The organism is Pseudoalteromonas sp. S1727, from assembly GCF_005886375.1.
GTDB classification, from domain to species: Bacteria; Pseudomonadota; Gammaproteobacteria; order Enterobacterales; family Alteromonadaceae; genus Pseudoalteromonas; species Pseudoalteromonas haloplanktis.
In genome coordinates this window covers 56,894-113,445 of the sequence record NZ_PNDT01000010.1, presented here as the reverse complement: position 1 = coordinate 113,445, position 56,552 = coordinate 56,894, and the positions used below count along the sequence as shown (strand labels likewise).

The window sequence follows — 56,552 nt, the reverse complement described above, 5'->3', positions numbered from 1 at the left end:
TTAAGCTATAATTTAACCATTCAGTGTGTCGGAGCCTGTTATGAAAATTCAATCACCTTCAAATAGCTTTTTAAACCAAACCCAGCAAACCAGCAATAAGCTTGCAGAGCAGCTCGCTACCGGTAAAAAAGTAAACTCTGCGGCGGATGACGCTGCGGCATTACAAATTATTGACCGGTTAACCTCCCAACAAGATGGTTATGGGCAAGCTGTTCGCAATGCTTACGACGGTATTTCTTATTCGCAAGTGACGGAATCTAGTTTATCTGGGGTTAATGATGCAGTGTCACGTATCCGGGAGTTGTCTATTCAGGCGGGGAACGGTGCGTTAAGTGATAATGATCGTGCTGCATTACAAGATGAAGTGGTGCAGTTACAAAGCCAAATTACAGAGACGTTTGAAAACGCATCATTTGGCGGTAAGCCTTTGTTCGATGGTCAGTCATTGTCGTTTCAAGTGGGGCCAGATGCCAATACGACACAAACAACGACACCTTCAGACGGTAGCTTTGCTGCTGCGATTTCAACGATTGATATTTCAACGCAAGCGGGCGCACAAGCTGCCATTGATATTAGCAGCCAAGCGAGCGACGAGATTAATGCTCAGCGTGCTGAACTAGGGGCTTTTCAAAATACCTTAGCGAGCACTATTAAAGGGTTAGGTACGCAGCAAGAAAATATTGCTGCGAGCCAAAGTCGTATCCAAGACACTGACTATGCACAGGCAATATCTCAGCAAGTGTCGAATGATATTTTAGCGCAAGCGTCCATTGCACTGCGTGGCCAAGCGAATCAATCTGCAGAGTCAATTTTAGGTTTGCTCTAAAAGCTTAGATAAACATTAATTCTTAAGTATTACTTATAATTAGCAATGCGTCTGTTTTTTGGCATCTATGTCAAAAAACTGCCGCTTTGTGCTTGCATCCCTGCCAAACTCGCTTACAATTTAATTCATTAATAGCTAGTGGTAACTGTGGTTCGCTAAATAATGATCTTGATCTTAGATAATAATAATAACCGTGCGATTGGTTTACATGCTGCGTTGACTTTTATTGGTGAAGCCGTTCAGCTTGTGGATGACGCCAGTATTGAGCAAGAATGTAATAAGTACCAAAAGCAATCATGCATTGTCATCCTTGGCGCATTGCAACAATTAGATCATGAAAACGTGATCAAACGTCATCCCACGATCCCATTTTTGTTAATTGGCGAAACACTGAAACCGCTGTTAAGTATCGCTAATGTTGTTGGCTTGATCTGTGAGCCATTTAATCATGATGTAACCACTCAGCTGCTACATGATTGCCAACAATATCAACGTATGCTGCCAAATGAACACAAACATCATAAACCGCATAAAACCTTTGACGGCCTTGTTGGTGAAACAGAAGCGGTTAAAGATGTGCGCTTTTTGATTGAGCAAGTTGCGAAAACCGATGCGAACGTCTTAATTTTAGGTGAATCAGGCACAGGTAAAGAAGTGGTTGCCCGCAATGTGCATTTACTTTCTAAACGAAACGCTGGGCCGTTTGTGCCAGTTAACTGCGGTGCTATTCCTGCCGAGCTGTTAGAAAGTGAATTGTTTGGCCATGAAAAAGGCGCGTTTACGGGCGCTATTTCTGCCCGTAAAGGGCGTTTTGAACTAGCCCAAGGTGGCACGCTGTTTTTAGATGAAATTGGTGACATGCCACTGCAAATGCAAGTGAAGTTGTTGCGTGTATTGCAAGAGCGCAGCTATGAGCGGGTTGGCGGTACCAAAGCAATTCAGGCTGATGTGCGGGTGATTGCAGCGACGCACCGCGATCTTGAACAGATGATAGAGCAGGGCAGTTTCCGCGAGGATTTGTATTATCGCCTTAATGTGTTTCCAATTGAAAATCCGTCTCTTGCACAGCGTGTAGATGACATTCCACTTTTATTAAAAGAATTAATGCGTCGCATAAGCGAGCAAAGTGGTTCAACAGCTAAATTCACAGAGCGCGCTATTGATAGTCTTAAAGAGCATACGTGGCCGGGTAATATTCGTGAGTTAGCTAATCTGGTTGAGCGCATGGTGATCATGTTGCCAGATAAAGTCGTGGATATTCCTGATCTACCCGCTAAATACCGCTATATTGAAGTGGATGCTTATGAGCCTGAATATCCAGAGGAGTTGATGGAGCGTGATGCATTTAATGATATTTTTAGCTCGGGATTTAGTGATTATGATGATGAGCCTGAAGTTGAGATAGGCGCGCCTGACTCAGGGTTATTACCTGATGAAGGCATTGAATTAAAAGAATACTTAGCAGAACTTGAAATAAGCCTAATTACTCAGGCCTTAGAACGCTATGATTATGTGGTTGCCCGTGCCGCCGAAATACTCGGTGTGCGCCGCACAACCCTAGTTGAAAAAATGAAAAAATATAACCTATCGCGAGATTAATTCGCGGTAGGTTAAAATATTTCACCTTTCACCTTTCACCTTTCACCTAACGGCTAACGCCTAATATTTCTCAATAATTTCTTGTTTCCTAAAACAATCATTACTGTGATCGTTAACCATGCCACAGGCCTGCATATGAGCGTAAACTGTGGTGGGGCCTAAAAATTTAAAGCCTCGTTTTTTTAAGTCTTTGGCAAACGCGGTGGATGCCTCGGTAATTGCAGGGTAGTCACTGAGTTTATCTAACTCATTCACTAATGGCTTACCGCCAACAAATTGCCATTGATAGTGACTAAAGCTGCCAAATTCTTGCTGAACTTCTATAAAACGCTTTGCGTTATTAATAGTGGCAGCAATTTTTAAGCGATTTCGTATTATGCTTTCATCCAGCATTAATCGTTCAACATCCTGCTCATTCATTTGCGCTACTTTTTCTACATCAAAATTAAAAAAAGCTCGGCGATAACCGTCTCGCTTTTTTAAAATGGTATACCAACTTAACCCTGCTTGTGCTGATTCAAGGGTAATGAACTCGAATAATGTTTGGTCATCATAAACAGGTACTCCCCATTCATCATCGTGGTAGGCAACATAATCATCTTTGCTGGTATCGAGCCAAGGGCAACGGCACAGTTTTGTTGAACTCATAGCTTATCCTTATTCTAAAAGTGTTGTTCGTCATTTTTCTGTCGCGCTATTTTAACGCTAACCATTTGAAATTAATTGATATAAATATTGGTACAATTTGTGCATTTAGCTAGTTAGATCCTGTAAACGAGAATGCATTATGGCTTTAGCTAATGTCTTAAAACCACAATTTATCACAGCTACTCAATATAACCCATGCTTACTGCAAGAAGAGTATATTGGTGAGCTAAGTGAATTACGCCAGCAAGCGAGTTGGTTAAGTCATTTAGTCGATACCATGCCCGCGGGGGTGGTTGTGCTCGATGCGCGCGGTATGATCGCTAAAGCCAACCAAATAGCAATAGATATGCTAGGTGAGCCACTGGAGGGGGAAAAGTGGTTTAATGTGATCCAACGCTCGTTTCGTCCCCAGCAAGATGATGGTCATGAGGTTTCACTTAAAGATGGCCGTCTCATCAAGCTAGAAATCACAGCATTGGCGCCAGAGCCAGGTCAGCTCATTTTAATGACTGACTTGACTGAAACACGCCGTTTACAAAAGCGAGTTGCGCATATGCAGCGCTTGAGCGCGCTTGGAAAGATGGTAGCATCGCTAGCGCATCAAGTACGTACACCGCTTTCTGCCGCTATGTTATATGCAGCCAATTTGGGTTCTAAACGTTTACCAGAGAGTTCCAGAGGCAATTTTCATACGAAATTGATGTCTCGCTTAAAAGATCTTGAAACCCAAGTTAACGATATGCTGTTGTTTGCTAAAAGTGGCGATCAACAAGTGGTAGAACGTGTGTCGATGCAACAGTTATTAACTGAAGTAAAAACCGGTGCGGATGCCATGGTTGCACTGAATAATAGTCAACTTGACGTTTGTTTACCGGAACCAGACATCGAAATTATGGGTAATAAAACGGCCCTTGCCAGTGCGATTCAAAACCTTATTCACAACAGCATTCAAGTGATTGGCTCACAAGCTCATGTGCAGTTAAGTGCACAGCGTGATGATAATGTTGAGTTAGTGCGCATCACGGTAAGTGATAATGGTCCAGGTGTTGATTTAAGCCAATCGGATAAGTTATTCGAACCATTCTTTACCACACGAAGCCAAGGTACAGGTTTAGGGCTTGCAGTGGTCAATTCAGTGGCTAATGCACACCAAGGACGTGTTGAAGTAACTAACAACGCCCAAGGGGGAGCAAGCTTCAGCTTACTATTGCCTATTTGTACAGAGCCTAAATCAGTGGAGGCACCATGAATAACACGATTTTAGTTGTCGAAGATGATGCAGGGCTGCGCGAAGCCCTAATTGATACGTTAGAAATGTCAGGTATAGATTGTGTCGCTGCCGATAGCGCAGAGCAAGCTATGATATTACTAAAGAAAGAAGCATTTTCATTGGTTGTCAGTGATGTGCAAATGGGAGCAATGAGCGGCCTTGATTTATTGCGCAGTATTAACTTGAATCACCCTGATTTACCAGTGCTCATGATGACTGCCTATGCCACGATTGATGACGCCGTTGAGGCAATGCGCTTGGGTGCGATTGATTACATGGCTAAACCATTTGCGCCAGAAGTATTGCTTAATATGGTTAGTCGTTATCTACCAGAGCCAGAAAAAGAAACTGATGGTCCGATAGTTGCTGATCCCAGCAGTATTAAGTTACTAGAGCTTGCCAGTCGTGTTGCAAGATCTGATGCCAGTGTCATGGTACTGGGGCCCAGCGGTTCCGGTAAAGAAGTGCTTGCACGATTCATCCATGATAAATCTGAGCGATCAGAACAGCCCTTTGTTGCAATAAACTGCGCAGCTATCCCTGAAAATATGCTTGAGGCTACTTTGTTTGGCTATGAGAAAGGCGCTTTTACTGGTGCAATTCAAGCTTGTCCAGGGAAGTTTGAGCAAGCACAAGGCGGTACTATATTATTAGACGAAATCACTGAAATGGATTTAGGTCTACAAGCTAAGTTATTGCGTGTTTTACAAGAGCGTGAAGTCGAGCGATTGGGTGGGCGTAAAACCATAAAGTTAGATGTGAGAATTTTAGCAACAAGCAACCGTGAGTTAAAAGAAGCGGTCGCGAGTAATCAGTTTAGAGAAGATCTGTATTATCGTTTAAATGTGTTTCCGTTAATGTGGCGACCGCTTTGCCAGCGTCCGGGTGATATTGTCATATTGGCAAAGCATTTAATCGAGCGCCACCTTAATAAAAGTAAAGAGCCGATTGCGCAATTGACTAAGCAGGCTGAGCAAAAATTATTAGCGCATGCTTGGCCGGGGAATGTACGTGAGCTTGATAATGTGATTCAGCGGGCATTGATTCTACGTCATGGGGACATGATTGATGAGGATGCAATCTTTATCGAGAATTTAGCCGAACCTCCTCTAACGCAAGCTTCATCAACTCATTTTGTAAGCACGACTACTGCCATTGACAGTGTAACAAATGACGCTTATTACGATGGCCAAGCACCGGCTCTTAAAACAAGTACAGAGCAAAATAAGCCATTAGCAGAGTTACCAGCCAGTGAATCGGGTAGTTATAAAGCTGAACTAAAGGATAAAGAGCACCGCATTATTCTAGAAACTCTCAACCGTTGCCAAGGTAAACGTAAAGATGTTGCTGAAACATTAGGGATCAGCCCGCGTACTTTACGTTATAAATTAGCGCAAATGCGTGACTTAGGTATTGCTTTACCTGCTTAAGTTTTACCCTTTATAAAACCACACATCTGTTTTAATTACGCTCAGCCAAAGCTGAGCGTAAGCTCGTCAAAACTCTGACAATATAAAATAACATATAAGTCATTGATATTTAAACTTTTATTTTTGGCATACTTTGTGCTTTATTAAGTTATTAGTAAACTGCATCGTCAGAGACAATTATGAAAGTTCAAAACAGCGCATTATTTCAAGAAATGCAATCTATGGCCCTTGAAGCTGGTCGTAGTAATCACATCAATAAGTTACCAGTTCAAGCCCAGCCGACTTCAAGTGCGCAATTTGGTGATTTGCTCAGCAATGCACTTAATACTGTTAATGACATTCAGGCAGATGCGAAGCAAAAAGTAACAGCGGTAGAAATGGGTGATCGTAATGTGTCATTAGCTGATGCGATGATTGCATCGCAAAAATCGTCAGTGGCTTTTGAAGCGACAGTGCAAGTTCGTAACAAACTTGTAGAAGCCTATAAAGAAATTATGAACATGCCTGTTTAACTAGGTAGTGGAGAATTATTGTGGCGCAATCTAATCAATCAACCGATCTTGCTTTAGCAGGTGGTGGCATCGACCAAAGTGATAATGACGATCAACAAGAACAAAAGTCAGGCTATTTAAGTGCTTTAAACGGCGTTGATGTATTGCGTCAAGTGACCTTAATTGTTGCTTTAGCTATCTGTTTAGCCATTGCAATCTTTGTGATTATTTGGGCTCGTCAGCCAGATATGCGCCCACTTGGGAAAATGCCAACAGAAGAGCTTATTCAAACGCTCGACTTTTTAGATGCGCAAAAAATAGAGTATCAGCTTGATGGCAATGTTGTGTCAGTTGCTGAAAATGAATATCAAAATATTAAGTTACTGATGACCCGCGAAGGCATCGAGCAAGCTCCCAGCTCAGGCACAGATATTATTATGCAAGACATGGGCTTTGGTGTGAGCCAAAGGCTAGAGCGTGAGCGTTTAAAACATGGTCGTGAGCAACAACTAGCGCGAACCATCGAAGAGCTGCAAAATGTGACTCGTGCCAAAGTATTATTAGCAATTCCAAAAGAAAATGTATTTGCACGTCGTGAGAAACAGCCCTCAGCTACCGTTGTGTTAACATTAAAACGTGGCCGCACACTTGATGGTGAAGAAGTTGATGCAATTGTTGATATCATCGGCTCAGCAGTACAAGGTTTAGAGCCTGCACGCGTCACTGTAACCGATCAGAACGGTCGATTACTTAACTCCGGTTCACAAAGTTCATTAGCAGCACGTTCTCGTAAAGAATACGAAGTTGAGCGTAAGCGCGAACAAGAATATTTAGATAAAATAGACAGTATCCTCATCCCTGTACTTGGCTTGGGGAATTACACTGCACAAGTTGATTTGAGTATGGACTTTAGTGCAATTGAAGAAACACAAAAACGCTTCAACCCAGATTTGCCAGCAGTACGCAGTGAAACAACCTTCGAAGAGAATAATATCGGTGGCTTAGCCGTTGGTATTCCTGGTGCTTTGACGAACCAGCCTCCAATGGACTCAAATATTCCCGAAGTAGCCGGCCAAGGTGGTGCAGGGTCGAGTACATCGCCTAGTCGCAGCCATAAAGAAGCAACACGCAATTATGAACTGGATACCACTATTTCACATAAGCGCCAGCAAAGTGGTGTGATCCGTCGTATTAGTGTATCGGTGGCAGTTGATTACATAGCAAGTGTGGGTGAAAATGGTGAAACCACTATGGTTCCGCGCTCTGTTGAAGCTTTGTCAAATATCCGTCGTTTATTACAAGGTGGCGTTGGCTTTGACTTGCAGCGTGGTGATGCGCTTGAAGTTGTAACCGTGCCGTTTGTACGTGAACCGATGGATTTAGCAATCGAAGTGCCATTGTGGGAACAAAACTGGTTTATGAAAGTGGTGCGTTTAGTACTGGGTGCACTGGTGATTATCGTGTTGATTATGGCTGTGGTTAAACCTATGCTGAAACGCCTAATTTACCCTGATGATACCCTTGAAGAGTATGATGATGATGCGCTTAGCTCTGGGGTAGATATCGGTGATAATACACTCGATATGCTCAATAAAGATTTTGATTCTGCTTCGGTTGGCTTCTCAAGTGATGGTACACTACAGTTACCAGACCTTCATGGCGATGAAGACTTATTAAAAGCAGTTCGTGCCTTGGTAGCGAATGAACCGGAACTCTCCTCACAAGTTGTGAAAGCGTGGTTAACTGAAGATGACTGATCAAGAACAAAAACAACTGCCAGCAGCGTTTGATGTTGATAAATTAGACGGTGTAGATAAAGCGGCAATCTTATTGCTGAGCTTATCTGAAGAAGATGCAGCGCAAATACTCAAGCACCTTGAGCCAAAGCAGGTGCAAAAAGTGGGTATGGCAATGGCGGCGATAGATGATCTATCGCAAGCTAAGATTAGCGCCGTGCATAATTTATTTATAGAGCAAATACAAAGCTTTAGTACGATAGGTTTCCAATCTGAAGACTTTATTAAAAAAGCATTAACTGCCGCGCTGGGTGAAGATAAAGCAGCAAGCCTGATTGACCAAATTGTGATGGGATCGGGCGCTAAAGGTCTTGATTCATTGAAGTGGATGGACTCAAAACAAGTTGCCAATATCATTCGCAATGAGCATCCACAAATTCAGACCATTGTTTTATCCTATTTAGAGCCTGAGCAATCGGCAGAAATTTTGGCGCAATTTCCTGAAAAAGTCCGCTTAGATTTAACCATGCGTATCGCCAACCTTGAAGAAGTGCAACCGGCAGCTCTGCAAGAGTTGAATGAGATCATGGAAAAACAATTTGCCGGTCAAGCAGGTGCACAGGCAGCGAAAATGGGCGGCTTAAAAGCAGCGGCAGATATTATGAACTACCTCGATACTAATATTGAAGGTCAGTTAATGGATTCAATCCGCGAGCATGATGAAGAAATGTCGCAACAAATCCAAGACTTAATGTTTGTATTTGAAAATCTGATGGATGTTGATGATCGTGGTATTCAAGCTATTTTACGTGAAGTCCAGCAAGATGTACTGATGAAAGCCATTAAAGGCACCGATGATGCACTCAAAGAGAAGATATTAGGCAACATGTCAAAACGTGCTGCAGATATGCTTGCTGACGATTTAGAGGCGATGGCACCGGTGCGGATCAGCGAAGTCGAAGCTGCACAAAAAGAAATTTTATCGACTGCGCGTCGTTTAGCGGATTCGGGTGAAATTATGCTTGGCGGTGGTGGTGGCGAGGAGTTCTTGTAAACCATGACAAAACCTACTCAATTCCAAGGCCGCCCCTTACATGCTAGTGAAGCGGTCGATGAGTTATTAGAAAACTGGCCAATACCTGATGTGACTCAAGATACCCGCAAACTAGCAGGGCGCTCTACTGCATTTGGCACGCCTTTGGCTGATCTTTATCGCAAAGAAGTTCAAGAAGATGAACAGCAGCAAGAACCGGAAGAGCCCGAGTTACCGGCATTGACGATGGCGGAATTGGAACGCATTCGCCAAGATGCTTATGAAGAAGGTTTAAAGCAAGGCCATGAACAAGGGTACATTGATGGCTTCGAAAAAGGTGTCGGTGAAGGCAAAGAAGCTGGCTATAAAGAAGGCGTTGAGCTTGGTAAAGCGCAAGGTCAAGAAGATGTAAAACCACTTATAGAAGAACAACTAACCGGTTTAAAAAGCCTGTTAGATAGTTTATCTGCACCATTGGCAAAAGTAGATGAAGATGCTGAAAAGCAATTGGTTCAATTGACCGTAATGCTAACGGAAGCACTTGTTTATCAAGAAATAAAAACCTCACCAGAGATCGTTTTACAGAGCCTAAAGCAGTGTATAGATGTCTTAGCTAATGAACAGCAAAGTGTGCGTATTCATTTACATCCTGATGATATTGAATTGGTAAAAAACAGTTATGGTGAAACTGCTTTAGCAGATAATCACTGGCAATTGGTGCCCGAGCCTACCTTAGAGCGTGGTGGCTGCCAAGTTAAAACACCACAGTCATCGATTGATATGACGATCAAAACCCGCGTCAAAGAAACATTGGATAGCTTTTTGCATAGTAGTGGTATCTAACGCTATTTTTGGTAAGTAATGAGCTCTCAACCTCGTCCATTAAGTGAACGCTTACAACAGTATCAACAACATATTCATCGGCCTGTCCCTGCTGTTGCGGGAATTTTAACTCGCGTGGTAGGGTTAACCTTAGAAGCTAAAGGCCTGCGTGCGCCAGTCGGCAGTCAATGTAAAATTGAAACTATGCATGGTTTTGTTGATGCTGAAATTGTTGGTTTTAACGATCAAACATTGTATTTAATGCCTAACGATCATATTTCTGGTGTGCTACCAGGTGCGCGGGTGATCCCACAAGTTAATGACACTGGACTGCCTGTTGGCATGAGCTTATTGGGCCGCGTTGTTGATGGGCTTGGTCGTCCTCTCGATGGATTGGGAGCTATAAAGGCCGATCACCACTTAAAGTTTGCACAAAATAGCATTAACCCATTATCTCGACGGCCAATCAGCCAACCTATGGATGTTGGCGTTCGCGCAATCAACTCTGTGATCACCGTAGGCCAAGGTCAACGGATGGGGTTATTTGCAGGTTCCGGTGTAGGTAAGTCAGTATTATTAGGCATGATGACCCGAGGCTCAGAAGCCGATGTTATCGTGGTTGGTCTTGTTGGTGAGCGGGGCCGAGAGGTTAAAGAGTTTATTGAAGAAATACTTGGCGTAGAAGGGCGTAAACGTTCTGTAGTCGTGGCCGCTCCTGCGGATGCCTCTCCTTTAATGCGTTTAAAAGGTTGTGAAAGCGCAGTGACCATCGCAGAATATTTCCGAGATCAAGGCTTAAACGTCCTATTATTATTAGATTCAGTAACCCGTTATGCCATGGCACAACGTGAAATAGCGTTAGCCGTGGGCGAACCACCGGCAACAAAAGGCTACCCGCCCTCAGTATTTGCTAAATTACCTGCGCTGGTGGAGCGAGCTGGTAATGGTGGTGAAGGGCAAGGTTCTATTACGGCATTTTTTACTGTGCTCAGTGAAGGGGATGATATGCAAGATCCCATCGCTGACGCAGCGCGAGCAATTTTAGACGGTCATATTGTGTTATCGCGTGAGCTTGCAGACAGTGGTCATTACCCTGCTATTGATATTGAAAAGTCTATTTCACGGGTCATGCCACAAGTAGTATCTGAGCCTCATATGCAGCAAGCACGAGTGTTAAAACAAGTGTATTCAATGTTTCAGCAAAATAAAGATATGATCACTTTAGGGGCTTACCAAAAGGGCACTGATCAGATGCTCGATCAGGCAATAAATATGATGCCGAGGGTGAATGCCTTTTTACAACAAGGCATGAAAGATGTGATCAGTTATGACGATGGCTTGCAAGGGCTTGCGCAATTATTAGGACAAGCATAATGGCGAATAATAAGCTTAATTTATTGCTAAAAATAGAAAGCGACAAAGAAGAGTCATTACGTATGAACTTTTTGCAAGCGCAGCAAAATCTGCAAGTTAATCAACAAAAGTTGCAGGGGTTAAATAACTTTCGGCTAGAGTATACTCAGCAATTACATTTGAAGGGGCAGTCTGGATTAAGCAGTGCTGGGTTTAGTCAATATCACGCTTTTATTGGTAAAATTGAAGAGGCAATTCGTCAGCAAGCAAATACGGTTAGTACCGCTAAACAAGTGGTCTCGCAACGACAAAACTTATGGCTGAAACAGCAAATAAAAACCAAAGCGGTGGCAAAATTAATAGAAAAACAACAGTTAAAAGCAAATGCGATAGCGCAGAAAAATGAACAGAAAATGCTGGATGAATTCTCTGCAAATCAATTTTATCAAAGGCAGCGCGCTTTATAGTTTATTCGGTAATTTATTAACAATAGTCAGCTTAGGCATATTACTTGCTTATTTAATAGTTGAAGCATTTATTCTGGCAAACTGCGGCGGCAAATTGCCACTTTTAATCTAGGTGAATTATGGCTATTAGTGATCTTTCAGTGTTTATCTCAGCTGATAAGGAAGTTCAGTTAAGCAAAAAAGACGGCAGCAAAGGCAGTGCAGCAACAGAAAGTGCAAGCAACCAAAATGGTGATTTTCTTAGCCAATTACAAACTGCCCACAATGCGGTTGAAACTCCTGTGAAAGAGCCAAAAAGTGACATTGAAGCCGCGTCAAATGAATCTGTTGTAGCACAAAGCAAAGCTGAACCTACAACAGACATAGATAGTGAAGAAGACGCGACAAATTCCGGTGATGCTATGCTCGCACAGATCACAGCTGCCAATAATATGGATACCAGCGTAAAAAGCCCTTTAGCCACTCACTCTGTACGCACAACGCAATTCGGTAGCTATCAAGAAGAAATTGACGAAAATAAACTTGTTGATATCAAAACACCGCGCCCCATTGATAAAGTCACGCCAATTATTGATATGCCCTTTGACGCAGATGAGTCTGTTGATAAGCAACTAAAGCCCACGCTACAAACTGAAAAAAGTGTTATTGCTGAAGCAATTGATAAACAATTACAATTCAATGGTAATGCCGCTGGTGATGATGTGCAACTAGTGAAAGATATACCGCTGACCACAAAAGACATGCCGCTAACCTCTAAAGAGAGTTTAAAAGACGCGGTACAGGCAACAAAAGATATGCCGCTGCCATCAAAAGAGATGTCACTGACTACCAAAGATATGCCGCATGCCATAAAAGATACGCCAATGGCTCAGCAAGCGCAGACTTTGCAATCTGTTCTGCCAGCTAGTTCTGCATCAGTAGCAGAGGCTGACACTGATGGTGAAAAAACACAGGCAAGTTATGAGTCGAAAGTTGCAATTCAAAGCACTGCTACTAAGCAAAATAACGGTGAATTACCAGCCGATGCGACAGTAATTAAAACCGCGTTAACGACGGCTGAAACAATTAATACAAAGTCGCAGCAAACAGTTAATACAGAGCACTTAAGCAATGTTAGTAGCGCGATGTCTACTAGCGAACAGAGCACAGACCAGTTGACAGCAACGAATAGCGCGGCGCTCGATCAAACCACCAAGTTATTGTTAAGTGAAAAATCGACAGTGCAGAAAAATGCCGATCCATTATTAAGCAATTTAACCCCAGCGCAACGTCAACAATTGCAAATACAAGTGGCAACTATTCAAGAGCAAGGCGTAAGCGCAGTGAAGGTTGCGAGCTTAAAACAAACGCTGGCGGAATTTGTCACCTTAAATAGCACAGCTGCAACTCAACCTGCTGCCTTGGCACAAACTGCGCCTACAGAAATAACTGAGTTAACTCAGTTAGGTAAAGAGTTGTCGTTATTAAGTAGCGAACAAAAACAATTGCTAAGTCAAAAGTTACAGGAGTTTGTAGCAACTGAGCAACCTAAAGGAACGCTACTAGCCAAGATCAATACTGTGATAGATGAACTTGCGCAAATGAATACAGTAGCAAAGCCCAATCAAGCCCAGAGTCAGAGTGTGCAGTCAGTGATAAGTGGCGATACGTTGGCTGATACAAACTCAACAGTGGTGCCGACAAGTAGTGATAAACTGATGACTACGCAAAGCTCACAAGCGACAGCGACTAAGGCCAGTACTTTTTCAGGTGTTCAGTTTGATAATAAACAGCAAATAGGACAAACCAACGTTGGCAGTGAAGTGCAATTGGTTAAGCAGGGAGTATCAAAAAGTGAGCCAAAAATAGATCCGCTCGCTGAGCATCTAAAGTTAGAGCAAAACCAATTACGAGAAAGCTCAATTACCCGTGTTAATCAGTTATTTGGCCAGATTACGGGACTAACAACGGCACTTACAGCAACGGCAGCATATGACGGGAGTGAGCAAAGTTATCAGCAAGCACTGGCTGATATGCAAGTAATGCATGCACAACAAACAAGCCCTACTTCAGCTACTAAACAAGTGAATTTAGATCCCACGGTATTACAAGCGTTGAATATTGTGAAAAGTGATGCCGCTAAGTTATTACAAGAGCGTGTAAGTGCGTTATTGAGTATTAATAATAAAGAAGCTGAAATACGCCTAGATCCACCAGAAATGGGCAGTATGCAAATTCGTATCCGTAGTGATGCTGAGCAAGCTCATATTAATTTTGTTGTGCAAAATCAACAAGCCAAAGAAGCACTTGAGCAATCATTACCACGATTGCGTGAGTTACTAGCACAACAAGGGATTGAGCTTGGGGAGAGTAATATTCAGCAAGGTCATGGTCAAGCGCAGCAGGGGGACGATGGACAACACAACGGCCAAGGTCAACTGGCAAATCAGCAACAAAATGAACAGCAGGATAGCGCCACTCAGCAATCAACTGTAGCAACTGGGCAACAATCTTCATCATCAATAGATTACTATGCCTAACACCTGCTATTATAAGACTATAAAAATAAATAACTTGATGGTCGGTAGTGACACTCGTAATATCACTATTATCAAGGAATAAAGGAAATTGGCATGGCTGAAGAAGCAAATTTAGAAATTGAAGACGGTAGCAAAAAGAAAAAGAAGTTGATCATCATTATTGCTGTGGCCGTTTTAGTGATTGCTGGAGCAGTGTGGTTTTTCTTACTATCAGGTTCTGATTCTGCACCAGAAACACTTGCTGATGAGTCTGTTGTATCTGCTGAGCAGGATACCGCAAGTGGTGATAGTGCAAAAATCGGGAGTGCCTTATATGTTGCTATGCCACGACCATTTATTTTCAATGTGCCTGGCGCTAGCCGTGATCGTATTGTGCAAATTAAAGTGCAATTATTAGTACGCGGCGATGTGAATGAAGAAATAGCCAAAAAGCATATTCCACTGATTGAAGGCACATTACTTGGCGTATTCTCAACGACGACTGCAGATGAACTAGGCACGAGTGAAGGGAAAGAAACACTGCGAGTAGCCGCGCTTGATAAAGTACAAGCAGCGCTAACGGACGTAGAAGGTAGTAAAGTAATTGAGCGGGTGTTGTTTACCGGCTTTGTAATGCAATAAGGGGTCAGCGTGAGTGATTTATTATCCCAAGATGAAATCGATGCCCTCTTACATGGTGTCGACGAAGTCGAGGAGGAGGATTTACAAGACGATGATGATGGGGGCAGTACGCTGCAATATGATTTCTCTTCACAAGATCGTATTGTACGTGGCCGTATGCCGACCTTGGAAATTGTTAACGAACGTTTTGCAAGGCACATGCGCATCAGCTTGTTTAACATGATGCGTCGTACTGCTGAAGTCTCTATCAATGGCGTACAGATGATAAAGTTTGGTGAATATATCCATACTTTATTTGTTCCTACCAGCCTTAACATGGTGCGTTTTCGTCCGCTCAAAGGCACAGGCCTAATCACTATGGAAGCACGTTTAGTGTTTATTCTAGTTGATAACTTTTTTGGCGGTGATGGTCGTTATCATGCCAAAATAGAAGGTCGCGAATTTACGCCAACCGAACGACGTATAGTGCAAATGCTACTAAAAATAATCTTTGAAGATTACAAAGAAGCATGGGCACCGGTAATGGACGTGTCGTTTGAATACCTTGACTCCGAAGTAAACCCTGCCATGGCAAATATTGTTAGCCCAACCGAAGTGGTGGTGATCAGCTCATTCCACATTGAACTTGATGGCGGCGGTGGAGATTTTCATATCGCATTACCTTATTCAATGCTTGAGCCTATTCGTGAGTTGCTCGATGCGGGTGTGCAATCAGATACCGAAGACACCGATCTACGCTGGAGCAAAGCGCTACGCGATGAAATCATGGATGTGGAAGTTGAAATATCAACACAATTACTTGAAGTTGATTTAAGCTTAGCGCAAATCATGGAATTAAAAGCAGGGGATATCATCCCTGTTGAAATGCCTGAGCATATCACGGTATTCGTTGAAGAATTGCCAACATTTAGAGCTAAAATGGGTCGTTCTCGTGATAATGTTGCGCTGCAAATTAGTGAAAAAATTAAACGTCCTGAATCAGTTAAATCAGAACTGCATGTCTTTACTAAAGGCGGTAAAAAACTGGATTCAGATGCGGAATTAGCTGAACTAGAAGATGATTTACACCTCTCGGAAGGTGTGGACTTAGACTGGTAAAAGAATAAAAAGGTTTAATAGTATGAGTGATGACCAAGATACAATGGACGAATGGGCAGCAGCACTGGCTGAAGCTGAAGGAAGTGATAACTCTGATGCTCCTAAGGTAACTGAGCTTGATGAGTTAAGTGATACTAAACATGAAATGAGTGGCGAAGAAAAGCGCAAACTCGATACCATTTTAGATATCCCCGTGACGATCTCTATGGAAGTTGGGCGTTCAAAAATCAATATTCGTAACTTACTGCAACTGAATCAAGGCTCAGTAGTTGAACTTGACCGCGTGGCAGGTGAGCCATTGGATGTATTAGTCAATGGAACACTGATTGCGCATGGTGAAGTTGTTGTGGTGAATGACAAATTTGGTATCCGTCTCACTGACGTGATCAGCCAAGTTGAACGGATCAAAAAATTGCGATGAGCAGTTGGCTGTTTTTATCGACCGCGGCCAGCGCTGCGCTCCCAAGTGGGACACCGATGGGCGATTTATTGTCAATGGTGATGTCTTTAATTATGGTGCTAGTACTGATTGTAGTGCTGGCATTTTTGGTTAAAAAGCTAAACCCTAATTTAGCGAATTCGGATGAATTCAAAGTTGTTCGTAGTTTACCGTTAAGTACGCGAGAGCGGTTGATGGTTATCGAAATTGATAATTGCCAGCATTTATTAGGTGTTACACCTCACAGTATTAACTACCTGCATAAATTAGAAACTCCATTGAGCGAAAAAGAGTTGCCAGCTCTTGCTGAGCGCTTTGGTAAACTTTTAAACCCACAAACTAACCATACTAAAAAGAACAAATAATATGATTAAGTGGCTGCTGCTATTGTTTGCATTGGTTTTTATCCCTTCAGTTAATGCTGAAGGGATTGAAGCATTAAGCATTACTACCAACCCCGATGGTTCACAAGATTACTCGGTGACGTTGCAAGTACTCGCTATTATGACCGCGCTGAGTTTTATTCCAGCGGCGGTAATTATGATGACCTCATTTACCCGTATCATTGTGGTATTGGCCATTTTACGTCAAGCCATTGGTTTGCAACAAACACCGTCGAACCAAATACTATTAGGTATGTCATTATTTTTAAGTATTTTCATCATGGCACCGGTTTACCAAAAAGTGAATGAGCAAGCTATACAGCCGTATTTGAGTGAACAGGTCACATCAGTTCAAGCGCTGGAGCTTGCTAAAGAGCCCATGAAAGCCTTTATGCTTTCACAGGTACGCATTAAGGACTTAGAAACATTCGCTAAAATTGCCGGTTATGATCAGTTAGACTCCCCAGAAGCAACCCCCCTCATCGTGCTTATTCCAGCTTTTGTGACCAGTGAATTACAAACCGCATTCATTATCGGTTTTATGTTTTTTATTCCGTTTTTAATTGTTGATTTAGTAGTGGCATCGGTATTAATGGCGATGGGTATGATGATGCTATCGCCGATGATCGTATCGTTACCATTTAAAATCATGCTATTTGTGCTGGTTGATGGGTGGAGTTTAGTCATGGGTACTTTAGCGAAAAGCTTTGGTTTGGGTGCTTGATATGGCTGTACAACACTGTGTAAAACACGGCTAGGAGCGCAACATGGAACCGGAAATTTTTGTTGATATACTCAGCGATGCCTTATTCTTAGTGATTAAATTAGTCTCCGCGATTGTTGTACCTGGTTTATTGGTCGGCTTAGTGGTGGCGGTGTTTCAGGCCGCAACTTCAATTAATGAACAAACACTCAGTTTTTTACCGCGCTTATTAATTACTATTAGTGCGCTCATTGTCGGTGGCCATTGGTTAACCCAAGAGCTGATGGATTTTTTTACACGGCTAATCATGATCATCCCAGAGATTGCGGGCTAGTATGGAATTCCCTTTTTCGGTCATCATCCAGTGGCTGAGTGATTTTTTACTGCCGCTGGTACGGATCAGTTCAATGATCATGGTGATGGCAGGCATAGGTGCTAAAAATGTGCCGACACGAATAAAAATGGGATTAGCCGTGGTGATTACGTTTTTAGTGGTGCCCGTGTTACCACCTGCCACGTTTAATAACTTATTCTCCTTTGAAATGATTCTAGTGGTCATTCAACAGCTGCTCATTGGTGTGGCAATTGGCTTTGCATCATTGCTAATGCTAAATACTTTTGTGTTAGCGGGTCAAATTCTTGCTATGCAAACTGGCTTAGGTTTCGCCTCGGTTGTTGATCCATCCAATGGTATGAGCGTACCTGCGGTGGGGCAGTTTTATCTAATTTTAGCAACGTTACTCTTCTTTGTTTTTAATGGCCATTTAATGATGATTCAAATGGTGGTACATAGTTTCGAGGTTTTGCCGATTGACGGTAATTGGTGGGCGGTGGATCACTATTGGGACATAGTAACGTGGGGTGGCTGGATGTTTACCACGGCACTGGTGTTATCACTGGCACCTTTAACAGCTATGTTAGTGATCAATATGTCGTTTGGCGTGATGACCCGAGCTGCACCACAGTTAAATATCTTTTCGATCGGTTTTCCGTTTACTTTAGTTGCGGGGCTAGTAATTATTTGGGCAACGCTGGGTAACTTTGTGACTCAATTTGAATTTCAATGGTTAAAAATGGTTGAGTTAATGTGTACTTTAGTTGGTTGTTCCCCGTAGGAGAGAGTGATGGCTGAAGATTCAGGTCAAGAAAAAACCGAAGAACCCACGGGGAAAAAAATTGAGGAATCGAAAAAGAAAGGCCAAATAGCCCGCTCAAAAGAGCTTGGCACCATGTTTGTACTTATTTTTTCTGCGATTTCTTTATTATTATACGGGCCTGAGATTGGCAAAGGTTTGTATAACATTATGGGGCGAACCCTAAGCTTAAATCGTAATGAAACATACGATACGACAAAAATGTTCTCAGTATGGGGAATGGTGGCGGATGCGCTGGTGTTTCCTATGGCGATGTTTGTACTGATTATTGTTTTAGCAGGAATTATTGGTAATACATTACTTGGCGGCTTTAACTTTAGTTGGCAGGCCGCTGCACCAAAAGCCAGCAAAATGTCGCCTGCCAAAGGCATTAAACGTATGCTTGGTCCGCAGGCAGGTGTTGAACTGGTTAAATCTATTTTAAAGTTTGCAGTGGTTGCAGGCTTTGCCGTTTTTTTGATTAATACCTTCTTTGATGAAATTCTCCACTTAAGTATAGAAAGTGCGCCGGGTAATATTATTCACGCTTTAGAAATATTGGCATGGATGTTTTTAGGGTTGACCTGCACCCTAACAATTATTGCGGCCATTGATGCGCCATACCAAAGTCATAAGCACCACAAAGAGTTAAAAATGACCTTGCAAGAAGTGAAAGATGAATATAAAAACTCTGAAGGTGATCCACAAATAAAAGCCCGTATCAGGCAAACGCAAAGACAAATGTCGCAGCGCAGAATGATGCAAGATGTCCCTGATGCTGATGTGGTGGTAACCAACCCAACTCATTATTCAGTTGCATTAAAGTACGATACCGAACGCGCAGGAGCGCCAATTGTGGTTGCCAAAGGCGTTGATGAAATGGCGATGCAGATCAGAAAAATAGCCGTTGGTAACGAAGTACCGGTTGTGGAATCCCCGATGCTGACTCGCGCACTGTATCATACCGCTGAGGTGGGCGATCAAATCCCCGATCAACTTTTTACTGCGGTGGCACAAGTTTTAGCTTATGTATTTCAGCTTAAACGATTCCAAAAAGGTCGCGGAAAGCGTCCAACCAAATTGAATAAAACACTGCCCATCCCTGATGCCTACAAGTATTAATCAAGCAATCAATAACTTGGAATAGTTATTGCAAATTCCGTGTAGTGTCAATTTTTTGAAATTGTAGAATTATGGAATTTAAAGCTGTATTACAACAACTTAATAAAGATAAAAAAGAGTATTTGAAAGGTGTTGGTACGCCTTTATTAGTGCTTGCAGCGCTGGGAATGGTGATATTACCGCTCCCGTCATTTTTACTCGACATTCTTTTTTCGTTTAATATAGCTTTAGCACTGGTGGTTTTACTGGTTACTGTCTACACCATGAAACCCGTCGAGTTTGGTATGTTCCCAGCCGTACTATTGATTGCGACCATTATGCGTTTAGCACTTAACGTTGCCAGTACCCGAGTGGTATTGTTGGAAGGGCATAATGGCGGGGACGCTGCTGGTAAAGTTATCGAAGCATTTGGCTCAGTTGTGATCGGTGGTAACTATGCGGTTGGCCTCGTAGTATTCTTAATCTTGATCATCATCAACTTTGTGGTAATTACCAAAGGTGCTGGGCGTATCTCGGAAGTATCCGCGCGCTTTACCTTAGATGCAATGCCAGGTAAACAAATGGCTATAGACGCCGACTTAAATGCGGGCTTTATCAGTGCCGAGCAAGCGAGAGATCGCCGTGAAGAAGTAACCCGCGAAGCCGACTTTTATGGTTCAATGGATGGTGCCAGTAAATTTGTAAAAGGCGATGCGATTGCCGGTATTGTGATTTTGGTTATCAATATCGTCGGTGGTTTATTTGTTGGTATGATCCAACACGATTTAAGTTTTAGTCGGGCAATGGAAGTTTATACCTTACTGACTATTGGTGATGGCCTAGTGGCTCAACTTCCTTCATTACTTCTATCAATTGGTACAGCGATTGTTGTTACTCGTCAAAATGAATCGCTCAATATGGGCGACCAATTCAAGAAGCAACTTGGTAACGAAAAATCATTATTTATCGCTTCAGGTATCTTAATTGTGATGGGGTTAGTGCCAGGGATGCCCCACTTTGCATTTTTAAGCTTGGGTGCACTACTGGGTTATCTTGCCTATTACGCGCAGCAAAGCAAACTAAAAGAAGCGGCCGCAAAAGAAGCTGAAGCTGCAAATGGAGGCGCTACAGGCACCGGTGTTGCAAATAAACAAGAGCAAAAAGAGCTAGGCTGGGATGATGTGCAGCAAGTTGATGTTATAGGTCTTGAAGTTGGCTATCGTTTAATTCCTTTGGTTGATCAATCACAAGGTGGTGAGTTACTTAACCGGATAAAAGGGGTACGAAAAAAACTATCTCAAGAGTTGGGGTTTTTAGTACCCCCTGTTCATATTCGCGATAATCTAGAGCTTGACCCGAATGCATACAGAATCACTATGATGGGGGTATCTACTGGTGAAGGTGAGCTCAAACATGGTGATGAGCTGGCGATAAACCCAGGACAAGTGTTTGGCCCCATCAAAGGGATTGAAACAAAAGATCCTGCCTTTGGTTTAGATGCAGTGTGGATCAAGCCCGATCAAAAAGATGAAGCGCAATCGCTAGGGTATACCGTAGTTGATTCTGCAACGGTCGTTGCAACCCATATTAGCCAGTTATTAACCAATAGTGCGGCATTGTTACTGGGCCATGAAGAAGTGCAAAACCTCCTTGATATGCTTGCCAAGAGTCATCCACGTTTAGTTGAAGGGCTAGTGCCAGATACTTTACCACTGACGGTTATTGTAAAAGTATTGCAAAACCTCTTGAATGAAGGCGTTGCTATTCGTGACATGCGCTCAATTGTGCAAACCCTCGTTGAGTATGGCCCACGTAGTCAAGACCCAGATGTACTAACGGCAGCAGTGCGTATTTCACTGCGCAGACTGATAGTTCAAGACGCGGTTGGTATGTCATCAGAAATCCCTGTCATAACCTTGGCGCCTGAGTTGGAACAGATGTTGCATCAGTCACTGCAAAATGCAGGCGACGAAGGGGCCGGAATAGAACCAGGACTTGCAGAGCGACTTCAACAATCTTTAAATGAAGCGCATCAAAACCAAGAAATGGCCGGTGAACCTTCGATATTGCTAACGTCAGGAATGTTACGCACTGTGTTATCTCGTTTTGTTAAGTACACCATTCCAGGATTACGGGTGATGTCTTACCAAGAGGTACCAGATGAAAGACAGATCAAGATTGTCAGCTCAGTAGGCCAATAATCGGATTTTAAAGGGGTTGAACCATGAAAATAAAACGTTTTTTTGCTAAAGATATGCGTACCGCACTAAAAGAAGTGAAAGATGAACTCGGTGTTGATGCGGTTATCATGTCAAATAAAAAATTAGCCAATGGGGTAGAAATTGTTGCCGCCGTTGATTATGAAAAAGCGGCCCCTAAAGCGCCGGCACAGCCACAGGCAACAACAGCACAAACAAATACTCACTTTGTTAAACCTGCGCCGCAACGCACCCAGCCGGAGCCGCAAGCTGCAGTAGCAGATAGCTTACAAGCATTATTAGAGCGCCAATCACCTCGTCCGCGCTCACCTGAGCTTGCCTCAATGTTTAGTCAGTCAGGAATTGACACCGCAACCCAATATCAGCCACAGCAACAAGCACAGCAAACTCGTCATGAGCAACCAACACATAATGATTTTGCTCGTCGTCAGAGTGTAGCTCGTCCAGAGACCCAAGCACATAGCTTAGGGTTTGATGATGAACTTGAAAGTGGCTTTGATGATTTGGATGCCCCAATACCAAGCAAAAACGCAGCCAAAACCGATGAAATCAGCGCGATGCGTGATGAAATGGCTGCAATGCGTCAATTACTTGAGTATCAAGTTTCAGGTTTAATGCAACAAGACTTAGCACGTCGCGATCCAACGCGTGCATGTATGATTGACCGTTTAGTTGGCATGGGGATTGATAGCGAAGTGGCTGAACAAATGGCGTGCTTTATTCCTGATGATGTATCGCGTCAACAAGCATGGCAAGCATTGTTGCAAATGGTTGAAAACCAAATGCATACCACTAATAACGAGATTCTACGCCAAGGCGGCGTTTTTGCACTTGTTGGCCCAACGGGAGTGGGTAAAACAACCACAGTTGCTAAACTTGCCGCTCTGGGGGCACAAAAGTATGGGGCTGATAAAGTCGCACTTATCACCACCGATACTTACCGCATTGGTGCCTATGAGCAATTAGCTACTTATGGCCGTATTATTGGCTGTGGTGTAAAACAAGTTAAAGATGCCAATGAATTAGCTGAAGTTTTATACCATTTACGCAATAAGCGTCTAGTATTAATAGATACCGCTGGCATGAGTCAACGTGATTTACGTTTAACCGAACAATTGAACACGCTAATGCGTAATCAACGAGTTGATATTCGTAACTATCTAGTACTCAGTGCTACAGCTCAAATTAATGTATTGCAAGAAACCGTAAGGCACTTTAAAAAAGTACAATTAAGTGGCTGTATTTTCACTAAATTAGACGAATCGTTAAGTTTAGGCGAGATTATTAGTATAGCGATTCAAAATCGCCTCCCAATAGGGTATCTTACTAATGGTCAGCGTGTGCCTGAAGACATTAGGGTCGCTAATGCAGAGAAATTAGTAAAAAAAGCTGAACAATTGTATTTAAAAAGAACAAAAGCGCAACATTCACGACGTCAAGCAGTAGCGTCAAGCACAGTAGGGATGTATGATTAACACAGTATTAGATCAAGCAAGTGGCCTGCGTAAAATGAGTCAAAACAATAATAAGGGCGTTAAAGTTATCGCTGTCACAGGTGGTAAAGGTGGGGTTGGTAAAACGAACGTCTCACTAAACACTGCGATTGCCTTAGGTCAACTCGGAAACCGAGTATTAGTACTGGATGCCGATTTAGGTTTGGCGAATTGCGATGTAATGCTCGGACTGCGAGTAGAACGTAACCTTTCTCATGTATTATCAGGCGAGTGTGAACTCGACGAAATTTTGGTGGAAGGTCCTGCTGGAATAAAAATAGTGCCAGCAACGTCTGGTTCGCAAAGCATGGTCGAACTTTCACCTTCTGAACATGCTGGTCTGATCCGCGCATTTAGCGAATTAAATACCGAATTTGATATATTGATTGTTGATACTGCTGCTGGTATTTCTGACATGGTGTTAAGCTTTTCTCGCGCAGCCCAAGATGTCATGGTCGTCGTATGCGATGAACCAACTTCTATTACCGATGCTTATGCCTTAATCAAGGTATTAAGCCGTGAGCATGGTGTTTATAAATTTAAAATCGTGGCTAATATGGTTCGCAGCATGCGTGAAGGCCATGAGTTATTTGCAAAACTCTCGAAAGTAACAGACCGCTTTTTGGATGTATCGATGGAGTTGGTTGCCACTGTCCCTTACGATGAGAATATGCGTAAATCAACACGTCGGCAAAAAGTGATTGTTGACTTATTCCCTAACTCCCCTGCAGCAATAGCATTTAAAACATTAGCGACAAAAGCAGTTAAATGGCCTATACCTAATCAACCTTCTGGCCATTTAGAATTTTTCATAGAAAAACTAGTAAACGGCTAACTATGACAGCATCGGTGAATAAAGCGATGGGATATCAATCTACACAAAATCTAAATGTGATTGTTGAACGACATGCCTCACTTGTCAAAAAAGTGGCGTGTCATTTAATCGCTCGTTTACCTGCGAGTGTGCAGCTCGATGATTTGATTCAATCGGGAATGATAGGGCTGATTGAAGCGTCGAAAAATTTTGATGCAAGCAAAGGTGCAAGTTTTGAAACCTTTGCAGGTATTCGTATTCGTGGCGCAATGCTTGATGAAATGCGCCGTGGTGATTGGGCACCTCGTTCTGTACATCGTAATAGTCGTAGAGTAGCTGAGGCAATTAGTGAACTTGAAAGTGAACTTAATCGCGAGCCTAAAGATATTGAAGTTGCTGAAAAACTTGATATTACACTCGATGAGTACCATCATATTCTTAGTGATGTGAACTCCAGCAAAGTACTAGGAATAGAAGATTTAGGGGTTGACGAAGATGTTATTACCCCAGTAGGACATGATTTAGCGCTAGACAAGCCCTTTAATAATGTTAAAAATGAACGCTTTAATAAATCATTGTTAGCAGCTATACAATCCTTACCTGAACGAGATGGGCTAGTATTATCGCTGTACTATAACGATGAAATGAATTTAAAAGAGATTGGACATATACTCGATGTAAGCGAATCGCGTGTGAGTCAGATACATGGTCAGGCGATGATTAAGCTAAAAGCAAAAATCAATGACTGGATAAATTAGTAGTAAGTAAATATAGGTTCAGACCTCACCGGAGGATGTTTTGGATAAAAACATGAAAATTCTTGTTGTTGATGATTTTTCGACGATGAGACGTATTATCAAAAATCTGTTAAGAGATTTAGGTTTTACAAATGTACAAGAAGCTGATGATGGCTCAACAGCATTGCCAATGCTACAAAATCAAGAATTTGATTTTGTAGTAACAGACTGGAATATGCCGGGTATGCAAGGGATTGACTTGTTGCGTGCCATTAGAGCTGATGACAGCCTAAAACATATTCCAGTTTTGATGGTCACAGCAGAAGCTAAAAAAGAACAAATTGTTGCTGCTGCTCAGGCTGGTGTTAACGGTTATATCGTTAAGCCATTTACAGCTGCGACACTTAAGACCAAATTGGAAAAAGTGTTTGAGCGTTTAGGTTAAATAAATAGGAGAGGCTTATGTCAGCACCAGCTGCGCCTCAGATCAGTTTAGAGCAAGCCCGTCAGCTTGTAGTTTACCTTGAAAATGGTGAACAAGATAAAGCTGATCAATTAATTATTGATGCTGCGTCAAAAGAGCAATCAGAATTATTCGCCGAAGTAGGTAAGTTGACACGTCAGCTGCATGACGCGTTGAAAAATTTTGAACTCGACACACGTTTAGCTGATTTGACTACCGAAGCAATTCCTGATGCAAAGCAGCGCCTTAACTATGTTATGGAAATGACAGAGAACGCTGCTAATAAAACCATGGACGCGGTAGAAGCAAGTTTACCTATTGCTCAACAACTCGCTGATGAGATTTCACACATCAAACCAACATGGGATCGCCTCATGAGTCGTGAAATTGAGTTGGGTGAGTTTAAAACTCTCTGTCATAGTTTAGATAAGTTTATGAATAACTCACAAACTAAAACGGATGAACTGCAAGGGCTAATGACCAATGTGTTAATGGCGCAAGACTTCCAAGATTTGACTGGCCAAGTGATCCGCCGAGTGATCGAATTAGTTAGAGAAGTAGAAGACAGCTTGATCCATTTGTTAACGGCATTTGGTAGCCAAGACGATCGAGAAACAAAAATAGTAGCACCAGCCATTGAAAAAATGCCTGCTGAAAATAAAATTGCAGGCCCAGAAGGGCCAATTATTGATAAAGAATCTCGTGATGATGTTGTCTCAGGGCAAGATGATGTAGATGATTTATTATCAAGTTTGGGCTTCTAAGAGGAGATAACGGCATGAGCTTTGAAGTCGATGAAGATATTTTACAGGATTTTCTAGTTGAGGCTGGAGAAATTCTTGAGCTTTTGTCAGAACAGCTGGTGGAGCTTGAAAATAACCCAGATGATACCGAATTACTCAATGCAATTTTCCGTGGCTTTCATACGGTAAAAGGCGGTGCTGGTTTTTTAAGTATGACCGAGCTAGTTGATGCTTGTCATGGCGCTGAAAACGTATTTGATTTATTACGCCAAGGTGTGCGTAAAGTTAATTCTGAGCTAATGGATGTGATCCTACAAGCACTCGATACAATTAACGAAATGTTTGCGACTATTCAAAGTAGAGAAAAGCCTGAGCCTGCAGATCCTGAATTACTTGCCGTTTTACACAAACTTGGTCTGCCTCCGAGTGCAGATGAAATCAGTAGTGCATCACCAATTGACAGTACCCCAGCTCCACAAGTTGATGCTGACGCGATTTTAGATGATGACGACCCATTTGCATTTGATGTTTTATTTGATGGTCAGGTCGAAAACGATACGACTGAAGTGCAAATTGATGAAATTACAGAAGATGAATTTGAAAGTTTACTTGATGAACTGCATGGTAAAGGGCAAAGCCCGGCAGCCACAACAAGTTCGGTAAGTAATGATTCATCGAATAGTGATATTACAGATGACGAATTTGATAGCCTGTTAGATGAGTTACACGGTGTTGGTAGCTTTGGTATCGTTAGTAATACGACCAGTAGCCAAGCCGCAGCTTCACCTTCAACACCGGTTGAAGCGCCAAAAACTTCAAGCTCGGATGAGATCAGCGATGATGAATTTGAAGCTCTGCTAGATGAATTGCATGGTAAAGGGAGTGCTCCCCAAGCGACAGAATCAGTACCTGTGTCAACATCCACACCAACTACTTCATCAAGCGCTAAGCCTGAAGCAAAAGAGCCAGTTCGCACAGAGGTAAGTAAAGAGGTTGAAAAGCCGGCTCCTACAGTAACATCGACAACGGCTCCTGCACCAACAACACCAGCAGCGGCGAAAAAAGCACCACCGGCACAAGCTGATACAACAGTACGTGTTGACACTAAGCGTCTCGATCAAATAATGAATATGGTTGGCGAGTTAGTATTAGTACGTAATCGTCTCGTAAGCCTTGCGACTAACACTGAAAGTGAGGCCATGGGTAAAGCCATTTCCAACCTTGATGTGGTAACTGCAGATTTACAAGGTGCGGTGATGAAAACCCGCATGCAACCGATCAAAAAAGTGTTTGGTCGTTTCCCTCGTGTAGTCCGTGATTTAGCACGTAGCTTGAAAAAAGACATCAACTTGTTATTGGTTGGTGAAGAGACTGATTTAGATAAAAACTTAGTTGAAGCACTGGCGGATCCACTTGTTCACTTAGTGCGTAACTCAGTGGATCATGGTATCGAAATGCCTGATGTGCGTGAAGCGGCGGGTAAATCACGTACAGGTACTGTGACATTGTCAGCATCCCAAGAAGGTGACCATATTTTACTTACCATCCGTGATGACGGTGCGGGTATGGATCCTGAAAAGCTGAAAAAGATTGCTATTAGTAAAGGCGTGCTTGATCACGAACAAGCAGCCCGTTTATCTGATACTGAAGCATATAACTTAATCTTTGCTCCTGGCTTTTCTACTAAAGAGCAGATCTCGGATATTTCTGGCCGTGGTGTGGGTATGGATGTGGTGAAAACCAAAATTACTCAGCTTAATGGCTCTGTGAATATTCAGTCTGAGCTGGGTGTAGGCACAGTTTTAGAAATTAAAGTACCGCTAACGCTGGCAATCTTACCAACATTGATGGTTGTTGTTGGCGAGCAGACATTTGCATTACCGCTGGCTGGTGTAAATGAAATATTTCACCTTGATCTCACTAAAACCAATGTTGTTGATGGTCAATTAACTATCATAGTGCGTACAAAAGCGTTGCCATTGTTTTACTTAGAACATTGGTTAGTTAAAGGTGCCGATCGTTCTCAGCGCAAAGCACAAGGCCATGTTGTGATTGTACAAATAGGCACACAACAAGTTGGCTTTGTTGTTGATTCATTGATTGGTCAAGAAGAGGTGGTGATCAAGCCGCTTGATGCTTTATTACAAGGTACGCCGGGTATGGCAGGTGCAACAATCACCTCTGATGGTGGTATAGCGCTTATTTTAGATGTGCCTAGCCTGTTAAAGCACTACGCCTAGTCCATTCTTATCTTAACGTGAGAGCTAATTTAGCTCTCACAGATAAAATTTAACAAGAGTATGCCGATGGCAGTTAAAGTTTTAGTTGTTGATGATTCAAGTTTTTTTCGCCGTCGAGTGAGCGAAATACTCGAGCAAGATAAGGATATTGAAGTTATTGGTTTTGCGGTAAATGGCCGAGAAGCTGTGGATAAAGCAAACCAATTACGACCTGATGTAATCACCATGGATGTTGAAATGCCGGTGCTTGATGGGATTAGTGCTGTAAAACAGATCATGGCGGCTAACCCAACACCAATCCTGATGTTTTCTTCACTTACTCGTGATGGTGCAACGGCCACTTTAGATGCGCTTGATGCGGGGGCGTTGGATTTCTTACCGAAAAAGTTTGAAGATATTGCCCGTAATAATGAAGACGCAATTAAGCTATTACAAAATAAAGTAAAAGAAATCGGCCGCCGTCGATTATCACGTTTTAGTCGGCCAGTATCATCAACGCCAGCAGTGCCACCTTCAGGCGCTACGACTTCCCTGCGCTCTACAATTACTCAGCCGGATAGAAGTTTCAACCGAAATACAGCACCAAGTGCTGGTGCTACCGCCTCTATTCGCGCTTCAGGGAAGAAATATCAAGTTGTCGCTATTGGTACCTCTACTGGTGGTCCTGTTGCACTGCAAACCATTTTGACCCAATTACCTGCTAACTTTCCACATCCTATTTTATTGATCCAGCATATGCCTGCAGCCTTTACCCCTGCATTTGCTGCTCGTTTAAATAGCTTGTGTAAAATACACGTAAAAGAAGCTCAGCAGGGGGATAGATTAATGCCAGGTACGGCTTATTTGGCACCAGGCGGTCAACAAATGTTGATTGAAGGGCGAGGGGGGAACCGGACGCTAAGAGTATTTGAAGATGATAGTGCGCGGATCACATATAAACCCAGTGTTGACGTTACCTTTGCCAGTACAGCGAAAGCGTTTCAAGGTGATGTACTGGCTGTTGTTCTGACAGGAATGGGAGCCGATGGCCGTGATGGAGCGAGGATGCTGAAACAAGCGGGTGCCACTATCTGGGCACAAGATGAAAAAACCAGTGTGGTTTATGGTATGCCGCAAGCGGTTACAAGTGCGGGGCTATCATCAGCAAGTATTGCACTGAGCGATGTTGCTACTCGATTAGTTCGTGAGATTGGTTGTGGATAAGCTGTCATTTTTAGGCCTATTAGTTGCCCTTTGTGCTATTGGCCTTGGCTACTCATTGGAAGGCGGGGTTGTTAGTGCGTTGTTTAATGGTCCAGCGCTCATCATTGTGCTCGGTGGGACACTCGGGGCTGTGATGTTACAAACACCAGCCAGTACCTTTAGTAAAGTACTCAAGATCAGCCATTGGGTGTTCTTTCCACCACGTCATGATATCGATGGGGCTATTGAGCAAGTGAAAGGTTGGTCTCATAAAGCGCGTCAAGAAGGTTATTTGGCTTTAGAAGAGATTGCATTAACGCACCCTGATACATATGTTGCCAAAGGACTCAGTTTGTTGATTGATGGTAATAGTGAACAAAAACTTAGAGACACGCTAGAAATTGATTTATTACTGGAGCGTGAACGTCTACTTGAGGCCAGCCGTGTCTATGAAGCGCTAGGCGGTTATAGCCCAACTATTGGTATTTTAGGGGCCGTACTTGGGCTTATTCAGGCAATGTCGTTTATCACAGATCCTGAGAAATTAGGCGCGGGCGTGGCAACGGCATTTATAGCAACTATTTATGGTGTTGGCTTGGCAAATTTATTATTTTTGCCTATGGCTAACAAACTACAGCAACAGATTGAACAGAAAATGCTGTACCACGAGCTGCTCGCAGAGGGAATTATCGCTATGAGTCAAGGCGATAGTCCAGCTAATATTGAGCTTAAACTTGAAGCGTATCGTGTTGAGCGACCGACTCAGTTGCAACCATAATGATACGCCGCCGCCTTCGCCATTCGTCAAATAAAAACCAACATACTGAGCGTTGGCTGGTTTCCTATGCTGATTACATGACCATAATGTTTGCATTTTTTGTGGTGATGTATGCCATTGCTATCAATAAAGAAGAAAGCTTCCAAATTCTATCTGACTCGCTAGAGCAAGTGTTTGATAAATCAGCTCGCCAGCATTCCCAAGAAGGTCAAGGCGTAACTGGAACAGGCTTATTAACTGATAGGGTTAGCCCCGAAAAAGAGCTACTGTATGGGGAAAGTATCCAAAAGCAAGAAGTAGGTCCAGAGTTGCTCGATGGTCAAAGCGATACGAGTAATATAAAGCAAAAGCATTTAGGTAAACCATTGGATAGTTTACTGACTAAACTGCAATCAGCGTTAATTGATGAAATACGTGATGGCGAAGCCAGTTTAGAATTACACCAAGATTGGTTGATTATTGAATTGAGCTCAGGAATGCTGTTTTCAAGTGGTAGTGCTGTGGCACACTTACGTGCAAAACAAGTGATCAAACTCGTGAAAGATATTATAGCCCCAGTTGATAATTATATACGGGTGCGTGGTTATACTGATAACGAAACGATTCGAAATGAAATGTTTCGGTCTAATTGGGAGCTGTCAGTCGCTCGAGCAACGTCTATGCTAGTAGAGCTTGAGAGCTTAGGAATTAATCCGGCTCGAATGGCTATTGAAGGCTATGGACAATATTCACCTTTTGCTGACAATGATACCGAGCAAGGCCGAGCGGAAAATCGTAAGGTGGTGGTGGCCTTATCTAAGTACGGTTTGCCACCGGAGCCTGAAGCCACTGAGGAGCAGAAGAGGCAACAATTAGCGCCAGAGCCACAACCAATTGAGTTGCCAAGTGACGATAACAGCATTAAAGTGATCCAACTCCCACATGGCGGTATTCGAATTACAACGCGCAATGAAAAACAATAAGGTGTGATGTGAAAATTTGGACAGTAGCGAATCAAAAAGGCGGAGTAGGTAAAACCACGACGGCTGTTAGTTTAGCTGGCATATTAGCGCTGCAAGGAAAGCGAGTATTACTGATAGATACTGATCCACATGCATCGTTAACGTATTACTTTGGCATTGATTCTGAAGATTTAGAAGTCAGTGTCTATGATATCTTTGCCCGGGGTAACACCATGGCCAGTGAAGAGATTTTACAAGCACTGTGCCCATCAAATATTGATAATTTAGATATTTTGCCTGCTACTATGGCAATTGCCACCTTAGATCGTAGTATGGGAAATAAAACAGGGATGGGGCTGATTTTAAAAAAAGCATTAACTAAAATCAGTGAGCATTACGATTATGCGATATTAGATTGTCCGCCTGTGTTGGGCGTTTTAATGGTAAACGCTTTGGCGGCCAGTGAACGGATCTTAGTGCCGGTGCAAACGGAGTTTTTGGCACTAAAAGGGCTTGATAGAATGATGCGGACCATGGAGTTAATGCAAAGCTCGCAATCAAAGCAGTATCAATATACCATTATCCCTACAATGTATGATAAACGCACCAATGCATCTCTTGAGGCATATAAAACGTTACAGCAGAGCTACCAAGACAAGGTGTGGCCAGGGGTCATACCGGTCGATACAAAGTTTCGTGATGCAAGTTTAGCTCAGCAAGTGCCAGTTCAATATTGCCCACGCTCCAGAGGTGTTTATGCTTATCGCGCATTACTCGACTATTTAATTGAACAAGGTTAATGAATGAGTAAGCAGTTATTTGCTAATGAAAAAGTAATGACCCAGTACTTGGGGGCTTTATTGTGCGAAGAAGAATCTACGGACTTAGAGCCGGTTGCAAAATTACTCGAACAAGTATCACCAACAAATAGTAGCACTGACATGCCAGCGAAGGCATCGCAGCAAACGATTGTGCAACCCAGCGCATTGAACGAACCTGCAACAGATGTTCAACAAGAAATAACCGAACAAACTCCTCCCTCCCTTGAGAAACCACAGATCCAAGCTAATATCAATGATATAGCTAAAGAGCGTTCATCACTTGATGGCGTTGCGGCGAAAACGCCAGTTCAACGTCAAGAAGATTACTTTGATGGTGAATTCCAAGCGTTATTTTTTGAAGTTGCGGGATTGACCCTTGCCGTCCCCTTGAAGGCACTTGGTGGCATTCATCAGTTAGGGGAAGTGAATCAATTGTTCGGTAAACCTAAATGGTTTAAAGGGGTTATGCTAAATCGTGATGAAAACCTTAATGTTGTTGATACCGCTCGTTGGGTTATGCCAGAAAAGTATACCCAAGAGTTAGAAGACAAATTAAACTACCAATACTTAATTACTTTAGGTGATAGCCAGTGGGGATTATTGGCGGAAAAGCTAGTTAATAACATCACACTGCGTAGTGAAGATGTGAAATGGCGAGCTAAAAGTGGCAAGCGGCCTTGGCTTGCAGGTGTAATTAAAGAAAAAATGTGTGCCTTAATTGATGTACAAAGTTTAAATCAATTATTAGAGCAAGGTTTAGATAGCCGCGAGCAGTAACGATTATCGGAGTACTAACATGAGTGAACAAAGATTATTATCAAGCAGTAAAAATACCGATGGCAATGATAAAGTGTTGCAGTGGGTCACTTTTAAATTGGAATCAGAAACCTATGGCGTGAATGTAATGCAGGTACAAGAGATTTTGCGTTACACTGAAATTGCGCCAGTACCTGGCGCGCCAAGCTATGTACTGGGGATCATAAACTTACGTGGCAACGTTGTTACTGTAATTGATACCCGCGCACGGTTCGGTTTAATGTCAGCAGAAACGACTGATAATTCACGTGTTTTGATCATTGAAGCTGAAGAGCAGGTCATTGGTATTCTTGCTGATAGTGTGGCAGAAGTCGTTTATTTACGTAGTTCAGAAATTGACAGTGCACCGAATATTGGCACAGAAGAAAGTGCTAAGTTTATTCAAGGTGTGAGTAACCGTGATGGCGAATTATTGATTTTAGTTGATTTAAACAAATTGCTAAATGATGAAGAGTGGGACGAGCTGAGCGGCTTATAGCGCTTACGGAAAAACTATGTTGTTATACTCGTTGCTAGGCGCCTCATTATTACTTGTTTTAGCATGTTTGGGGCTAATTTTTATTAATAACAATAAACAGGTTGCGGCGTTAAAAAGTAGAACACTGCAACTACAAGAAGCACAACAACAGCTAAGTATTTTACGCAGTGAAGTTGCTGAAATGCGCACCGGTATGCTCAGTATTGGCAAACGGTTAGTTGCTGTAGAAGAGCGTAATCAGGAATTAGCGCAATTACAAGACGCGCAAAAATATGATGATCCTGATGCTAAAATTTACTCGCGAGCAGTAAAAATGGTTGAATTAGGGGCAGATATCGAAGAAATCATTCGTGAATGCGAGCTGCCACGTGCCGAAGCTGAATTACTAATGTCGTTACACCATCAAAAAGGCGCGAGATAGCGCTTTTTTGTTACCGCTGACTTAAAGCTATTTACGCCTTAATATTTAACTTGCCCTGAAAGTCTTGCCAGCCCGGTGGAAATTTCCCTCGTAGCACATACGAAAAAGCAATTAACTCGGCAATTACATAGTACAGCTCTTTGGGGATCTCCTCACCAAGCTCTAAATGCGATAATGTTTTTGCTAAGGCCTCATCCTTATGGATCAAAATGCCTTTTTCTTCAGCCGCCTTGATAATTTCTTCCGCAAGTTCACCAAAGCCTTTACTGGTAACCGTTGGTGCGCGGCCTGCTTCGTAGAGTAAGCCAATTGCAGATTTATGCTGAGAATTGTCACTCATAGTCTAAACCTTAATATTAATGATGGCATGGGATTGGTAAAAAGCTTGGTGTTGTGGTGCGCCTTGACTAAGTGTCATTTCGCCTACTTGCAAGCCGTGAGCGGTTAGTTTATGACGCAGGCTCTCAAGGTGAGGGTGGGCCAAAGCGGTGACATCTTGACTTGACGCGAGTAATTGGCAGTCGAGTGCTTTATCCATTAACTCTGCGGTGATCTGCAACTGACCAAGCTCAGCATAGTCAAAATTAAGCCGCACAAACCAAACATTTTTTCCTTCGAGTTTTTCTTTACTGGGTTTTTTATATTGCCCTAACGATATTTCAGTTTGTGCCGCTTCAGGCGGCAAGCGCATAGGTAGTAAGAATTGTACCAGCGGGTTTGTATCTGGTTGCTGATTGATTGGCGTACTATTTACTTGGCTGATTGCCGTTTTTATTTGGCTCAGCTCTGCGGCTAATGCTTGCGACTGTGGTTGTAATAATTGCTCTTGCAGTTTTTGCGAATTAGTTGCTTTAAAGTTTGGTACTAATACCTGAAGTAGCGCATCTAAAGAACTTTGACTATTAAAGTGTAAGGCACTGATATGTGCCAAACTCGGCGCAGCTAAAATACCCACTGTTAACTGTTCAAGCGCTTGGCTAAAACTATTTTGCAGCGCACTAGCGCTTAAGCTTTCAGGGCGCAACACGCTGAGTATTTCTCGTTGAATAGTAAGCGGTTGCAACGATTGACTATCAATCATGCGGCTAAAAGCCTGATTAACAAGCCGGTTTAAATCAATATTTTCGCTGACTTTACTCGTCGCAAACTTATCAATTTGTGCAGCAATATGCTGTTTATCGTTATGTGTAGCTACTTTAAAGTTTGGCAGTGGTTTTTCTATGGGCATCCTTAAAAGTGGGGCAAGCAATTTTGCCTCAAGAGGCAAGCTGATTTGGCTCGCTGGTAGAAAATCGGTTATAGGAGCTTTAACCGCCCCCATAGTTAGGGGAGGCGCCGTTATGCTAAGAGGAAGGACACCTGTCACTTTTTGCGTTTTGCTCTCTAAATCCGCTATTTTTGGCGCAGGGATGTGCTGGTGCTCTGCAAGCGGTATGCGAGTTTTAGGTGCTGTTTGACTGGCGCTCTGCTCAGCGCTAGGTTTACTTGTTTTATAAAACTCAGACTGTGGTGACTGCAATAAGGCTGCTGCTTGTTTACTTAGCGTTTGGGTTGTTTGCTCTTTGGTCATTGGCGAAGTAACGAAAGGCATAGTTTTATCTATATTAGTCTGTATAGAGCTGGTTGGTTGAGTGTATTTGCTATTGGCTGAGGGTTTCGCCATGGGGGGTTGCGTTGTAATTGTTTGCTTTTCTGTATTTGGTTGTGTTGCTGCTTGGGCTACTTTTTTGTCAATCTGGCTTGGTTGCATAGGTGAAAAAGCAAGTGTGTCTTTAATAGGTGAATTTGTGTGTACTTTGCCATCAGTTAGACTTAAAGCGGGCTGGACAGGAGTTGTAATACTCGCTAACCCTGCCTTTAGTTGCTGAAATAGCTGTACTAAAGGCGGTGACTGATGAAAATGTTTCGGCAGTGCCGTGCCTTGACTGATATCGGCTACGAGTGGTTGAACCTGGCGAGCTGCCATGGCAGAAAGGTTTATTTGGGTAAGTGATTTAGGTAATAAGCTAGGCGCCATTTTGGTAGTTAAAGGCTGTTCAAGTGGCGGCTGAGGTGTTGCTGTTGCATTTTGTTTGTGGGTTGTACTTAGATGGTTAAATGGTTTGCTTTCAAAATAGCGAACCGCATCTGTAACCCGGGTTTTTAAATCGGCAAAACTATGCTTTAACCAAGAGCTGATCGGACTATTATTTGCCAGCGATGGGCTGATAATTGTTGCGTGTGTCTGTGTGCTTAAAGGCGCCAACTGTTGGCTTTTTTGCAGCAAAGAATTAAACGTCGTCGCTAATGAGTTTTTTAATTGCAAGGCTACTTTTGGCTGTTGGGTTTTTATAATTAATTGTTCATTAAGTGCTGTAAGTTGAACTTTTTGTGCCATTACATCAGGTTGGTTTTGCCCAAGGGGAAGATTACTTTGCAGTGCCTTCGTTGCGAGCTTAATATTGCCATTATAGTTATTAAAACTAAGTGCTGCGGTGTTCTTATTTAATGTGAGTTGCCCGTGTGGGACTAATTTACTCAACCAAGCTACAAGTTTTGCTTGGCTTATAGGTTGTTGATGCAGTGTATCTGCAAAACGATTAACCACACTTAAAGTAAAATTGCTCTGATTTGCGGTAATAATGGCTTTTAGCCCTTGTTCATTGTGAAGTAGTTGCGCGACTTCTTTATTAATAGGTACACTGGCTTGTAATTGAGTTAATACTAGTTTTGCAACGGGCTGTAGCGTGATCTGTAATGGCAAAGGTTTATTATCAACCTGCTCACCAGTGTTTATAAAGTTTAAAAGACTTTGTAATTGGTTAGTCTGACGCAGGCTAATTTCAACTTGTTTTGGGGTAATGGAGAGTTGTTTTCCATCTTGGCTGAGCTGAATATCGGCACTGGCAATTTTAGGAAGGTTGCTTTGCGATTCAGTGGTGGCTAAGCGGAGGGTTTGCCAATGCTTGTCCAGGTACACCTCCATTTGTACTGAGCCTTTAGTAAACACAATATTTTTAGCACTGAGCGTTTGATCGCTCAGGTCGGGTATTTGCTGTGCTGTAGCATTGTGTGACGAATGGCTGACAGAAAGCGAATTTGCTAATGTTATCTGTGTAGGTTTATTCATTATTTTAAATCAAGTTTTTCACTAATCGGTGCAAAGCATTATTCGTATTACCCTATCATTATGCTAGACTAACGCCTAATTTTGGGTATAGAGAATCATCATCTTGTTACACATTAAGTCCGTCACCTGCATCAAGCAAGACCGTTGTTTATTTGCGGATCTTAATTTCCGTTTGAAATCAGGTCAAATTATGCAATTGGCAGGCCCAAATGGGGCTGGTAAAACATCATTATTGCGTATAATCGCGGGTTTCTCTATGCCCGATGAAGGACAAGTGATTTGGCAAGGTGAATCTATTGCAAAAAATTATGATGAGTTTGCCCGTGAGTTATTGTTTATAGGTCATAAAACTGGCGTGAATGGTCAGCTGAGTGCGATTGAAAATGTACGGTTTTGGTTACAAATACAAGGTTATAACACAAAGCAAGACCTCTACTCGCTATTGGCTAAAATAGGCTTAGTAGGGCTTGAAGATGTACCGGTTCGTACTTTATCTGCGGGGCAGCAACGCCGTGTTGCGCTGATCAGGTTATGGCTTAATAATGCCAAGTTATGGGTGCTTGATGAACCTTTTACAGCGTTAGATAAAGCAGGTATTGCATTCTTACAGCAGCGTTTTTTATCCCATTTAGCGCAAGGTGGAGCAATTTTATTAACCACCCATCAAGACTTAACAACACACTTTAATGAGTTACAAACAGTAACTTTGGAGTACCGACACTGATGTTACGTCAGCATTCATATTGGCAGCTGTTTAGTGCTGTATGCAAAAAAGATTTACAGTTGGCATTTCGTCAGCGCGCTGAAATAGTAAACCCTCTCCTTTTTTTCTTAATTGTGATTACCTTATTTCCGTTAGCAATTGGCCCTGAGCCCGGTCTACTCGCGCGTATGGCTCCTGGGATTATTTGGGTTGCCGCTTTGCTATCTACAATGCTGGGCCTGGATAAGTTATTTCGTGAAGATTTTAATGATGGCAGTTTAGAGCAACTGATCGCCTCATCGTACCCGTTATCCTTGACTGTGCTTGGCAAAGTTGTCGCTCACTGGATCATCACGGGTGTGCCTTTGGTGCTAATGACGCCGTTATTTGCTTTGTTATTAAATTTAGATAATCAAGCATTGCTAGCAACGGTGCTTACCTTGTTGTTAGGTACGCCATTACTGAGTTTTATCGGCGCCATAGGCGCAGGGCTTACCGTGGGGTTACAAAAAGGCGGAATTTTGATGAGTCTGCTTGTGTTACCTTTGTATATCCCAGTATTAATTTTTGCAACGTCGGCTATTGATACCAGTACTATGTCACTGGATTATAGCGGGCAGCTTGCCATCCTTGGTGCGATGCTCGTTATTGCCGTAATTAGCGCACCAATCGCCATATCGTCAGCATTGAAAGTGAGTGTAAGTTAATATGTGGAAGTGGTTACATCCCTACGCTAAAGCAGAGCGTGCATATCAATTATGTAATACGTTACTGCCTTATTTTGCCGTGATAACGGTAGTCTGCATGCTTGTTGGTTGGGTCTGGGGGTTAGCCTATGCGCCTGCCGACTATCAGCAAAAAGACAGTTATCGCATTATCTTTATTCATGTTCCTTCAGCTATTTTATCGATGGGGGCTTATTCATCAATGGCCATTGCGGCAGTGATCGCCTTGGTATGGCAACTTCGTAATGCCGAGTTAGCAGTAATAGCCATTGCACCTGTCGGTGCATGTGTGACAGCAATAGCACTTATAACTGGTGCTGCATGGGGTAAACCTATGTGGGGCGCATGGTGGGTTTGGGATGCTCGGCTTACTTCAGAGCTTATTCTATTGTTTTTATACTTAGGTGTGTTGTCTCTTTATCATGCCTTTGAAGATAAAAAAGCAGCGGGTCGAGCTGCATCTATTTTGGCGATTGTTGGGGTTATAAACCTGCCAATTATCCATTTTTCGGTTGAGTGGTGGAACACCCTGCATCAAGGTGCCACGATTACTAAGTTTGACACGAAAGCCATTGATTCCAGTATGTTTTGGCCATTAATGGTAAATATAGTCGCCTTTGCTGGCTTTGTTGGCACGGTGACATTGATGCGTCTTAAAAATGAAATTTTACAACGTGAGAAGCACCGCCCTTGGGTGCGTCAGTTGTTAAATAGGGGCTAATTATGCAGTTTGATTCTTTTTCTGATTTTATTGCCATGGGCGGTTACGGCTTTTATGTATGGCTTTCTTTTGGTACATGTGCATTGATTTTATTGGGTATTTTATTAAGTTCTTTAAACGATACTAGGCGAATTATGGCTTCTGTGCAGCAACAAGCTGAACGTGAAGCACGTATTCAGCAGGCTAAACAGGAGCAACAGGTATGAACCCAAGACGCAAAAAACGTTTGTTAGCTGTAACAGCGATTGTATTTGGTGTTGGCGCTGTGATTGGTTTGGTGCTGTACGCGTTACAAGAGAATATCAATTTATTTTATACCCCGAGTGAATTAGTCGAGGGTAAAGGCCCAAATAAAGAAAAACCCCATATTGGTCAAAAATTACGTATTGGTGGCATGGTAGTACCGGGCTCTGTGATAAGAGATGAAACCAGTTTACAAGTGAGCTTTAAGTTAATTGATACAGGCCCTTTGGTGACCATTAAATACCAAGGTATTTTGCCTGACTTATTTCGTGAGGGACAAGGGATTGTAGCTCAAGGTGTGTTGGTTGAACCTAATGTAATAGAAGCGTTTGAGGTTTTGGCTAAGCATGATGAAGAATACATGCCAGCCGAAGTTGCTGAAGCGGTGAAAGGGATCAAACATGAAAAACCTAAATACAACTTAGAAAGTGGCAATTAAGATGATCCCAGAAATCGGTTATTTTTCCCTTACACTGGCCATGGTGCTTAGTGTTTTATTATGTATTTTTCCGTTATGGGGTGCCCATACTGGTAATTTACGGTTAATGCGGGCTGCGCCTTCATTAGCTGTTGGGCAATTTGTATTTGTATTAATTTCGTTTGCGGCGCTAATTTATGCAAGTTTAACGGATGACTTTACTGTTGCGTATGTCGCATATCATTCAAGCAGTACCCTGCCTTGGTACTATAAAATCACTTCAACGTGGGGCGGCCATGAAGGCGCTATTTTGTTGTGGTTAGTGATGCAAGCAGGTTGGACTGCGGTGGTTGCACTGCGCTCTACTTCATTGCCTTGGATTTTACGTGCTCGTGTTCTCGGCGTACTGGGTTTTTTAGGGGTTGGCTTTATGCTTTATACCCTCTGGATGTCGAACCCATTTGAGCTATTGTTGCCATATTACCCTGTGGAAGGGCGTGATCTTAATCCGTTATTGCAAGATCCGGGTATGATCATTCACCCGCCATTGTTATATATGGGCTATGTTGGGTTATCTGTTTCATTTTCATTCGCTATTGCCGCGCTATTAACCGGTAAGCTTGATAATACTTGGGCAAAGTGGTCACGTCCGTGGACTATGACCGCATGGGGCTTTTTAACGTTAGGTATTACAATTGGTAGCTGGTGGGCTTATGCCGAGCTTGGCTGGGGCGGTTGGTGGTTCTGGGATCCAGTTGAAAACGCATCACTTATGCCGTGGTTAGTCGCGACCGCGTTGTTACATTCACTGTCAGTGACTGAAAAACGAGGTGTGTTTAAATCTTGGACCGTACTATTGGCCATTGCTGCATTTTCACTGAGCTTATTGGGCACTTTTATTGTTCGTTCAGGCATTATTGTATCTGTACATGCTTTTGCCACCGATCCTGACCGCGGCTTGTTTATTTTGGCCTTTTTAGCAATTGTTGTGGGTGGTGCACTTACTTTATATGCCTTTAGAGTTGCGCAAGTACGCAGTGAAGGACGTTACAAATTAGTGTCACGAGAAGTATCACTGTGGCTAAATAATATCTTCTTAGTGGTAGCAACCTTTATTGTGCTACTGGGGACTTTACTGCCTATGGTGCATAAAGAGCTCGGGCTTGGTAGTATTTCTATCGGTGAACCATTCTTTAATAAAATGTTTGCGATTTTACTCGTTCCTTTCGCCATTTTAATGGGCATAGGGCCCTTGTTACGTTGGAAGCAAAATAAGTGGGCTTTTTTACAAAATAAATTACTTATTGCGGCGCTTATGAGCATTGTAATTACCGCTGCTTGGTTGTTTTCAAGTTATGCAGTTGTAGCCCCGCTTACATTATTAGCAACCACACTTGCGGTCTGGATTGTTATTACTACAGGCGTTGATCTATATACAAAAGCAAGTGTACAAACTAGTTTCAGTCAAGGCTTGAGACGCTTAGGGTTGAGCTATTGGGCCATGGTATTAGGGCATGTAGGTATCGCTTTTGTTATTGCAGGCGTTACCTTAACTTCTGCGTACTCTGTTGAGCGCGATGTCTCAATGAAGCCGGGTGAAATAGTGCAATTAAACCAGTATCAATATCGCTTTGAAGGCGTTAATACAATTCGCGGGGCAAACTACAGTGGCCATGCCGGAGAAGTTAGCGTGCTGAAAAATGATAAGTTAGTCACCATATTGCATGCTGAAAAGCGTCGTTATGATATTGGTATGCAGTTTATGACTGAGGCTGCGATAGATGCCGGCTTTACCCGTGACTTATACCTTGCGCTGGGTGAACAGCTAAGTAACGGCGGTTGGTCATTACGTATCTATCATAAACCGTTCGTGCGCTGGATGTGGATTGGTGGTGTGTTAATTTCATTGGCAGGTTTTATGATTTTAGGTGATAGACGCTACCGCACGAGTAAAAAGAAGTCTGATCAATCAAAGGAGCAGTTAGTATGAATCGTAAATTATTAGCGCTGCTACCTTTGTTGGCATTTGTTTTAGTTTGTGTGTTTTTATTTCAGGGGTTGTTTTCTAACCCACGCGAAATTCAAACGGGGCGTTTAGGTCAGCCAATGCCCGCTTTTGATTTACCTGATCTAATGCAGGATTCAAAGCGTTGGCAAGATAGCCAATTAAAAGGTGAAGTATATTTGCTTAACGTATGGGGTACTTGGTGCCCAACCTGTTTAGCTGAATTAGATTATTTAACTCAACTGCGTGAGCAGGGCGTTAAAATTATCGGGCTTTACTATGTACAAAGCTATGATGCTGACTTTGATGGTGAATTTGATATATCAGCACTACGCGAAGAAGTAACATCGATGTTAAGTCGTGCCGGTGATCCGTATCAATTTAACATGCTTGATTTACACCGTACGCTCGCACTTGATTTAGGTGTCTCTGGTGCACCGGAGACTTTTTTAGTGGATAGTAAAGGCACTATTTTATTACATCATACTGGCGATATTAACCCGCGAGTTTGGCGCGCTAAATTTGCGCCTCTGATGCAGGAGTTACAGCCATGAAATATATTTTAGTTGTTTCAATGTTATTTATCAGCGGGATGGTTATGGCTGAGCAAGATCGTTACCAGTTCGATAACAACGAACAAGCACAACGTTTTGCAGAGTTGACCAAAGAATTACGTTGCCCTAAGTGTCAAAATCAAAATATTGCCGACTCAGACGCCGTGGTTGCCAAAGATCTTCGCGAAAAAGTGTTAGCTTTAGTGAAAGAAGGTAAATCCAAAGACGATGTAATTGAATATATGATTGACCGCTATGGTTATTTTGTTCATTACGATCCTCCTGTAACACCAGCGACTCTAGTGTTATGGGTATTACCTGTTTTGATTGTGGTATTTGGTTTTAGCTCCATTATTTTTCGTCAGCGAAAGGCCGCAGTTAAACAAACTTGGAGTGAACAAGATGAGGCATTATTAGCCAAGCTTATCGCTCAAAATGAACGTCAGGAGCAGATTTAAATGATACTAATGTGGGTTGCTTTTGCATTATTAACCTTATTAGCTGTGGCGTTTGTCGCTCTGCCTTTTTTAAGTAAAGAGCGGGTACAAAGCCTTACTTATAATGCTAACTCTGAGCTTATTGCTATTTATCATCAGCGTCTTGGTGAGTTAGCTGGTGAGTTAGCAAACCAACGTATTGATCAAGTTAATCATGATGAATCAGTGGTTGAAGTTAAACGCCGTTTACTTAATGAGTTATCGCCTGAAAAATCATTGATGAGTAAAGGTAATAATCGTATTTTTGCATTCACAGGAAGTGCGTTTCTAGTGGTCTTTACGGCTATTTTCTATACCGCAACGGGATCGCAGCAGCAATTACAAAATTGGCACACTGCCATGGATAATTTACCTGCTTATGGTGAGCGAGCCGTAATGCAGCAAGGTGAGCCACTAACACAAAATGAATTACAGGCATTTGCTTTAGGGTTGCGAACTAAGCTCGCGCAAAACGGTGATGATCAAGTTGCGTGGATGCTGTTAGGTCGGGTTGCTATGTCATTAAACGAATTAGACATGGCCCAGCAGTCATTTGATAAAGTGTTGCGTATGGATCCGGATAATATGTCTGTGCTAATCAGTTATAGCCAAGTGCTTTTACTGGACGGTAGTGAAGCGAATATGACGCGCGCAGCAGGAATGCTCTCTAAAGTGTTAAAAGCTGATCCAACTAATCTAGATGCAATTTCCTTATTAGCGTTAATTGCTTATGAGCGTCATGATTGGCTTCAGGCAAAAGCGGCTTTTGAAGTACTGTTAAATAGCATGGATGAGCAAGACTCGCGTTATAGCATGATTGCTCAGCGCGTTACTGAAATTGAACAGAAGATAGCAGCTGAAAATAGTGAACAAAACGCTCAACTTACACCGGTAGCACAACCTCACGCGCAAGGGGAGAAAGATAATGCAAATGCTGCAACGAGCGCTATTAACATCACGATTGAACTTGATCCGCAATTAGTTGATAAGCAACCGGAGCAAGGGACCTTGTTCGTATTTGCTAAAGCGGCGAGTGGCCCAGCTATGCCTTTGGCGGTCGTAAAGTTAACAGATTACCGTTTTCCAATTACAGTACAGTTAAGTGATAGCAATGCCATGGTAGCGGGTTTAACCCTCTCAAGTGTTGAGGAAATAACCTTAACAGCTCGTATTTCGAAAGATGCTTCGGTGATGCCTTCAACGGGTGAGTTAGAAGGGCGTTCAGCTGTATTAAAGCGCAGCCAGACCAAGGCCTATGATTTACTTATCAATGAATTAATACCTTAAAAGGATCAAAGATGTTAAGACAGAGTTTAGTTTTATTGGGGTTCCTTGTGCTTGGTGGATGCGCACAAGTCCCTGATGAAAAAATAGATGAACGAGACCCGTTACAATCATTTAACCGTCCAATGTATGACTTTAATATGGATGTACTAGATGCATATGTGTTGCGTCCTGTCGCTGTTGGTTATGTCGCTGTAACACCGACACCGGTGCGCCGTAGTGTTGTTAATTTTACAGATAATATTAGTGCGCCAACGGATGTTATTAATGCCACCTTGCAAGGTAAGCCCGCGAATGCAGGAATTAGTGTTGCGCGATTCTTAGTTAATTCAACCGTGGGTATTTTTGGCTTGTTTGATGTCGCTACCTCACTGGGTTTAACAATTGTTGACGAAGACTTTGGACAAACACTAGGTGTATGGGGAATTGGTGATGGTGCTTACCTTATGCTGCCTGGCATGGGCCCTTCAACAGCACGTAACTTAACCGGTGATGTGGTTGATAACTTTGTGCTACCCGAGATTGCCTTAACAACCCCGCAAACCATACTTGTATTTGCACTAAAAGCTGTTGAAGCACGTGCATCTTTAATTCCGCAAGAAAGTTTACTAAATGAGTCACTCGATCCGTATATTTTTATGAAGGATATTTACTTCCAGCGTCAGCTATACGAATTACATGACGGGAACCCACCGATCGAAGAAGAGCCTAAAGATTTCGATGAAGACTTTTTAGAAAGCCTTTAATCTGAAAGTGATAACTAAAAATGCCAGCTTCAAGCTGGCATTTTATATTCTGTTTTGGGGTAGCTACTATGGGCTAACTATTACCCAGTATTTTCATTTGTTCATTCGCCCAGCTAACAGCATCGTGGTAAGCATCCGGTACTTTTTCAGCGGCTAAGCCTAACTCAGCTTGAATTGCATTTGCACCTTGCCAATTAGCTTGCTCATACTGTTTCACTAACCGTAAATACTGGGCCAATAAGCCTTCATCATTTAATAATGCTAACTTGATGTCATTTGATAATGGCAGCTTTTTCATTACGCTTGCCATGTCCTCATCTAAGATTGCATCCATTAATGACATCATCCCGGTGAGAAAAGCCATTCCTGTGTCTTTCAGTTTATTATGGTTTATTGCTAATAGCTCAGTAAAACGTGCCCTCGTTAGGGAAAGCCGTATTAATTCTGCTGGCTTATCACCCGCGACTTGGGCGGCAAATAATAATGATAAGAACTTTTTGATCTCTTGTGCACCTAATACGATAAGTGCCTGTTTTATAGTGCTGATCTCCGCTCTGCGTGTAAATGCTGCCGAATTACTATAACGTAATAATTTATAAGACAGATTGACATCTCGCTCAAATACTTCGGTAACTTTCTTTAAATTTATCTCAACAACAGACGTCTCATAAAGTAGCTCTGCTAACGCGATTTCAGATGGTGGTAGGGTTTTACTTTGCACCATTTCTGGTTTGGAAAAGAAAAAACCTTGAAAGTAAGTAAAGCCAAGGTCTAACGCTAATTGGTACTTTTCATAGGTTTCAACCTTTTCAGCTAATAACTTTATATGCGGATAGGGTTTAATTTCTTCGATGATGGTATTAATAGTAGCCAATTCGCAACTTAGAAAATCTATTTTAATAATATCTATATAAGGGTAAAAATGACGCCACACAGGTTGATGAATATAGTCATCCAATGCCAATGTGTAGCCTTTTTCTTTTAATTCTTTAACTATTGCGAGCAAACGCTTACCGGGTTGAATTGTTTCAAGTATTTCTACAACAATTTGGTCTTTACCCAGTAGGGTTGGGTAGCCTTTTTGTAATGTCTCAAGAGTAAAATTGATATACGCAGGTTTATTATCGGTGAGATCTTCCAAACCAAAATTAAATTGACTCCCTTCAATTAGCCTCGTTGTTGCCTCATCGCCATCTATATCAGGGAATACATTATCAACGCCGTCACGAAAGAGTAACTCATAACCTACAAGTTCTTTGTTTCGGTCTAAAATTGGTTGGCGTGCAGCATAAAAATACATAAACAATGGATCCACATCAGTTAAACGAGTACTTGGGCAATATAAGGTAAAACCGCATAAATAGCATTAATTATCTTCACAATATAAATACTAAAGTATTGATTATTTAAGTAATCATTGATCTAATCCTAGGGTAATTAAGCATTAATTACCATATTCAATAGTTAAATTATTGTTCAACTCGTAAAAACAGCTTTACCAGCTACAGTTGTATGATGAGCGCAGCAATTGGAGTTATTCACCCTTGGCATGATATAGTAAATTTCTAGGATGGTTTTTACACCAATAATGACTTTATATTACATTGGCTTTAAAAAATTGTGAGTCATTATTAGGATTGAAAGCCAGATTTTAACTTCAGAGTTGGAGGCAAATTTGGAAACTGGAATGATTATTTCTTTAGCTGCGTATTTTATCGTAATGCTAGGTATTGGCTTATATGCATATAAGCAGTCGACTGCCGATGTATCTGGTTATATGCTGGGCGGACGAAATTTATCTCCAAGCGTAGCTGCGCTGTCAGCCGGTGCATCGGACATGAGTGGTTGGTTACTTATGGGATTACCCGGTGCGATGTATCTATTTGGTTTGAGTAAAGTATGGATTGCTATAGGGTTAGTACTCGGCGCTTGGGCTAATTACTTTTTAGTCGCCCCTCGATTACGTGTTTATACTGAAAAAGCAAATGACTCAATTACGATACCGGATTACTTCGCAAATCGTTTTGTAGATAATAAAAATATTCTTCGTGTTATTTCTGCAATCATAATCATTTTATTCTTTACTTTATACACCTCATCAGGCGTAGTTGCTGGCGGTAAATTATTTGAAAATTCGTTTGGCATGAGTTATGAAATGGGCTTGTATGTAACCACTGGTGTTGTGGTTGTTTATACGCTATTTGGCGGCTTTTTAGCTGTAAGCCTGACGGACTTTGTGCAAGGGTGTATTATGTTTTTATCCTTGTTAATCGTGCCTTTAGTAACTTATAGCATGTTAGACAACTCAGTCGTTGATACGCTTTCTACAGCAACCTATGATCTATTGCTTAGTAATCCGAAACCAAGTGAACAAGTACCATTGGATATGCTTAACTGGTTTGCTGGTGGTTCAGTTATCGCCATAATTTCAGCCCTAGCATGGGGTTTAGGTTATTTTGGGCAACCGCATATTATTGTACGTTTTATGTCTGTACGTTCAGTGAAAGATATGCCAACGATGCGTCGAATTGGTATGTCGTGGATGACGCTTTCGGCTATTGGTGCAGTGTTAACAGGATTGTTTGGTGCAGCTTATATGATTGAAAATCAAATGCTGATTGACGACAAAGAAACCATCTTTTTAGTATTATCAGAATTAGTATTTCATCCGTTAATTGCTGGTTTTTTACTTGCAGCTATTTTAGCTGCGATCATGAGTACTATCTCCTCTCAGCTATTAGTATGTTCAAGCTCACTGACTGAAGATTTCTATAAAATCTACTTAAACCGCAGTGCATCACAAACAGAATTAGTTCTAGTGGGCCGAATTAGTGTGTTGTTAGTGGCCGTATTCGCTATTTATTTGGCCTATGATCGCGATAGTTCGATTTTAGACTTAGTGAGTAATGCCTGGGCAGGTTTTGGCGCTGCATTTGGCCCATTAGTATTGCTTAGCCTTTATTGGAAAAGAATGAACCTTCAGGGTGCAATAAGTGGTATGGTAGTGGGTGCTGCTACTGTTTTGGTTTGGATTTATGCGCCTATAACCATTAACGGTCAGTCACTAAGCAGTATAATTTATGAAATTATTCCTGGCTTTATTTTATCAAGTATCGCAATTATAGTGGTTAGCTTATCAACACCACCTCCTAGTAAAGCGATCACACAATTATTTGATGAAGTTGAGGGCTCGTTGAGTTAACAACTACAACAGGTATAACAAAAAAAGGAGCTTAGATAAGCTCCTTTTTTTATCAATCAGGTGTGTACTACTTATCCCAATCGACTTAAATATTTAACCATTTTAGCTGGCAGCCTTATCCGTGTTTGCTTTTAAGTCAGATACATTCTCAGCTGCTTTCTTTGTTTTAGCCGGGGCTGCTTTAGCGGGGGCTATATCTTTTGCGCCTTTGAGAACATTGATAAAATCGTCTTTACTCTTAGCAATCTCTAGAGCAAGCGATTCAATTTGTTGTTCACTTAAAGGGACATCTACTTTTTCTAGCATTACTTCAAGTGACTCTGCTATATCAAGCATCTTGTCATATGCATCTGCTTCTTTTTTAGTAGTAAACGTCATACGCTCGACTCCGTTTCTTTCTACAACATATTTAACAACAACAGCCATGATTTCTCCTGCCAATTTGCTTGGTGAATAATACCTTCACCTTGATTGATTACTGTTTTTATGTACAGTAATGGTTTGTTGGTCTTTTTGCAAGGAGACATTTTTATTTTTTTACTTTGGGTACATTGACAAATGGGTACAACTTTACTTTATTTAAATAGTCGCACTTTTTCAGTATGACTTTATTTGGATGTAGTCCAAAAGTGAGGGCGCTTTTATCAACTATTAACTGAGTCCACGTATGGATATCATGGAGGAAAAGCATGAAGTTTTTAACTTTAATAGTCGTTGTATTCGGTCTTGCTATTTCATTACCTAGTAATGCAGCTGTGAGTAAAGTAGAGGCAACCGAAAGTGCAGGAAAAACACAGCTAATCAATGTTAATCAAGCAACCGTTGAGCAACTTAGTCAGCTACCGGGTATAGGTAAATCTAAAGCACAAGCGATTGTTGACTACCGTACTAAGCAAGGTAAATTTAAATCAGTTGCTGATTTGGCACAGGTGAAAGGAATTGGCGATAAACTCGTCGCTAAATTAGAAGGGAAAGTTAAGTTTTAAGCAGTTAAATATTAATTAGTTAAACATTAAGAACAGGGCGAACTATTCGCCCTGTGTAAACTCTTTAATCGTGTGCTGTAAATGACCTTTAGCAAATTGGATCTCTAAAGGGGTAGTTAGTAAAGGGTAAGCTACACCGGTTAGTAGTAATGCTGGTAACAGCAACCAACCTTCAATATACGCTAATGATAAAAATACAGGGGTTAATAAAAGTAACTTTAAAATACGCAAACTGATTTTTTGCATCGGCGTTAAGTGACTTAAAGCTAAGGCAATAATTTGCTGACGTTGGCGTATTTTAAATGGTTTTAATGGCGTCACTTGGCTTGAAAAAAATGTCATCATCACAGTGACTTTTTAATGATTAAGCGGCTTGCGACAACGCTTATTAGTACCAATGTAAATGCACCAAAAATCACTTCCATCCAAGCAGGCATACTCAAACCTGCAAACTGCCAATCAATATTGCCACAGTCCCCGGTAGCTGCAAAAAACTGAGGGATCCATTCATGCAGTGGGATTGGGAAATTTGGCTCAAACTCACAGCTAAATGCAAAAGGGTCGGTTGTGGTTTGCATCTCGATATGTTGGCGAGCAATCAGATAACCCCAAATACTGGCAACGGCCCAGCTTAATAAAGCGCTAACACGGATTATCATGTTAGTAGGCTTTATTGCGCCAATAATGCCTGCAAAGAGTAGGCCTAACATTGCGGTTCGTTGATAGATACACATAATGCATGGCTCTAAGCCCATTTGGTACTGAAAAAATAAAGCAACCACTTCAAATGTAAATGCTGTTACTGCTAATAAAACCCAAGGTGTGCGTTGTTGCGCTAAATTTGCTAACCAATTCATAGTATTTCCAAATATTAATATATCAATGAGATTATGACTTAGTCATTAAACTAGGCGCAAGGGTAAATATGCTTTGTGACTATAAAAGCATATTTATGGCGACTGTTTAATTACGTTTATGTAAATAAGTTTCAGTTATTTGCTTGATGGAGTGTTTGTTTCTGCACGTGAGGGGGAGAGTAATTATAAAAATACTGGCAGACATATATTGCGCAGTGGCCATTAATGATTTAATGAAGTGACTTTACTTGTTAGTTTTGCTTCATCTGGTACAATCAGTCAGTTAATCGTTTTTAAGTGAAGTAGTGTGATAACTCGAGTGGGAATTGAATGAGAATTTTTAAAGCGAAAAGTCCAGCTGGATTTGCAGAAGAGTATATTGTTGAGTCAATTTGGAATGGGGATTTCCCTCCGGGTTCTATTCTTCCTGCTGAGCGCGAGTTATCAGAATTAATAGGTGTTACACGAACCACCTTACGTGAAGTATTGCAGCGTTTAGCCCGTGATGGTTGGCTGACAATTCAACATGGCAAGCCAACGCGTGTTAATAACTTCTGGGAAACATCAGGGCTTAATATTCTTGAAACATTAGCGCGTCTTGATGAAGATAAAATGCCAGAGCTGACAGACCAATTACTTTCTGCCCGCACTAATATTAGCGCTATTTATACTCGGGCGGCAATTAAACTGGCACCTGATAGAGTGATTGAAATTTTATCTCAAAGCGATGATCTTGAAGATAGTGCACAAGCATTTGCTGATTATGATTACAAAGTGCATCATGAGCTTGCGGTTGCTGGAAATAATCGTATTTATGTGCTTATTCTCAATGGTTTTAAAGGTTTTTACTCGAAAATTGGCTGTCATTACTTCTCAGATCCAGGCACTCGCCAACTAGCACGCCAGTTTTATAAAGACTTAACGATACTTGCTGAAAAACGTGAACATGATGGCGCTATTTCCATGATGCGTAAATATGGTCATCAAACAGGTGAGATTTGGCAAAAAATTCGTGGTGATATGCCCGAAAATATTATGGATTAGTAATCCCCACTGCTAAAAAAGCCTGCTTCAGCAGGCTTTTTTAATCCTTTCACGCCATGTTCTATATTTTCGATGGCCGACATCGGAAAATACGATTGTTCTTTTAAGTCACTAGTCTCTAAAATATTTTGACAATTATGCATGTCAGCCCTTGGTATTTTATTTTTAGATCCCATATTAAAGGCAAGCATTGCGTAAGCAATTAAAAGCAAACTCAAATATTTGGAGAATAAAATGGGTGTATTAGTAGGCCGCCAGGCACCAGACTTTACCGCTGCAGCAGTATTAGGTAACGGCGAGATCGTAGATAGCTACAATCTTCACGAAACAATCAAAGGTAAAAAAGCAGTTATCTTCTTTTACCCACTAGATTTCACTTTCGTATGTCCTTCTGAATTAATTGCTTTTGACAAGCGTTATGAAGAATTCCAAAAGCGTGGCGTTGAAGTAATTGGTGTTTCAATTGATTCACAATTCTCACACAACGCATGGCGTAACACGGCTGTTGCTGATGGTGGTATTGGCGCAGTTAAATATGCACTAGTTGCAGACGTTAAACACGAAATCTGTAAAGCGTATGATGTTGAGCATCCAGAAGCTGGCGTTGCGTTTCGTGGCTCATTCTTAATTGATGAAGAAGGTAACGTACGTCACCAAGTAGTAAATGACTTACCGCTAGGTCGTAACATCGATGAGATGCTACGCATGGTTGACGCGCTAGCGTTCCACAGCGAGCACGGTGAAGTATGTCCTGCTGGTTGGACTGAAGGTAAAAAAGGTATGGATGCAAGCCCTGCAGGCGTTGCTAAGTTCCTTTCTGAAAACGAAGGCGACCTATAATCTAGGCTCTTGTTTTTAATAAAAACCCGCCAAATGGCGGGTTTTTTGTTAGCGAGTAAAACTAGAAAGAAAACGACACTTTAGTGTAAATATAACGACCACGCGGATTATGTACTGCCGATACATAGCCATATAAATCACTATCGCCATCACCGATAGCAAATGGTGGCTCTTCATCAAATAAGTTATTTACACCAATCGAAATTTTGGTTGACTCGGTAATACGATAAGCCGTTTGCAAGTCAACTAGAACTTGCGAATCAACCATTCTCGATGCGTTGCTATCAAAATCCAGCGTGCCGTCAAAATCAATATCAGGGGTATCTTCAAACTCACCAATATAACTGATATTTACATTAGTATTGAATTCGCCAAGCTCCCAATTAGTTGAAAACATCCAACGATGTTCAGGGTAACCATATTCACCGGTATAATCGCGGTCATCTTTTTCAAACTTATCTTGGTATGCCCATTCTAAGTTGAACTTAAGTAAACCTAAATCATCTAATGAATGGTTATAATTTGCTGAGAAATCAACACCAGACACTTCCTGCGACGAGACATTCTCAAAAGTACTGTGAATTTTTTGGATCACCCCTAAACTTTGCCCACCTTGCGGAGGCAGGCGAACGCAGATGGTACTATTTTGGTTGTTACATTCTGCATCATAAATTGGGCCGAATGCCTGTTCATCGATTTTATTATCTTGAGTAATACTCCATACATCAATGCTAAAGCCAAGTTCAGCCATTGGCGCCCAAATAAAGCCAACGTTCCATGATTCAGACTCTTCAGCTTGTAAATCAGGGTTACCCGCAAATTGGATGTTGTAATCAAGAACACCACAATCTTCTCCTGTTGCAGCACAGCGGTAACTATCAATGAAGAACTGACTTTCTTCTGAAGGACCTAGGCCAATTTGTGCTAGTGAAGGGGCTCTAAAACCTTGTGCCCATGAGCCGCGAACGGTAATTTCATCGCTAGGAGCCCAGCGCAGTGCTACTTTAGGGTTTGTTGTGGTGCCAAAATCGCTATAATCATCGTAACGCCCAGCTAGTTGTAATTCTAAGCTATCCGCTAATGGAATAGAGAACTCAACATAGGCTGCGTACTGATCGCGCTCAGCGGCCGCAGACACGGACTCAGTACCAAAAATTAGGCCGCGTTGAAATTGATCATCTGGAATATCACTGACATCCTCTTCGCGGTACTCTATACCGGCTGCCATCATAACTATATTGTCACCAAAGCTAAACGCTTCCCCGGTAATGTTGGCATCAAATGAAGTCATATGTGATTCACCACGGCGAACTAAACTAGTGGTAATACGATCAATGACGGCAGGATCATTATAAGTGCCGCCAAAAGGGTTGTAGTTACCAGCATTTATTTCTTGCTGTAAAAAATCAGTTCTTACCCAGCCTTGAGTTCTATCGCCAGTTTGCATAGATTTACTACGGCCTTTTTGTACTGCAGCTTCCCAACTCCAATCGCTAATTTCGCCACGAAGGCCTGCAACAAAACGCAATGTATCAGATTCAATATCCCATTGACGGGCACCGGCATCTACTGTTCTGTAACGGCCTATTTCTATATCCTGGCCAAACGGGTTGTTAGGGTGACTTCCCGGAACTGTTAAACCTGCGTCTTCATCCAGTGGTGTTGGAGCACCTGCTGCAATCGAAGTATTATGTTGAACAGCCATTTCCATAAAAGCGGTTATTCCGTTATCAAAGTTATATTCAAACTGAGAAATAGCACCAACACGCTCAGAAGCAGGGGCAATATAGCCAAATGGGCCGTAATCGAATAAGCAACTGCCACTAGATGTGGCACTTTCAGCTGGACAATCTGGGTCGATAGTCTTTACGCCGTCAACGTAGAAATAACCAGGAAAGCCACGAGATGATCGAAAGTCTTCACCACCATTCGCTGTTTGATCGGCTGTGCCTAAGCGGCCCATTTCACTTGACGATAAAGAGGTGTTTTTAAAATAATCAACGATCACTGACGCGCTGCTTTTTTCGTTTGATGTCCCCCAAACAATACTTGCCGAGGTTTCTTCATAGTTAGGGCCGTCAGTGCCGCCGTAACCTAAATTCACTTCTAAACCATCGATATCTTTTTTCAAGATAATATTCACTACACCGGCAACGGCATCTGAACCATAAATTGCAGAGGCACCGTCTTTCAGAATATCAATACGCTCAATAGCCGAAACTGGGATGCTGTTGATATCAACAAATGAGTTAGTGATACTCTCAGCAAATGCGCTGATAGCCACTCGACGACCATTAATTAACACAAGCGTTGCATCTGCGCCAAGACCACGCAACGATACCGCCGCAGAGCCATTGGCTGTAGAATCTTGGTTGTTACCGCGGGTAGAGAATGTGCCATTGCCAGCAACAGGCATTCTTTCCAGTAACTGTTGTAGGTTGTCATAACCCATATTATCAATATCGGCGCGGCTAATTGATTGTACTGGGGAAGGGCCTTCAATATCAGTACGTTTTATTCGAGAGCCCGTGACTTCAATGCGTTCAACTGTTTTTGCTTCGTCAGCAGCAAGTGATTGAGAAGTATAACCTGCTGTTGAAAGTGCCAGAGTTACACAAGCGGTGAGCTTTGGTTTAAATGGGAGTATTCTGTTCTTCATCCTTAAATCCTTGTTGTCATGATAATTATAATTGGTACTGAAACCGGTAACATGAATATCATGTAATTATTATGTTATCAAGTTGTTTAAATTTGGGGCTGTAATCAATACAGTTACTAAGAGTTTTTAAGGAAGAAAATAAAAACGCCTAACTGAGTTAGGCGTTTTTAGGGGGTAAGATGTATATTAAACTTTGTGCTTCATTAACCGTTCTTTTTCGCGAGACCAGTCTTTGTTTTTGCCGTCTTCGCGTTTGTCATGCATTTTTTTACCTTTACCTAAGTGGAACTCTAGTTTCACCCAGCATTTTTTCCAATACATGGCAGTGGCGATCAATGAATAGCCATCGCGCTCAGTTGCACCAACTAAACGGTCTAGCTCGCGTCTGCTTAATAATAACTTGCGATAACGTAATGGATCGCAAATAACATGGGTTGAAGCGCTATTGAGTGGCTGTATTTGACTGCCAAGCAAAAACGCTTCGCCATTTTTAAGGTGAATGTACGTTTCAGAGATGTTTACTTTGCCCGCTCGGATGCTTTTTACTTCCCAGCCTTGCAGTTCAACACCTGCCTCAAACTTGTCGTGTAAAAAATACTCATGACGCGCCTTTTTATTGAGCGCGATAGTATTACTTGTCGATTTAGAATTTTTCTTAGCCATAGTGGCCCATATTATACGTAAAGCTCTGCTTTTTACATCGATTTTTTATTTTTGCCTGTAAAAAAATGTCTGTAAATAAAGCGCCAGGAAAGTTTGGGGAAAAACGCAAAGCTTGCTAAAATTCGCCCACACAGTTGGGAGTGAGTATGCCACAAATAGAAAAAAGTGCGCTAGTAATGTATAGCAGCAAAGAAATGTTTGATTTAGTCAATGATGTGGATGCTTATCCTGAGTTTTTACCCCATTGCTCAGATGCGAAAGTTATCGCTTTGCAAGACAATACCATGACCGCCAGTTTAGAAATCTCTAAAGCAGGCATAAAAAAATGGTTTACGACAGAAAACACATTTGAAGACGAAAATACCGTGATATTGCGTTTAGTGGATGGCCCATTTAAAGCGCTACAAGGGCGTTGGCATTTTCAAGTGTTAGATGATAATGCCTGTAAAGTTCAGTTACAGCTTGAGTTTGAATTTGCCAGTAAGCTTATTGAGCTGGCATTTGGTAGAGTATTTAATGATGTTGCAAAAAACATGGTAAATGCCTTTACTCAGCGAGCGAAACAAGTATATGGACCACGATGATGATAAAAGTTGAAGTAGTATATGCGTTGCCAACAACCGCAACCAGTTTACTCGTTGAAGTGCCAGCAGGGACAACGGCTGAAGAGGCTGTGATCCAATCAGGTATTCTTGCTAAGTGCCCAGAGATTGATGGTTTAGCACTTACCTTAGGTATTTGGAATCGTACCTGTAAGCTTAACCAAGTGGTTGAGGATGGTGACCGAATTGAAATTTATCGACCTTTAATTGCAGACCCTAAAGACGCGAGGCGTAAACGTGCTGAAAAAGCCAAAGATGAAGGCCGTGCAAATAAGATTACCGGCGGACGACCACTTGATAAAGCGAAGCAGTAAAACGAAAAAGGTTAGCTGTAGCTAACCTTTTTGTTATCATTTTGTGCACTTTTCGCACTACTGTTCAAGCGGAGTGTTAAACTCAGCTGGTTGTTCATAGTCACCGCTAATTGACTGCAGTTTTTCATTTTCAAATACAACCGTCAGTGATTTGCGTTGTTCATTATCACGGCCAAGGTTAAAAGAGTATAAATAGTGCCACGTGTTTTTATCGAAAGCGTCTTCAGCAACGGGTTTGCCTAATACATAAAGTACTTGCTCTCGGGTCATGCTGACGCGAAGTTTATCAACATCGCTTTGTTCTAAAAAGTTACCTTGTGGGATATTGATACGATAAACCCAACTAGAACAACCTGCGGTTGCACTTAATGTGAGAGCAACGATAAGCCAAAGGGAAAAAGTTTTTAACGACTGCATTGTTTGTTTGGATCCTTATTTTTTATAAACTGCATGATACCGATTAGTCACTTAAGGTAAAACCCTTTTAGGCAATTGTTTGTGACTTAATTTTAACTATTGATGTTTGGAGCATAATTTTGACCTCGCAGTCAGCTAAAAGTTTAACTAACGCGAGAAATAGTAC

At 42.0% G+C, this 56,552-nt stretch carries 61 protein-coding genes (1 of these 61 cut by a window edge); 50 read left to right on the top strand and 11 right to left on the bottom strand.

Going from position 1 to position 56,552, the window contains the following annotated elements; translation table 11 throughout:
* Positions 1–40: 40 nt before the first annotated feature.
* Positions 41–826, top strand: coding sequence for a flagellin N-terminal helical domain-containing protein (locus CWB85_RS03230; protein ID WP_138554074.1), 786 nt, complete (start codon positions 41–43; stop codon positions 824–826).
* A gap of 162 nt (positions 827–988) precedes the next feature.
* Positions 989–2,425, top strand: a complete 1,437-nt coding sequence (locus CWB85_RS03225; RefSeq protein WP_138554073.1) for a sigma-54 interaction domain-containing protein — start codon at positions 989–991, stop codon at positions 2,423–2,425.
* A gap of 60 nt (positions 2,426–2,485) precedes the next feature.
* Here the strand turns inward: CWB85_RS03225 and CWB85_RS03220 are convergent, their stop codons facing one another.
* A complete protein-coding gene (locus tag CWB85_RS03220; protein WP_016708057.1) occupies positions 2,486–3,073 on the bottom strand; it encodes a DNA-3-methyladenine glycosylase I in 588 nt (195 codons plus the stop codon).
* A 139-nt stretch (positions 3,074–3,212) separates the two neighbouring features.
* Between CWB85_RS03220 and CWB85_RS03215 the strand changes: the two genes are divergently transcribed.
* The 31 genes from CWB85_RS03215 (at position 3,213) to CWB85_RS03065 (ending at position 33,818) form a co-directional block, all read left to right on the top strand.
* Entirely contained in the window at positions 3,213–4,322 is a 1,110-nt protein-coding gene (locus CWB85_RS03215; protein WP_138554072.1) for a sensor histidine kinase, read from the top strand.
* Positions 4,319–5,773 carry a sigma-54-dependent transcriptional regulator gene (locus tag CWB85_RS03210; RefSeq protein WP_016708055.1) on the top strand — a complete coding sequence of 485 codons (1,455 nt, stop codon included), beginning with the start codon at positions 4,319–4,321 and terminating at the stop codon, positions 5,771–5,773. Before CWB85_RS03215 ends, CWB85_RS03210 begins: the two co-directional genes overlap by 4 nt.
* 179 nt (positions 5,774–5,952) lie before the next feature.
* Entirely contained in the window at positions 5,953–6,285 is a 333-nt protein-coding gene (fliE, locus tag CWB85_RS03205; RefSeq protein ID WP_016708054.1) for a flagellar hook-basal body complex protein FliE, read from the top strand.
* A 20-nt stretch (positions 6,286–6,305) separates the two neighbouring features.
* The gene (fliF, locus tag CWB85_RS03200) at positions 6,306–8,021 is read left to right on the top strand and encodes a flagellar basal-body MS-ring/collar protein FliF (protein ID WP_016708053.1); all 1,716 of its coding nucleotides are present in this window, start codon (positions 6,306–6,308) and stop codon (positions 8,019–8,021) included.
* Positions 8,014–9,054: a flagellar motor switch protein FliG gene (fliG, locus tag CWB85_RS03195; protein ID WP_016708052.1), complete on the top strand. Its 1,041-nt coding sequence runs from the start codon at positions 8,014–8,016 to the stop codon at positions 9,052–9,054. Before fliF ends, fliG begins: the two co-directional genes overlap by 8 nt.
* Before the next feature lie 3 nt (positions 9,055–9,057).
* Positions 9,058–9,876, top strand: coding sequence for a flagellar assembly protein FliH (gene fliH, locus CWB85_RS03190; protein ID WP_016708051.1), 819 nt, complete (start codon positions 9,058–9,060; stop codon positions 9,874–9,876).
* 18 nt (positions 9,877–9,894) lie between these two features.
* Entirely contained in the window at positions 9,895–11,229 is a 1,335-nt protein-coding gene (fliI, locus tag CWB85_RS03185; protein WP_016708050.1) for a flagellar protein export ATPase FliI, read from the top strand.
* Positions 11,229–11,675 carry a flagellar export protein FliJ gene (gene fliJ, locus CWB85_RS03180; RefSeq protein WP_016708049.1) on the top strand — a complete coding sequence of 149 codons (447 nt, stop codon included), beginning with the start codon at positions 11,229–11,231 and terminating at the stop codon, positions 11,673–11,675. Before fliI ends, fliJ begins: the two co-directional genes overlap by 1 nt.
* Before the next feature lie 119 nt (positions 11,676–11,794).
* Complete coding sequence (locus CWB85_RS03175; RefSeq protein ID WP_138554071.1) at positions 11,795–14,194, top strand: flagellar hook-length control protein FliK; 2,400 nt, start codon at positions 11,795–11,797, stop codon at positions 14,192–14,194.
* Between the two features lie 93 nt (positions 14,195–14,287).
* Entirely contained in the window at positions 14,288–14,815 is a 528-nt protein-coding gene (fliL, locus tag CWB85_RS03170; protein ID WP_016708047.1) for a flagellar basal body-associated protein FliL, read from the top strand.
* A gap of 9 nt (positions 14,816–14,824) precedes the next feature.
* The gene (gene fliM / locus CWB85_RS03165; protein WP_016708046.1) at positions 14,825–15,913 is read left to right on the top strand and encodes a flagellar motor switch protein FliM; all 1,089 of its coding nucleotides are present in this window, start codon (positions 14,825–14,827) and stop codon (positions 15,911–15,913) included.
* Between the two features lie 22 nt (positions 15,914–15,935).
* Complete coding sequence (fliN, locus tag CWB85_RS03160; RefSeq protein ID WP_016708045.1) at positions 15,936–16,334, top strand: flagellar motor switch protein FliN; 399 nt, start codon at positions 15,936–15,938, stop codon at positions 16,332–16,334.
* Positions 16,331–16,717, top strand: coding sequence for a flagellar biosynthetic protein FliO (gene fliO / locus CWB85_RS03155; RefSeq protein WP_016708044.1), 387 nt, complete (start codon positions 16,331–16,333; stop codon positions 16,715–16,717). The genes fliN and fliO overlap by 4 nt, the downstream gene beginning before the upstream one ends.
* Before the next feature lies 1 nt (position 16,718).
* On the top strand, positions 16,719–17,459 hold the full coding sequence (gene fliP / locus CWB85_RS03150; protein WP_138554070.1) for a flagellar type III secretion system pore protein FliP: 741 nt from the start codon (positions 16,719–16,721) through the stop codon (positions 17,457–17,459).
* A gap of 43 nt (positions 17,460–17,502) precedes the next feature.
* Complete coding sequence (gene fliQ, locus CWB85_RS03145; RefSeq protein WP_016708042.1) at positions 17,503–17,772, top strand: flagellar biosynthesis protein FliQ; 270 nt, start codon at positions 17,503–17,505, stop codon at positions 17,770–17,772.
* Position 17,773: 1 nt separating this feature from the next.
* Positions 17,774–18,553 carry a flagellar biosynthetic protein FliR gene (fliR, locus tag CWB85_RS03140; protein WP_016708041.1) on the top strand — a complete coding sequence of 260 codons (780 nt, stop codon included), beginning with the start codon at positions 17,774–17,776 and terminating at the stop codon, positions 18,551–18,553.
* A gap of 9 nt (positions 18,554–18,562) precedes the next feature.
* The gene (gene flhB, locus CWB85_RS03135; protein ID WP_016708040.1) at positions 18,563–19,693 is read left to right on the top strand and encodes a flagellar biosynthesis protein FlhB; all 1,131 of its coding nucleotides are present in this window, start codon (positions 18,563–18,565) and stop codon (positions 19,691–19,693) included.
* Between the two features lie 71 nt (positions 19,694–19,764).
* Positions 19,765–21,873, top strand: a complete 2,109-nt coding sequence (gene flhA / locus CWB85_RS03130; RefSeq protein ID WP_138554069.1) for a flagellar biosynthesis protein FlhA — start codon at positions 19,765–19,767, stop codon at positions 21,871–21,873.
* 23 nt (positions 21,874–21,896) lie between these two features.
* Positions 21,897–23,366, top strand: a complete 1,470-nt coding sequence (gene flhF / locus CWB85_RS03125; RefSeq protein ID WP_016708038.1) for a flagellar biosynthesis GTPase FlhF — start codon at positions 21,897–21,899, stop codon at positions 23,364–23,366.
* Positions 23,359–24,219 (top strand): MinD/ParA family ATP-binding protein, encoded by an 861-nt coding sequence (locus tag CWB85_RS03120; protein WP_016708037.1) that lies wholly within the window; start codon positions 23,359–23,361, stop codon positions 24,217–24,219. The genes flhF and CWB85_RS03120 overlap by 8 nt, the downstream gene beginning before the upstream one ends.
* Before the next feature lie 26 nt (positions 24,220–24,245).
* Complete coding sequence (locus tag CWB85_RS03115) at positions 24,246–24,956, top strand: RNA polymerase sigma factor FliA (protein WP_029216090.1); 711 nt, start codon at positions 24,246–24,248, stop codon at positions 24,954–24,956.
* 40 nt (positions 24,957–24,996) lie between these two features.
* A complete protein-coding gene (cheY, locus tag CWB85_RS03110; RefSeq protein WP_016708035.1) occupies positions 24,997–25,380 on the top strand; it encodes a chemotaxis response regulator CheY in 384 nt (127 codons plus the stop codon).
* A 17-nt stretch (positions 25,381–25,397) separates the two neighbouring features.
* Positions 25,398–26,162: a protein phosphatase CheZ gene (locus CWB85_RS03105; RefSeq protein ID WP_138554068.1), complete on the top strand. Its 765-nt coding sequence runs from the start codon at positions 25,398–25,400 to the stop codon at positions 26,160–26,162.
* 14 nt (positions 26,163–26,176) lie between these two features.
* On the top strand, positions 26,177–28,381 hold the full coding sequence (locus tag CWB85_RS03100; protein WP_138554067.1) for a chemotaxis protein CheA: 2,205 nt from the start codon (positions 26,177–26,179) through the stop codon (positions 28,379–28,381).
* A gap of 66 nt (positions 28,382–28,447) precedes the next feature.
* A complete protein-coding gene (locus CWB85_RS03095) occupies positions 28,448–29,584 on the top strand; it encodes a protein-glutamate methylesterase/protein-glutamine glutaminase (protein WP_016708032.1) in 1,137 nt (378 codons plus the stop codon).
* Complete coding sequence (locus CWB85_RS03090) at positions 29,577–30,341, top strand: flagellar motor protein (protein WP_138554066.1); 765 nt, start codon at positions 29,577–29,579, stop codon at positions 30,339–30,341. The genes CWB85_RS03095 and CWB85_RS03090 overlap by 8 nt, the downstream gene beginning before the upstream one ends.
* Positions 30,341–31,303, top strand: coding sequence for a flagellar motor protein MotB (locus tag CWB85_RS03085; protein WP_016708030.1), 963 nt, complete (start codon positions 30,341–30,343; stop codon positions 31,301–31,303). Before CWB85_RS03090 ends, CWB85_RS03085 begins: the two co-directional genes overlap by 1 nt.
* 8 nt (positions 31,304–31,311) lie before the next feature.
* Positions 31,312–32,082: a ParA family protein gene (locus CWB85_RS03080; protein WP_016708029.1), complete on the top strand. Its 771-nt coding sequence runs from the start codon at positions 31,312–31,314 to the stop codon at positions 32,080–32,082.
* Between the two features lie 3 nt (positions 32,083–32,085).
* Entirely contained in the window at positions 32,086–32,880 is a 795-nt protein-coding gene (locus CWB85_RS03075) for a chemotaxis protein CheW (protein ID WP_016708028.1), read from the top strand.
* 19 nt (positions 32,881–32,899) lie between these two features.
* Positions 32,900–33,397, top strand: coding sequence for a chemotaxis protein CheW (locus CWB85_RS03070; protein ID WP_016708027.1), 498 nt, complete (start codon positions 32,900–32,902; stop codon positions 33,395–33,397).
* Positions 33,398–33,413: 16 nt separating this feature from the next.
* Entirely contained in the window at positions 33,414–33,818 is a 405-nt protein-coding gene (locus tag CWB85_RS03065) for a DUF2802 domain-containing protein (RefSeq protein WP_138554065.1), read from the top strand.
* A gap of 31 nt (positions 33,819–33,849) precedes the next feature.
* On the opposite strand, the gene CWB85_RS03060 is transcribed toward CWB85_RS03065, so the two are convergent.
* Positions 33,850–34,158, bottom strand: coding sequence for an EscU/YscU/HrcU family type III secretion system export apparatus switch protein (locus CWB85_RS03060; protein ID WP_138554064.1), 309 nt, complete (start codon positions 34,156–34,158; stop codon positions 33,850–33,852).
* Positions 34,159–34,161: 3 nt separating this feature from the next.
* The gene (fliK, locus tag CWB85_RS03055) at positions 34,162–36,927 is read right to left on the bottom strand and encodes a flagellar hook-length control protein FliK (protein ID WP_249314770.1); all 2,766 of its coding nucleotides are present in this window, start codon (positions 36,925–36,927) and stop codon (positions 34,162–34,164) included.
* 103 nt (positions 36,928–37,030) lie between these two features.
* Between fliK and ccmA the strand changes: the two genes are divergently transcribed.
* From ccmA to CWB85_RS03005, 10 genes are read left to right on the top strand one after another with little or no spacing between them, the layout of a single operon-like run.
* On the top strand, positions 37,031–37,651 hold the full coding sequence (gene ccmA, locus CWB85_RS03050; protein WP_138554063.1) for a cytochrome c biogenesis heme-transporting ATPase CcmA: 621 nt from the start codon (positions 37,031–37,033) through the stop codon (positions 37,649–37,651).
* Positions 37,651–38,337: a heme exporter protein CcmB gene (gene ccmB / locus CWB85_RS03045; protein WP_016708022.1), complete on the top strand. Its 687-nt coding sequence runs from the start codon at positions 37,651–37,653 to the stop codon at positions 38,335–38,337. Before ccmA ends, ccmB begins: the two co-directional genes overlap by 1 nt.
* A gap of 1 nt (position 38,338) precedes the next feature.
* Positions 38,339–39,076: a heme ABC transporter permease gene (locus CWB85_RS03040; protein WP_016708021.1), complete on the top strand. Its 738-nt coding sequence runs from the start codon at positions 38,339–38,341 to the stop codon at positions 39,074–39,076.
* A gap of 2 nt (positions 39,077–39,078) precedes the next feature.
* The gene (gene ccmD / locus CWB85_RS03035; protein WP_016708020.1) at positions 39,079–39,282 is read left to right on the top strand and encodes a heme exporter protein CcmD; all 204 of its coding nucleotides are present in this window, start codon (positions 39,079–39,081) and stop codon (positions 39,280–39,282) included.
* Complete coding sequence (gene ccmE, locus CWB85_RS03030) at positions 39,279–39,758, top strand: cytochrome c maturation protein CcmE (protein ID WP_016708019.1); 480 nt, start codon at positions 39,279–39,281, stop codon at positions 39,756–39,758. Before ccmD ends, ccmE begins: the two co-directional genes overlap by 4 nt.
* A gap of 1 nt (position 39,759) precedes the next feature.
* A complete protein-coding gene (locus tag CWB85_RS03025) occupies positions 39,760–41,727 on the top strand; it encodes a heme lyase CcmF/NrfE family subunit (protein ID WP_138554062.1) in 1,968 nt (655 codons plus the stop codon).
* Complete coding sequence (locus CWB85_RS03020) at positions 41,724–42,296, top strand: DsbE family thiol:disulfide interchange protein (RefSeq protein WP_016708016.1); 573 nt, start codon at positions 41,724–41,726, stop codon at positions 42,294–42,296. Before CWB85_RS03025 ends, CWB85_RS03020 begins: the two co-directional genes overlap by 4 nt.
* The gene (locus tag CWB85_RS03015) at positions 42,293–42,754 is read left to right on the top strand and encodes a cytochrome c-type biogenesis protein (RefSeq protein ID WP_016708015.1); all 462 of its coding nucleotides are present in this window, start codon (positions 42,293–42,295) and stop codon (positions 42,752–42,754) included. Before CWB85_RS03020 ends, CWB85_RS03015 begins: the two co-directional genes overlap by 4 nt.
* Complete coding sequence (gene ccmI / locus CWB85_RS03010; RefSeq protein WP_138554061.1) at positions 42,755–44,059, top strand: c-type cytochrome biogenesis protein CcmI; 1,305 nt, start codon at positions 42,755–42,757, stop codon at positions 44,057–44,059.
* Between the two features lie 11 nt (positions 44,060–44,070).
* Positions 44,071–44,802, top strand: coding sequence for an MlaA family lipoprotein (locus tag CWB85_RS03005; protein ID WP_016708013.1), 732 nt, complete (start codon positions 44,071–44,073; stop codon positions 44,800–44,802).
* Between the two features lie 73 nt (positions 44,803–44,875).
* Here the strand turns inward: CWB85_RS03005 and CWB85_RS03000 are convergent, their stop codons facing one another.
* Positions 44,876–46,102 carry an EAL and HDOD domain-containing protein gene (locus tag CWB85_RS03000; protein WP_138554060.1) on the bottom strand — a complete coding sequence of 409 codons (1,227 nt, stop codon included), beginning with the start codon at positions 46,100–46,102 and terminating at the stop codon, positions 44,876–44,878.
* A 387-nt stretch (positions 46,103–46,489) separates the two neighbouring features.
* Between CWB85_RS03000 and putP the strand changes: the two genes are divergently transcribed.
* On the top strand, positions 46,490–48,004 hold the full coding sequence (putP, locus tag CWB85_RS02995; RefSeq protein WP_029216087.1) for a sodium/proline symporter PutP: 1,515 nt from the start codon (positions 46,490–46,492) through the stop codon (positions 48,002–48,004).
* 102 nt (positions 48,005–48,106) lie between these two features.
* Here putP and CWB85_RS02990 read toward each other — a convergent pair whose 3' ends face one another.
* Positions 48,107–48,430, bottom strand: coding sequence for a YebG family protein (locus tag CWB85_RS02990; RefSeq protein ID WP_016708010.1), 324 nt, complete (start codon positions 48,428–48,430; stop codon positions 48,107–48,109).
* 263 nt (positions 48,431–48,693) lie between these two features.
* Here CWB85_RS02990 and CWB85_RS02985 point away from each other — a divergent pair, with 263 nt between their 5' ends.
* Positions 48,694–48,990: a ComEA family DNA-binding protein gene (locus CWB85_RS02985; RefSeq protein WP_016708008.1), complete on the top strand. Its 297-nt coding sequence runs from the start codon at positions 48,694–48,696 to the stop codon at positions 48,988–48,990.
* 42 nt (positions 48,991–49,032) lie between these two features.
* On the opposite strand, the gene CWB85_RS02980 is transcribed toward CWB85_RS02985, so the two are convergent.
* Together CWB85_RS02980 and dsbB are read right to left on the bottom strand one after the other, a co-directional pair.
* On the bottom strand, positions 49,033–49,335 hold the full coding sequence (locus CWB85_RS02980; protein ID WP_171038981.1) for a DUF6170 family protein: 303 nt from the start codon (positions 49,333–49,335) through the stop codon (positions 49,033–49,035).
* The gene (gene dsbB / locus CWB85_RS02975) at positions 49,335–49,847 is read right to left on the bottom strand and encodes a disulfide bond formation protein DsbB (RefSeq protein WP_016708006.1); all 513 of its coding nucleotides are present in this window, start codon (positions 49,845–49,847) and stop codon (positions 49,335–49,337) included. Before dsbB ends, CWB85_RS02980 begins: the two co-directional genes overlap by 1 nt.
* 330 nt (positions 49,848–50,177) lie before the next feature.
* Between dsbB and fadR the strand changes: the two genes are divergently transcribed.
* Complete coding sequence (gene fadR, locus CWB85_RS02970; protein WP_016708005.1) at positions 50,178–50,891, top strand: fatty acid metabolism transcriptional regulator FadR; 714 nt, start codon at positions 50,178–50,180, stop codon at positions 50,889–50,891.
* Here fadR and CWB85_RS02965 read toward each other — a convergent pair.
* Positions 50,888–51,034 carry a hypothetical protein gene (locus CWB85_RS02965; RefSeq protein ID WP_157589013.1) on the bottom strand — a complete coding sequence of 49 codons (147 nt, stop codon included), beginning with the start codon at positions 51,032–51,034 and terminating at the stop codon, positions 50,888–50,890. The two genes, fadR and CWB85_RS02965, sit on opposite strands and share 4 nt — an antisense overlap.
* A 91-nt stretch (positions 51,035–51,125) precedes the next feature.
* Between CWB85_RS02965 and CWB85_RS02960 the strand changes: the two genes are divergently transcribed.
* Positions 51,126–51,731, top strand: coding sequence for a peroxiredoxin C (locus tag CWB85_RS02960; protein WP_016708003.1), 606 nt, complete (start codon positions 51,126–51,128; stop codon positions 51,729–51,731).
* Between the two features lie 61 nt (positions 51,732–51,792).
* Here the strand turns inward: CWB85_RS02960 and CWB85_RS02955 are convergent, their stop codons facing one another.
* Together CWB85_RS02955 and smpB are read right to left on the bottom strand one after the other, a co-directional pair.
* Complete coding sequence (locus CWB85_RS02955; RefSeq protein ID WP_138554059.1) at positions 51,793–54,390, bottom strand: TonB-dependent receptor; 2,598 nt, start codon at positions 54,388–54,390, stop codon at positions 51,793–51,795.
* Between the two features lie 186 nt (positions 54,391–54,576).
* On the bottom strand, positions 54,577–55,053 hold the full coding sequence (gene smpB, locus CWB85_RS02950) for an SsrA-binding protein SmpB (protein WP_016708001.1): 477 nt from the start codon (positions 55,051–55,053) through the stop codon (positions 54,577–54,579).
* Between the two features lie 146 nt (positions 55,054–55,199).
* Here smpB and CWB85_RS02945 point away from each other — a divergent pair, with 146 nt between their 5' ends.
* Entirely contained in the window at positions 55,200–55,637 is a 438-nt protein-coding gene (locus CWB85_RS02945; protein ID WP_138554058.1) for a type II toxin-antitoxin system RatA family toxin, read from the top strand.
* Positions 55,637–55,969 carry an RnfH family protein gene (locus CWB85_RS02940; RefSeq protein WP_138554101.1) on the top strand — a complete coding sequence of 111 codons (333 nt, stop codon included), beginning with the start codon at positions 55,637–55,639 and terminating at the stop codon, positions 55,967–55,969. Before CWB85_RS02945 ends, CWB85_RS02940 begins: the two co-directional genes overlap by 1 nt.
* A 57-nt stretch (positions 55,970–56,026) precedes the next feature.
* On the opposite strand, the gene CWB85_RS02935 is transcribed toward CWB85_RS02940, so the two are convergent.
* On the bottom strand, positions 56,027–56,386 hold the full coding sequence (locus tag CWB85_RS02935; protein WP_016707998.1) for an outer membrane protein assembly factor BamE: 360 nt from the start codon (positions 56,384–56,386) through the stop codon (positions 56,027–56,029).
* Positions 56,387–56,505: 119 nt separating this feature from the next.
* Between CWB85_RS02935 and CWB85_RS02930 the strand changes: the two genes are divergently transcribed.
* Positions 56,506–56,552, top strand: partial view of a GIY-YIG nuclease family protein gene (locus tag CWB85_RS02930; RefSeq protein ID WP_016707997.1) — the 5' end (the start) only. 274 nt of this gene lie beyond the right edge of the window; 47 of the gene's 321 nt are visible here — the first part of the coding sequence; its start codon is at positions 56,506–56,508; its stop codon lies beyond the right edge, outside the window.

Excerpts from the sequence above, each read along its gene's own strand:
- CWB85_RS02985 (WP_016708008.1), top strand. The coding sequence starts at position 48,694 with ATGAAGTTTTTAACTTTAATAGTCGTTGTATTCGGTCTTGCTATTTCA.
- CWB85_RS03225 (WP_138554073.1), top strand. The coding sequence starts at position 989 with ATGATCTTGATCTTAGATAATAATAATAACCGTGCGATTGGTTTACAT.
- fliR (WP_016708041.1), top strand. The coding sequence starts at position 17,774 with ATGGAATTCCCTTTTTCGGTCATCATCCAGTGGCTGAGTGATTTTTTA.
- fliP (WP_138554070.1), top strand. The coding sequence starts at position 16,719 with ATGATTAAGTGGCTGCTGCTATTGTTTGCATTGGTTTTTATCCCTTCA.
- dsbB (WP_016708006.1), bottom strand. The coding sequence starts at position 49,847 with ATGAATTGGTTAGCAAATTTAGCGCAACAACGCACACCTTGGGTTTTA.
- fliI (WP_016708050.1), top strand. The coding sequence starts at position 9,895 with ATGAGCTCTCAACCTCGTCCATTAAGTGAACGCTTACAACAGTATCAA.
- fadR (WP_016708005.1), top strand. The coding sequence starts at position 50,178 with ATGAGAATTTTTAAAGCGAAAAGTCCAGCTGGATTTGCAGAAGAGTAT.
- CWB85_RS02980 (WP_171038981.1), bottom strand. The coding sequence starts at position 49,335 with ATGATGACATTTTTTTCAAGCCAAGTGACGCCATTAAAACCATTTAAA.
- flhF (WP_016708038.1), top strand. The coding sequence starts at position 21,897 with ATGAAAATAAAACGTTTTTTTGCTAAAGATATGCGTACCGCACTAAAA.
- fliL (WP_016708047.1), top strand. The coding sequence starts at position 14,288 with ATGGCTGAAGAAGCAAATTTAGAAATTGAAGACGGTAGCAAAAAGAAA.
- fliJ (WP_016708049.1), top strand. The coding sequence starts at position 11,229 with ATGGCGAATAATAAGCTTAATTTATTGCTAAAAATAGAAAGCGACAAA.
- CWB85_RS02990 (WP_016708010.1), bottom strand. The coding sequence starts at position 48,430 with ATGGCTGTTGTTGTTAAATATGTTGTAGAAAGAAACGGAGTCGAGCGT.
- CWB85_RS02960 (WP_016708003.1), top strand. The coding sequence starts at position 51,126 with ATGGGTGTATTAGTAGGCCGCCAGGCACCAGACTTTACCGCTGCAGCA.
- ccmD (WP_016708020.1), top strand. The coding sequence starts at position 39,079 with ATGCAGTTTGATTCTTTTTCTGATTTTATTGCCATGGGCGGTTACGGC.
- CWB85_RS03095 (WP_016708032.1), top strand. The coding sequence starts at position 28,448 with ATGGCAGTTAAAGTTTTAGTTGTTGATGATTCAAGTTTTTTTCGCCGT.
- CWB85_RS02955 (WP_138554059.1), bottom strand. The coding sequence starts at position 54,390 with ATGAAGAACAGAATACTCCCATTTAAACCAAAGCTCACCGCTTGTGTA.
- ccmI (WP_138554061.1), top strand. The coding sequence starts at position 42,755 with ATGATACTAATGTGGGTTGCTTTTGCATTATTAACCTTATTAGCTGTG.
- fliH (WP_016708051.1), top strand. The coding sequence starts at position 9,058 with ATGACAAAACCTACTCAATTCCAAGGCCGCCCCTTACATGCTAGTGAA.
- CWB85_RS03000 (WP_138554060.1), bottom strand. The coding sequence starts at position 46,102 with ATGTATTTTTATGCTGCACGCCAACCAATTTTAGACCGAAACAAAGAA.
- ccmE (WP_016708019.1), top strand. The coding sequence starts at position 39,279 with ATGAACCCAAGACGCAAAAAACGTTTGTTAGCTGTAACAGCGATTGTA.
- CWB85_RS03210 (WP_016708055.1), top strand. The coding sequence starts at position 4,319 with ATGAATAACACGATTTTAGTTGTCGAAGATGATGCAGGGCTGCGCGAA.
- fliK (WP_249314770.1), bottom strand. The coding sequence starts at position 36,927 with ATGAATAAACCTACACAGATAACATTAGCAAATTCGCTTTCTGTCAGC.
- CWB85_RS03220 (WP_016708057.1), bottom strand. The coding sequence starts at position 3,073 with ATGAGTTCAACAAAACTGTGCCGTTGCCCTTGGCTCGATACCAGCAAA.
- fliQ (WP_016708042.1), top strand. The coding sequence starts at position 17,503 with ATGGAACCGGAAATTTTTGTTGATATACTCAGCGATGCCTTATTCTTA.
- CWB85_RS03175 (WP_138554071.1), top strand. The coding sequence starts at position 11,795 with ATGGCTATTAGTGATCTTTCAGTGTTTATCTCAGCTGATAAGGAAGTT.
- fliO (WP_016708044.1), top strand. The coding sequence starts at position 16,331 with ATGAGCAGTTGGCTGTTTTTATCGACCGCGGCCAGCGCTGCGCTCCCA.
- CWB85_RS03015 (WP_016708015.1), top strand. The coding sequence starts at position 42,293 with ATGAAATATATTTTAGTTGTTTCAATGTTATTTATCAGCGGGATGGTT.
- CWB85_RS02940 (WP_138554101.1), top strand. The coding sequence starts at position 55,637 with ATGATAAAAGTTGAAGTAGTATATGCGTTGCCAACAACCGCAACCAGT.
- fliN (WP_016708045.1), top strand. The coding sequence starts at position 15,936 with ATGAGTGATGACCAAGATACAATGGACGAATGGGCAGCAGCACTGGCT.
- CWB85_RS02945 (WP_138554058.1), top strand. The coding sequence starts at position 55,200 with ATGCCACAAATAGAAAAAAGTGCGCTAGTAATGTATAGCAGCAAAGAA.
- CWB85_RS03105 (WP_138554068.1), top strand. The coding sequence starts at position 25,398 with ATGTCAGCACCAGCTGCGCCTCAGATCAGTTTAGAGCAAGCCCGTCAG.
- smpB (WP_016708001.1), bottom strand. The coding sequence starts at position 55,053 with ATGGCTAAGAAAAATTCTAAATCGACAAGTAATACTATCGCGCTCAAT.
- CWB85_RS03085 (WP_016708030.1), top strand. The coding sequence starts at position 30,341 with ATGATACGCCGCCGCCTTCGCCATTCGTCAAATAAAAACCAACATACT.
- CWB85_RS03070 (WP_016708027.1), top strand. The coding sequence starts at position 32,900 with ATGAGTGAACAAAGATTATTATCAAGCAGTAAAAATACCGATGGCAAT.
- CWB85_RS03040 (WP_016708021.1), top strand. The coding sequence starts at position 38,339 with ATGTGGAAGTGGTTACATCCCTACGCTAAAGCAGAGCGTGCATATCAA.
- CWB85_RS03120 (WP_016708037.1), top strand. The coding sequence starts at position 23,359 with ATGATTAACACAGTATTAGATCAAGCAAGTGGCCTGCGTAAAATGAGT.
- CWB85_RS03115 (WP_029216090.1), top strand. The coding sequence starts at position 24,246 with ATGGGATATCAATCTACACAAAATCTAAATGTGATTGTTGAACGACAT.
- CWB85_RS03215 (WP_138554072.1), top strand. The coding sequence starts at position 3,213 with ATGGCTTTAGCTAATGTCTTAAAACCACAATTTATCACAGCTACTCAA.
- CWB85_RS03020 (WP_016708016.1), top strand. The coding sequence starts at position 41,724 with ATGAATCGTAAATTATTAGCGCTGCTACCTTTGTTGGCATTTGTTTTA.
- ccmB (WP_016708022.1), top strand. The coding sequence starts at position 37,651 with ATGTTACGTCAGCATTCATATTGGCAGCTGTTTAGTGCTGTATGCAAA.
- flhA (WP_138554069.1), top strand. The coding sequence starts at position 19,765 with ATGGAATTTAAAGCTGTATTACAACAACTTAATAAAGATAAAAAAGAG.
- CWB85_RS03005 (WP_016708013.1), top strand. The coding sequence starts at position 44,071 with ATGTTAAGACAGAGTTTAGTTTTATTGGGGTTCCTTGTGCTTGGTGGA.
- CWB85_RS03060 (WP_138554064.1), bottom strand. The coding sequence starts at position 34,158 with ATGAGTGACAATTCTCAGCATAAATCTGCAATTGGCTTACTCTACGAA.
- fliG (WP_016708052.1), top strand. The coding sequence starts at position 8,014 with ATGACTGATCAAGAACAAAAACAACTGCCAGCAGCGTTTGATGTTGAT.
- CWB85_RS03100 (WP_138554067.1), top strand. The coding sequence starts at position 26,177 with ATGAGCTTTGAAGTCGATGAAGATATTTTACAGGATTTTCTAGTTGAG.
- CWB85_RS03025 (WP_138554062.1), top strand. The coding sequence starts at position 39,760 with ATGATCCCAGAAATCGGTTATTTTTCCCTTACACTGGCCATGGTGCTT.
- CWB85_RS03065 (WP_138554065.1), top strand. The coding sequence starts at position 33,414 with ATGTTGTTATACTCGTTGCTAGGCGCCTCATTATTACTTGTTTTAGCA.
- CWB85_RS02965 (WP_157589013.1), bottom strand. The coding sequence starts at position 51,034 with ATGCATAATTGTCAAAATATTTTAGAGACTAGTGACTTAAAAGAACAA.
- CWB85_RS03230 (WP_138554074.1), top strand. The coding sequence starts at position 41 with ATGAAAATTCAATCACCTTCAAATAGCTTTTTAAACCAAACCCAGCAA.
- CWB85_RS02935 (WP_016707998.1), bottom strand. The coding sequence starts at position 56,386 with ATGCAGTCGTTAAAAACTTTTTCCCTTTGGCTTATCGTTGCTCTCACA.
- flhB (WP_016708040.1), top strand. The coding sequence starts at position 18,563 with ATGGCTGAAGATTCAGGTCAAGAAAAAACCGAAGAACCCACGGGGAAA.
- CWB85_RS03075 (WP_016708028.1), top strand. The coding sequence starts at position 32,086 with ATGAGTAAGCAGTTATTTGCTAATGAAAAAGTAATGACCCAGTACTTG.
- putP (WP_029216087.1), top strand. The coding sequence starts at position 46,490 with ATGATTATTTCTTTAGCTGCGTATTTTATCGTAATGCTAGGTATTGGC.
- fliE (WP_016708054.1), top strand. The coding sequence starts at position 5,953 with ATGAAAGTTCAAAACAGCGCATTATTTCAAGAAATGCAATCTATGGCC.